Source organism: Acinetobacter sp. YH12097, assembly GCF_013419225.1.
Lineage (GTDB): Bacteria > Pseudomonadota > Gammaproteobacteria > Pseudomonadales > Moraxellaceae > Acinetobacter > Acinetobacter amyesii.
This window is the reverse complement of the sequence record NZ_VPAN01000020.1, coordinates 1-53,358: the sequence shown is the minus strand read 5'-3', so window position 1 is coordinate 53,358 and position 53,358 is coordinate 1. Positions and strand designations below refer to the sequence as shown.

Genomic DNA, 53,358 nt, shown 5'->3' with positions numbered 1-53,358 from the left:
GCTATAGACCACATTTAAGTTTAAATATGAACACCCCGAATCAGACGTATGAGCAAACTAAAACCGAGCTAATTGCTTAACTCGGTTTGAAGTGGAATACTGTCAATCTATTTCAGGACAAGACATTGCTCAGTGCTTAGTTATCACTGGCAAAGGCGATATCGCTGAGTCCGGCTCCACTCGCACGCGACATCACTTGCGCAACTGTGTCATAACGTGATTCTTTATCAGCTTTTAAGACCAATGCAGGCTTACGTTCTTGCTGACCAGCTGTATTTAGACGACTTTCTAAATCTTCGAGCGTGACAATATCACCATTCCAAGCGATATCACCCGCTGAGTTAATGCTGATAGTTACGCTTTCAGGCGGCAGATCAATCACTTCTGCAGTCGTTTGTGGCAAGGTTAATGGAATTGATGGGTTGGCAACAGTCGCAGTCACCAAGAAGATGATCATCAATACCAACATAATATCGATGAGCGGAATGAGGTTCATCTCATTCATGCCAGCATCGTTGTCTTCACCCAATTGAAAAGCCATTAAGCTTGACCTCCAGCTAAACTTTGCTGCGCAGTTTTCACGTCTTCTTTCTTCGCAGCAGAATCTTGCTGCAACATGGTGTCAATCAATAAACCATGTGCTTGATCTTGCAATTCATTCGACAGTGTACGGTTAAAACGAACACAGATGTTATAAGCCAATACCGCAGGAATCGCCACAGCCAAACCAAGACCGGTCATGATCAAAGCTTCACCGACTGGAGTTGCCACTTGCGCTAAACCCGCTTGACCGCTTTTACCCACTGCTACAAGGGCATGGAAAATACCCCACACTGTACCGAACAAACCTACGAACGGTGCAATTGAAGCAATCGTACCCAATACAGATACGCCTTTTTCAGCATTAGCTTTTTCTACCGAAATTTGACGTAGTAATGCTTGTTCAGCCACAGCCTTACGTTGTTCAAAAGCCAAAGGAGCAAATTTCGCTTTCAGTTTGCTTAGTGCATCTGCAAGGTGGTTATATGCCACTTGCTTGAGCTGACGTGTGCCCATAATACGAAGAACGAAGATCGTCCAAGTCGCAATCGACATTGCAAGTAACACGAAATACAGTGTTTTGCTGACTGCATCTGCATGTTGCCAATAAACTGAAAAGTTCATATTCGAACTCCTAATGGGTTAGCCGGAATCTTAATTAAGTTTAAAGTTAAATGGTTGATCAACTCGCGTCGGAGTTGCCACACCATTATCAATATATTTGGATAAACGCGCACGTTTCACTGCTGCAGTCACTTTACGGTTCACAGCAGCGCCACAAGTCGAGTTTTTAATCGATGCTGATTCGATTTTACCTTCAGCACTTGCAGCAATCGCAACTTCAACTGTACACGACGCTTTTAATTCACCATCTTCAAATTGAACATTCGGTTTCTTAATCCAACTGACACCATTACCGATGCTGACTGTTTTAGGTGTCGGTGGCGCAGGTGGTGCTGGAGGCGCAGGTGGTGGTGCAACAGGTGCCGGTGGTGTTGGTTCAACACGAACGACTTTCGTTTCAGAAACCACAGTTGAAACAACAGGTGTTGGTGGTACGTTTTTGACCGCTTCAACAGTTGGTTTCGGCGCATCTTTCTTTTTCACCTGTTCCACTTTTTCCACTTTCTTCGGTGGAGGTGGTAAAGGCTTATCTACAATTTTAACTTCTTTTGGCTTTGGTGGCTCTTTCTTCGGTTCTGGTTTTGGCTTCGGAGGTTCTGGTTTTTTCTCCTCAACAATCTTCACAAAGCGAACTTTAATCGGATCTTTTTCGATCGGTTTCAGTTCTGGTGCTTTCATATTGCTGACCGCCCACAATACGCCCACATGCCCTATCACAACAGCGAGAAGCGCAGTAATGATTTTCTTTTTCATCGGGTTAGGTGATTGCATCATTGGAGCGGGAGATTGACTCATTAAACTCAGTTACCTTGAAGAAGCGATTGCATTTATTTTGTCAAAAATACAATCATGCTCATCGGTTAGCACAATTAAAGTACGGCAATAATAAATGAGAAGTGTTTTCATTTGCAACTATTAATTCGTCAGTTTTAATGACTTTTTTTAATCATAATATAAAAAAGGCATACCTAAAGTATGCCCTTTTATTCAAAAAATCATCTCGTTTTATTGAAATACAACAGTTTTATTACCATCGACAATAATACGATCTTCAAGATGCCATTTGACTGCACGTGCGAGTACATTACGCTCTACGTCCTGACCTAACTCACGCAATTGTTCAACGGTAAAGTCGTGGCTTACACGCTCTACGTCTTGCTCAATAATCGGCCCTTGGTCAAGATCCGCAGTCACATAGTGTGCTGTCGCACCAATCAACTTCACACCTTTTTCATGCGCTTGTTTATATGGGTTCGCACCAACAAAAGCTGGGAGGAATGAATGGTGAATGTTGATCACTTTCATTTCCCATTTTTGAACAAATTCTTCGTCTAAAATTTGCATATAACGAGCAAGAACCAATAAATCATTGCCTTGCATCAATTGATCAATTTGCTCATAAGCTTCACGTTTATTTTCTTTGTTCACAGGAACAACTTCAAACGGAATACCGAAATTTTCTACAGATTCACGTAAAGCATCGTGGTTAGACACGACTTTGGTGATTTCACATGGCAAACCACCACGTGCATGACGCCACAACAGTTCAAGCAATGCATGGTCAACTTTAGACACCAAGATACCGACTTTCTTCACATCACTGACTAAAGCTAAACGCCAGTGCATGTTGTAACGCTCAGCAACATTGCTCGCAAATGTTTGAGTTAGACTTTCTTTACGGCTTTGTAAATTGTCCAATTCGAACTCAACACGCATGAAGTATCGCCCCCCTTGAGCTTCAGTCGCGTATTGATCAAGTGCGGTAATATTTGCTCCCTGATGATACAAAAAGCTCGATACAGCTTGCACAATCCCCGGTTTATCTTCACAGGTAATGAGTAAGCGTGCTGTGTTAGCGGTCGACATATTCATGTTGGTTTATATCACTAATCAGTTAAATTGAAAAAAGAGCCGAGTATTCTAACGCTTTTTAAAGCCAGACTAAATAGTCTTATTCAGTAACCTGATGCTTTGCGTTTGAAAGACTTGCAAATAAGTCCGACGGCCCTAAAGTTTCGAGCAATCGCTCATAGGTTTCACGGCTTTCACCACGTAGATATGCACCTTCTAAGAACACCATTTGTCGTAGTGCTTGCCACACCCACTTTTCTTCCAAAGTGTTTGAGTCAGTAATATGGCCAGACATATAAAGGAAGTTGGTCCAGTTGGTCAGCACGATCCACAAGTTAATGGTTAAGGCCTCAATTTCAGAATCGGTCATCTGCATTAAGCCTGCGTCAACAAAGGCACGATAAATTTTCTGCCCTTGTTGCATGACTTGACCGGCAAAACGTGGATACATTTTGCGGAAATCTTCATTATTTTCGACCAAGTGATAAACATCACGATGTAAAAAGCGATAAGCCCATAATTGGCTACTTAACACTTGGAAATAGCGAATTTTATCATTGGCATCAAGCTGACGATCATCAGGAAGCGCTAACATTTCTAGCGTTTCATGCTGATATTGCTCCATTAATTCCTTAATAATTTCACTTTTATTTCGGAAATGGTAATACAAGTTACCTGGGCTCATTCCCAGTTCAGCAGCAATATGATTGGTTGTCACTGAACGCTCGCTACGCTCATTAAACAACTGCAAACTCAGCTGCAAAATACGTTCTTTCGTTTTTAAGGTTTTGGTGTGAGACATCCTAAAACAACCATTTATTTCAAAGCATTAGAACACTAACACATAAAGTAACTTGACTATTTAGAGTATTTGCTCTAAAAATTAATTAATCGCTAATTTGGATATGGTCGTGCGACATGAATAGTCAGACAAAAACAACTTCAATGACACCACATTCTTTTGATCACCAGCATCTCAACAATATGTTGGAACAGCAGAAACAAGCGTATTTACGTTACCCATTGCCTACAGCGAAGGAACGTATTGACCGTTTGGCTCGGCTTAAGCGTATCTTAGTTAAGTATCAAGATCAATTTGCTGATGCAATTAATCAAGACTATGGTAACCGTTCTATCGGTGAAACCAAGATTGGTGAGTTGCTCACATGTCTTGAACACATCAAATATTATAGCAAGCATTTGACAGACTGGATGAAACCATCCAAACGCCATGTCGGAATTATTCATCAACCTGCAAAAGCATGGGTGCAATATCAACCGCTTGGTGTCGTCGGCATTATTACGCCATGGAACTACCCACTGCTTCTTTCTATAGGCCCACTGATTTGTGCTTTGGCTGCGGGCAACCATGCCATGATCAAAATCTCGAGTGCCTCTGCGGCATTCGGTGATGTGCTAGAAAAAGCTCTCGCAGAAGCATTTCCTCAAGAATTGGTCGCAGTCGTCAACGGTGGTGGCCCAATTTCAGATGCGTTTAGTCACCTTGCCTTCGACAAAATGATTTTTACTGGCTCGACCAATGTCGGTAAAACCGTCATGGCGGCAGCGTCTGAAAATTTAGTTCCGGTGATTTTAGAATTAGGCGGAAAGTCACCTGTATTGGTTCATCCGTCTATTGACCTAGCAGATGTCGCACAGCGTCTTGCTGTTGGTAAACTTTGGAATGCAGGTCAAACTTGTGTTGCACCTGACTATGTGTTCTTACCTCGTGGTAAAACGGCTGAATTTTTAGATCACTATAAAGTGTGCGTTGAAGCCATGTACCCAAGTATTGCCCATAATCAGGACTACACCTCGATTATTAATGACAAGCAGTACAACCGCCTACAAGGTTATTTAGAAGATGCACGTGATCAAGGCGCACAAATCATCAGTTTTAACCCACAAAATGAAGATGTGGATGCTGTACGTAAAATTGCACCTACTGTTTTAACGGGCGTTACTCCAGACATGCAAATTATGCAGCATGAAATCTTCGGTCCGATCCTTCCGATCATGGAATATGATCAAATTGACGAGGTTATTGCTTTTATTAATAGCCGTCCTCGTCCACTTGCTTTATACTATTTCGACTTTGATCAGGCACGTGCCGACTATGTCGCAACACGTACCCATTCAGGACATTTCGGACAAAACACGGTATTAACCCATGTTGCTCAAGATGACCTGCCGTTTGGCGGTGTGGGGGCTTCGGGTATGGGTAAATATCATGGTCCAGAAGGTTTCTTCAGTTTGTCGCATGAACGCTCGGTGATGTCGAATCCAAAACTCTATAGTTTGAAATTCATTCTTCCACCGTTCAATAAGCCGATCCACAAACTGATTTCGAAGACACTTCTTCGATAAACGATCAAGGCATGAACGATCACACTAGGTGATCGTTCGTTTTATGCAAAATCGCTTGTCTTTTAAGCGCATTTTTGATATAAAACGCCCCTTGAATGAATTCAATGTTTTTTTTGACTGGCCATACAGATTTGCTGTTGGCTAAATCAATGGAGTTACACCATGTCTAAGGTTTGCCAAGTTACCGGCAAGCGTCCAGTCGTTGGTAACAACGTCTCACACGCCAACAACAAAACTAAACGCCGGTTCGAGCCGAACCTGCATCACCACCGTTTTTGGTTAGAAAGCGAAAAACGTTTCGTACGTCTTCGTCTAACTACTAAAGGTATGCGTATTATCGACAAATTGGGCATCGAAAAGGTTGTTGCTGACCTACGTGCTCAAGGTCAAAAGATCTAAGGAGCTACGAACATGCGTGATAAAATTCGCCTAGTTTCTTCTGCTGGTACAGGTTATTTCTACACTACCACTAAGAACAAACGTACTATGCCGGAAAAAATGGAAATCAAAAAATTTGATCCAAAAATCCGTCAACACGTAATTTTCAAAGAAGCTAAAATCAAATAATTTTAGTTTTTTGAAAAAAACGACCTACTTAGGTCGTTTTTTTTGCATTTTTTTTATTCGAATTGCTAAACTTTCAAAATGCTTTTTGGCACTTTTTGTGCTTGTCTTTTTTACCCTTAACTTAGGCTTAAGGAGTTTTTAGTGCCTCATGATGTAGAACTCATAATATTACTTGCTGTTGGCTTTGGTTTTGCCTTAATTTTTGGCTATATTGCTGCACGCCTGCGACTTCCTCCCCTCATCGGCTATCTGATTGCCGGTATTATTATTAGCCCAAACACACCAGGGGTAGTTGGCGATATCCATCTCGCTAACCAATTGGCCGAACTCGGTGTCATGTTCCTGATGTTTGGCGTGGGTATGCACTTTTCACTCAATGATTTGATGCAAGTCCGTCGTATTGCCCTCCCCGGTGCCATTTTACAAATTGCAGTGGCGACCTTACTCGGTATGGGAATTTCCATGCTTTGGGGCTGGAGCATGGGTTCAGCTTTAGTGTTTGGCTTAAGTTTGTCGTGTGCAAGTACTGTCGTTCTACTCAAAGCCTTAGGTGATCGAGGCTTACTTAACTCCGTGAATGGTAAAATTGCTGTAGGTTGGCTCTTGGTTGAAGATCTGGTCATGGTCTTGGTTCTGGTCTTACTCCCTGCCACAGCAGTATTGCTTGGTGGACAGCCACTCACAGAAAGTAGTGCAGATGAAAATATCTGGCTCACCCTTGGTATTACCTTACTCAAAGTGGCAGGTTTTATTGCCTTTATGCTAATCATTGGTAAACGCTTAGTGCCAATGATTATGCAAGTGGTTGCACGCTTAGGCTCACGTGAATTATTCACGCTTACCGTGGTTGCAGCAGCTGTGTCTATTGCCTTTGGTGCCTACAAGGTATTTGGTGTATCCATGGCACTGGGCGCATTTTTTGCCGGTATGGTGGTCAAAGAGTCTGACTTTAGTCACCGTGCTGAAGAAGAAACTCTTCCGCTTCGTGAAATTTTTTCGATTTTGTTTTTCGTCTCCGTTGGCATGCTGTTTGATCCACGGATCTTGATTGAACAACCGCTTCACGTCTTAGCAGTAGTCGGCATTATCATGATTGGTAAGACCATCGCTGCAATGGCGTTGGTGTTGTTCTTCCGTTACCCCATCAATACCGCATTAACCGTTGGGGCAAGCTTGGCGCAAATTGGTGAGTTCTCATTTATTTTGGCGACCTTGGGTGTATCTCTAAACCTCCTTTCTATGGAAGGACAAAACCTGATACTGGCAGGTGCATTAATCTCGATTACGCTGAATTCATTTGTATTTTCTGCAATCGAGCCTATGCAGCGACTCATCCGTGAGCGCTCGAATTTGGCCCGTTTACTGGAACGTAGTAGTGACCCATTAGCCATGTTGCCTGATGAGGTCTCACAGGATTATCTACGTGATCAGGTGGTACTGATTGGTCATGGTGAAGTCGGTCGTCGCATTACCCGTGAATTAATGAATGAAAACATTAAAGTGGTTATTGCTGAAGAAAATCGTGAAATCGTGGAAAACTTACGGGAAAAAGGCATCGCTGCGGTATCCGGTGTGGCAACAGAACCCGGCGTTTTAATTCAAGCCCATATTCAACACGCACGCCTTTTGGTCATTTCACCTATGGATATTTTAGATATTCATAAAATTGTCGACATTGCCAAAATGCTGAATCCGTCTATCCAAGTATTGGTTTGTGCGGAAAGCAAAGAAGAAGCTGAAGTCATTCGTCGCGACAATGTCGGTGAGGTTTATTATGCCAAAGAGGAAATGGCGAAAAATATGAGCAATCATATTTTAAATCAAATCCAAATTGCCCATCATCAAACACCGACACACTAAGTGCCTAAATAAAACGCTTAGGGGCGATACAAAAAAGGCGATGCATTTAAGCATCGCCTTTTTTTAAACTGATAAAATTCAGCATTTTCAAAATTACAAATAATTGAATTTAAAAAACATATTGATAAAATAAGCATCAAACGAAGCATCATTTTTAAAAACTTCAAACGAGAAACGAGAAACGAGAAACGAGAAACGAGAAAAACATGTACATCCTCTATTTAGGCCTTGCCATTATTTTGATTGGCGGTCTGGGCTTTCTCATCGCTGCATTTAAAACCAGTATTTTATGGGGGCTGGGCTGTCTATTGTTTTATCCCATTTCCATCGTCTTTCTGATTCTGTATTGGCAAGATGCCAAAAATCCTTTTTTCTTACAGCTCATCGGGGTCTTTATTGTATTTTTAGGTTCGATACTGATCTCACCTACTGAACTGGGCACAGTCTAAGTGCCATTTTGGGTATAAAAAAACGCACCGAAAGGTACGTTTTCATCATGATCTAAAAATCAGTGCCTATATGATTAGCTCATATATTTAGGCTTTTCATCGACCACTTCGGCATGCCATTCATCCACTTGTTTTTCTAACAAACCAAACAATGCAGCCTGAATCATTTGCTGAGCGATCACACTCATTTGATCGCCCAAAATATTGCGTAATTCTTCATTGAATTGGATAGTCACCAAAGGCTCTTTTTCTGAGCCTGCATTACGCAATGCCAACTCACCACCTTCCAATTGAACCAGCTCTAAAATTGCTTCCTGGTTCCCAAAGAGTTCTTTCAACTGTTCTATAGACATATATCCCTCCATGCGCAACATGGTGATAAAGGCATCTGCACTTTGTATTACTTAGATAATCTTATATCGGGTTAAATAAATTTATTTCAAGTAGCAATAGTCCGATTAGAATTCCACCATCTCGTTACGAAATCCATCAATCAATTGGGTTAGATCACGATGCCATTCACGCAAAATAGCGGTATCTGGCAACCATGCTTGCGGTGTTTGAGTGACTTTAATAATTAAATTTGAAGACGTTTCATCTTCTGGCTCTGGTGCAGACGGTTCAGGTGCATACTGACACATACGATGTGCGCGTTTCAGCTCTGCAATAAAACCCTGCTTTGCCAATTGCTGCATAACAGTCACTTCAGGTGATACCTGACCTTTTTCAGCCATCAGCGTTTCAATCGACTTTAACGTGGGCGCAGGATCATTTAAACGATAGTAACGCACCAACTCTTGTAAAAACGCAAGTACTGCACCATGCAAATGAAAAACCGCTGCTTCGCGATAAGCCTGAGCTTGTTGAACATGATCGGTCTGCTCGGCTTGCTGACATGCAAGACGGGTAAAATATAACTTTTGATTGGTACGATCAGCATGAAAGCGAGCAACACGAGACATGAACAATTCCCTAAATTTTGGCGTTTTTCTACATGAATAAGCTTAAACGGATTTTTAGGAAATTCACAATAAATATTATGGATGATCGATTTCAATTAAATAAATGTCATGCTTTGCGGGAACAGGCATATCCTAATTAATCATCCTGATATTTTCCAGACGCCAAGCCCAGTACCCTGCTGCCCAATATGTCGCCTGCGCTTGCTCTACCTCTGTTTCAGTCCATGCATGAACGTCATATACATCGACCATCGCCACTGCACGTCCAATATCTTCATCTCCGCTTTCATACAAGTAGCGTTGATTTTCCACAATCACTAAATCTTTTAAAGGCAAATGCTCAGGCTGCCATGAGCGGACTTCAAGCGTTTTACGTCCGCACGCAATGTTCGAACCAGATGGCGCAACAATCGACAAGGCCGAGTAGCGTTTTTTCATAGATCACCGATAAAAAAAGGAGCGTAACGCTCCTTTTTGAATTTATGCTTTAGGCTTATCTTCAGCCGCTTTTACGCGAATACCCGCACCTTTGACCTTCAAAGTATTCAGGCCCTTAATCGCTTTTACAGCTTCACGACCATTTGGCATTTCGACAAAACCAAACCCTTTCGATTTACCTGTGCTTGCATCCATAACAACAACAGCAGACTCTACTGCGCCAAATGGTTTAAACAGTTCAACCAATTCTGCTTCAGTAACTGAACGCTCTAAGTTACGTACTAAAATTTTCATTCAATCTTCCAAATAGACAGCATCATCAAAAAGCATTTGTCTATTTTGCTTTTTAACTTGCGTGTAAATCACGTCAAAAATCTATTTTAATCGAGATCGATACCAAAATCTAAATTAATCGATTTTCTTTCGATTAAGGCACTTTTTACGGTTTGCTGACGGGTTTTATAATGTGTTTCCAAACTACATAAATTTCGAGTTAAATCATTCATAAAGTAACTTTCTACTTTACGGCCTTGCTCATCGACAGTTTCACGTGCCCAGTGGTTCAAGTTTTGCTTGGTCAAAATCAATTCATTTTGCGCACGTGTCAGCGCCACATATAACACGCGACGCTCTTCTTCCACCTCATCGAAATTACCCTGAGCACGTGCATGCGGGTATTGCCCTGGTGTGACATTCGCCACATAACAGACTTTTTGCTCCGTTCCTTTTGCCGAATGAATGGTAATTAAAGTCACGACATCACTGTCAGATTGGCGTTCAATTTCAGAAATGGAAACTGGATCAAGGACATATTCTTCTAAGAATTCACTCAACTGCGTATGTTTGGATGCCAATTGTTTCACCAGATCAAAATCCCCGACACGGCGGTTCCAATCTTTTTTATAGTTTTCTTCTAGCTGCTCAGAAATCGCTTGAACAGCCAAGCTTACACATTCTTTGACCTGATCTTTCAACACCGACATTTGCTTCATCATCAGAATCGCTTGGTCAGGTACTTTGCCAAACTTTTCCAACTTGGTTGCAATGGCTTGCATTTCTGGCTCAAGTAAAATCTGCTGTGACAGTTTGCTGGCTCCAACATCACCCACACCATTCCAGAGCGTCAGAAAACGCATCCATGCAATATCATCTAAGGGATTAGCCACTACACGCAGTACACTCAGTAAATCTTTTACGTGTGCGGTTTCTAGTAATTTCATGCCGCCAATAAAGCGATACGGCACGTTTGCGGCAATACAAGCTGCTTCAATATGACGGGCGGCAAAGCTTGAACGCACAAGCACCATATGATCCGACCATTTGCTGCCTTCGAGGTAATGACGCTCTTTGATGTCGATGGCAATCCATTTGGCTTCATCAAACTCATTCGGGAAAATATGCATTTTCGGCTTAATCCCTTCACCACGATAGGCATCTAAGCGTTTGTCATATTTAATTTCGCTTTCATCCAACAACCAATTCGACAGGTCTAAAATTTCTTGGGTTGAACGATAATTTTTTTCAAGTTTAAAAATCTGTGCGTCGGGTACCCGCTCTTTGAAATGATGAATATTTTCAAAGTCTGCACCACGGAAGCCGTAAATGGACTGTGCATCATCGCCGACACAGAACAAACTGACACGTTCCTTTAGTGGCTCAAGTAACGCCCATTGCAGCGGATTGGTATCCTGCATTTCATCAACCAACATGTGGCGACAAATTGAAGCGACATAATCGACCAGTCCATCTGATTCCGCCAAGGCTTTCGCCACAATCGCCAAGATATCGTCATAATCTAAAAAACTACGCGCACGTTTACGAGCTTCGTATTCTTTCATGATATCCGCGATTTGATCTTTCAACGCAAAATACTCAGGCATTTGCTTTTCCATGGCAATGCTGAGTTTTTGGCGCGTATTCCGTGCAAAGGAATACAGATCACAGAGTTCTTTCGGCTTAGGCAAGTGATTGGGGTTTTTCTTATCATCACGACCACGAATCAGGCGGAACATCATGAGTTGATCATCACGATCAATAATCGAAAACTGTTCTAGGCCAAAGGCTTTTGGAATGCGGCGCAATAGGTACATACAAAAAGTATGAAAGGTTGATGCGCGTAGCCCTTTGGCTTGCTCACCCAGAGCCAGCTCCACACGAGCGACAATTTCACTGGCCGCACGGCGAGTAAAAGTCAAAATTTGAATTTGATTGGCAGGCACGCCTTGATCAATTAAATAAGCTGCACGCGCCACGATGGTTTTGGTTTTACCACAACCTGCTCCTGCCAAAACCAAGCTATGCTGTGCTTCTGTTGTTGCGGCTTGTTTTTGTTGAGGATTTAATTCATCAATCAGGTTGGCTAAACTCATGGTGTCTCATCGTGCTATGTGAATTGGTAGTTTAACAGAGCTACCCTAAATTCACAGCGTAGACGACTACAAAGTGACTCAACTTGACGCGGAAACACACCGTTTTAACCATGACTATTCATTTAAAATTTTCATTGTTTATACAGTAAAAAATCAGTAGATTTACAAATCAATATCATTAGAAAAACAAAGACCTATTTAAATCCATAGGCTTATAAATTTAGAAAATAACCGTCTCTAGGAATCATGACATGTTCAATAGATTTTCACAGCTTTCTCTGTTGGTACTGAGTAGTAGTTTTTTTCCATGTCCAAGTATTCAAGCTGCAGATAAACTTAGCCCCATGACACCTAGTGAGTGCCAAAAAGATTTTAACTTTAGCTCTGAATTTATACTCAAAAATGATGCGGGTATTCGAGCAAAAAACTGGGACAACTATCCAGAAAATATTCAAAAGGTCATAAATGAGCAAAACGCTAAAATTACACAAGTAAATTCGGTCGATGCCTGTAAAGAAATCACCAATCACTTTCTGAAATCTATCCGTAAAGGCCATCTGAACTTAGGCCGAAAAACCATATCAGAAGCCATCACAGAGAGTTCAACAATACAATCAAGCAATCTCGTGACCACGCAAAAATTATCTGAGCAGACAACCTTAATTACCATCCCAACTTTTGCTTTGTCTGTTCAAGATCAACTTGAAAAGATCATTCAAGACAATCAAAACCAAGTGTTAGACGCACGTTATTTAATTCTTGATCTACGCAAAAACTCAGGCGGATTTGATACATCAGCACAACCCCTTTATCCACTTTTGGGAGCAGCTGAGTATTGGTTTGAAATGCCCCAAATTTATGCATCTACAGATAATATTCAATCATGGAAAGAAACAGCCAAAACCTTACCTGATGGGGAAATCAAGGTAGAATTTAATCGTATGATTGCTAAACTTGAAAGCAATAAAAATAGCTGGGTTGGGATGACGAAGCAGAAAGAGGAAAAATATGTGATCGCCCATTCAGACGTCAAAGCTACGCCCCAAAAAGTTGTTATTCTGTCAGATGAAGAATGCGGTAGTTCGTGTGAAATGTTTATTTTAACCGCACGTCAAAATCCGAATGTTTTAGTCATGGGGCGTAACACTTATGGGGCTTTAGATGCTTCAAATATTCGAACCATCAAAACGCCATCTCAACAATTCACACTGTATTATGCAACCACATTTATCCACCGCCGTACCGGGCAGCAAATTGACGACATTGGTATTGCACCTAATATTCGTCTCCCTAAACCGCAAAATCTAACCGAGTACCAAGCAGAAGTTACATTTGCACAGCACTATTTAGAAAATCGCTTATAGAAGTAACACTTTTCAGAACCGATCCATCTTAAGAGGAGTAGGTTCTGATCTTTTACATATAGAATTGATGAGATCTTTACAACTTTTTTCTAAGTATGTTTCTGCATTTTTTAATGTATCTTTCAACTTACAATCTGGTGGATTAATCCCAACAATCTGTGTGAAACCTAAATCATAGAGTTCTGCTATCCCCTCACCCACTAGACCAGTAAAGGCGATCACAGGTTTATTATACTTTTTTGCAACTTGCGCCACACCAAATGGCGTTTTACCGAACTTAGTTTGATGATCAATTTTCCCTTCACCTGTCAGCACATAATCTGCCTGTGCTATTTTTTCATTCAACTGACATTGTTCAATGACCAATTCCACACCTGATTGCATCGATGCACCTGCAAAAGCCATCAACCCAAAACCTAATCCACCTGCAGCGCCTGCACCTGCGACAGCACGTAAAGCACAATCCAATGTCGCTTCAACCACATCGGCATAATGACTGAGGTTCTGATCTAACTGACGCACCATCTCCTGCGTTGCACCTTTTTGCGGGCTAAAGATATGGGATGCACCATTTTCACCACATAGTGGATTAATGACGTCGCTGGCAATGATAATTTCTGTATGCGCTAAACGTGAGTCGAGCTGCGTCAAATCAAGACTGTTAATTTGATCCAGATAACCACCACAAACTGCTATTTCGAAGCCATTTTCATCTAAAAATTGCGCCCCCAAGGCCTGCGCCATACCTGCACCGCCATCATTGGTCACACTCCCGCCCAAGCCAATGATAATTTTACTTACTCCAAAGTCTAGAGCAGCCTTGATCATTTCGCCCGTACCATAAGTTGACGTCAGTAATGGATTTCGCTGAGCCATATCGACAAGATGAATTCCATTGGCTTTTGCCATTTCAATCACTGCGGTTTTTCCTCCGTCAATCAAACCGAAATACGTCGTCACACGTTGATTGGGCAAAGGACCTGTAAGCGCTATCGGCACTTTTTGACCGTGGCAAGCACTGAGTAACGCATCCACAGTTCCCTCACCGCCATCTGCCATTGGCACAGCGATGACATTTGCATCAGGTATGAGTTTTAAAATTGCACGCCGCATCGCGTCACAGGCTTGTTGAGCACTCATACTTTCTTTAAATGAATCGGGCGCAAGAACAAAAGTGGTCATCTAAATGCTCAAAATAAAACTTGTCCTCAACCATAACGGTTTTAAAATAGCAGGTATATCTAAAAACATCAGAAAGGCTCGAAATGTCACGAATCAATCTAGGTCAGTCTGCACCTGAGCTATATAAAAAAGTCGCAGAACTTGATGCACTGGCAATGAAAAAAATAAATGAAGCTGGCCTAAGTGAAGGATTAGCTCATTTACTCAAATTACGTGCATCCCAAATCAACGAATGTGCGTTCTGTATTCGCATGCATGCGCAAGATGCACTTAAAACAGGTGAAAGCATTGAACGTATTAGCCTACTCAATGCATGGCGTGAAACTGCGTACTACGATGAAAAAGAACGTGCGGCTTTAAGCTTGATCGAAGCGATCACGTTAATTGCTGAAGGCCAAGTTCCCGATGCAGTTTATGAAGATGCTTTGCCCTTTTTAACAGATGAGCAAATCAGTGCCGTGGAATGGCTGGCTATTGTGATCAACACATGGAACCGAATTGCAATTAGTAGCCGCTATAGCGTTAAACCTTAACGGGTTGTACACATTAAAAGTGAATAAAAAAAAGAGTGCCTCAGCACTCTTTTTTTATTTATCAGATCCGCAAGCAGCTTACTGCTCTGCCGAGCTTTTCGGCACTTCACGTCGAATATAAGAAGCCAAAGTAAGGTAGTTGACCCCTTGGAATAAAATATCAACCGCCAAGAATAATCCTAATACCCAAAATGGCGCATCAGGCGACATCAAAATGATCACACCCGTAATCAAGGTCAATAGACCTGAAAATAGTGTCCATCCCCAACCTTGAAATGCTCGAAATAGCACAGCATTAAAGATACGAATGACCCCTGCAATGATCAAAATAATCGCCAATAAATTGGTCAGGACAATGGCCGTTTTGACAGGCGTTGAAAATGCATAATAGCCTGCGACCAAATACAGCACACCAAATAGTGCCCAGAACCAGCGGTAACCGCCTTCAAAAATTTTAAATGCTGCAATGAAGTGGATTACACCACCTAACATCATCAGCACACCAAAAATATAAATGACAGTGATTGTCGCGAATGGCAAAGCTGCCAAAAGGACCAATCCGAAGACCACCAATAAAGCACCTAAACCGAGATACCACTTACGGTTTTCATGGAGCTGACTGCGAATTAAATCGTTGCCTACTGTTCTCATGTTTTTTCTCAAATTATTCGTTATTCAATGGATTATGCAACTTCATGATGAAGAAAAATAAAAGAAAAGTCCAAATCTTATCCACACTGCCACTTGAAGCTGTGGATAAAATATGCTTTATCCACATTATTTTTTCCATCCCACTTCAATCGCTGTGACGTCATTCACCACAGTATCAGCTAAATCTTCAGGCATTTTACTTTGCGTCTGTGAAGTTGGAATGTGCCCAGCCATTAGTTCAGCTTTACTTTGTGGAAACAAAGGCTGCCGCTCAGGTTCTGCATAACCGACAGGGAAGATAGGCTGACCTGTGGCCAAATCATATTTATCAGTTGCACCAAAAGCGTGTAATAACTCATGGGCTAAAACGATTTTATTCTGCGCTGTCTGTTTATTCGATGCAAATATATTCACCGATCCAATTCGACCATTTTCCAAAGCTGTGGAATGTTTAAGTTCTTTGGTTTGAGTCGGATCATAATAATTTAAAAATAGCGTGACACTCGAAACACCATCTACATTTTCATGCTGCTGCCAAGCATAGTAGCGGAATTTCAAACTCCATAAGATAACGTCCAACATGCCAGCATCATTGGGTACTTTGGGAGGTAAAACTTTCAGCTCACGACCTAACTTAAAATACACATAAGTCGGTTGCCCTCGGTATTTCTGTGCTGTCGCTTGTAAATATTGTTGAACATCGTTTAAATCATTGACAGAGAGCTGCTGTATATAAGCTTGTGTGCTCTCTCGGCCATCTGCATTAATCGGATGCAACAACACAAAGATCGGTTTACTCCAGTCTTGATTTTTGTCTTTATAGGTATTGACTGCGACCACTAGTAAAATCAGCAATAAGCACAGTACCCGAATTTTTTTCCACATTGATGGTATACCCAATCTACTTAATCAAGCTATTAGTCTTTTAATTTTTATGAATTTTTTGGATTTTTCTATTTTAAAATCCAACCATTCGCTATTTATTGATTCTATTGCTTCTTCATAATTTCGAATATTTAAATCTGAATTTTCTAAATTTTGAATGATTATGCTTAATTCAACCCATTCACTTTCATTAGCATTTTGATTAATCGCTTTCTGCACTAATCGTATGAAAGTACTAAAGCTTCTTTTTCTGAGAAACATTTGGCTCCCAACTAATTTCGTTTCAAACACGCCTAAAGCCTTAACCAGACCTGAAAGTTTTTCATGTCCATAATTTCTAGTATCAAAATCCGACTTTACCGCATTGATATACCCTCCAACTAGACCTAAATATGCCCAACCACTGTCATCCGCATTATCTTTCACAGCTTTATAAATCAAATTTAAAGTGGGTTTATCAATGATTTCAGTGAGTGTATTCTCTTTAATCTGTACAGATGGCTTTGGTTCACTTACTTTTGTATTTTCAATGACTTCTTTAATTGGTGAAACAATAAGATCTTCTTCAGTATTTTTTAGCTCATTATCTTGCAGTAAGTTTTCAACATAAATAAATTTATCACATGCTTTTTTAAATGCCTCTGGCGTCGACTTTTTTCCAAAGCCGTAAACACTTAGCCCATTTTCACGAATTCTAGATGCTAAAGGGGTAAAATCACTGTCGCTTGAAACAATACAAAAGCCATCCAATGCACCTGCGTACAGCAAATCCATCGCATCAATGATCAAAATCATATCCGTTGCATCTTTGCCCTTTGTGTAAGCAAACTGCTGAACAGGTGTGATTGCATGAGGAAGTAAGACTTCACGCCAATTTTTTAAGGTTTCGCTGCTCCAATCTCCATAAACGCGTTTAACACTTGCTATTCCATATTTTGCAACCTCTTCCAACACAGATGGAATAGCATTGATCGATGAGTTATCCGCATCTATGAGTACAGCAAACTTTTTCGTTTGAATTTCCACTATTCCCCCCAATCATTTTTATCATTTAAATTTTGATTAATTCTGACATAAAAAATGCCGACCGAAGTCAGCATTTTATTGATTTTAAAGCTTAAGCTTCAACCCACTTACCATCTTGGTACACCAAAGACCATTTGGTTTGTTTGCCTTCAGCATTTTCAGAACCAATATATTGTGCTTGGTTCTTACGGCTGAATTTCACCAATGTTGGGTTTCCTTCAGGATCTACATCCGGTGCTTGCAAGATGAACTGATATTTCGCATCCAACTGATCTGCGACAGAACGTAGTTCAGCCACTTTAGGCGCACGGGTTTCACGTACTTTCGGAAACTTACTTGCAGCTAAGAATAAACCTGCTGCGCCATCACGAAGGACAAAGAAGTCATCATGTTTGGTTGAACGTAAGTGCTCCATTTTAATTGGATCTACACGTGGAGGTGCAGGCTGACCGCTCTTCAACACTTTACGTGTATTGTCACAGCTATTACATGCAAAGTAAGGACCGAAACGGCCAGTTTTCAATTGCATTTCGCCATCACATTTGTCACAAGGAATGGTTGGGCCATCATAACCTTTGATTTTGAACTCACCTTCTTCAAGCTCAAAACCAGCACAGTCTGGGTTATTACCACAGATATGCAACTTACGACCACCATCAATCACATAGCTATCCATGGCTGTTTCACAGATTGGACAGCGTTTTTTCGACATTAAATCTGCTGTTTCAGCCGAGTCATCGTCAGACAGTGCAGCCAATGATTCTACAGGTGTCAGGTTTAAAGTTCCCTTACAACGCTCTTTTGGCGGTAAGTTATAACCTGAACAACCCAAGAACACGCCTGTAGTCCCTGTACGAATCTGCATCGGACGGTCACATTCTTTACAGTGCACCGCATCCACTTCTACAGGTAAATTACGGCGCATGCCATTTTCACCCTGAGCTGTGGTTAAACGTGTTTTAAAATCACCGTAGAAGCTATTGAGTAACTCTTTCCAGTTACGATCACCATCGGCGACTTTATCTAGCTGACCTTCAAGATCTGCCGTAAATGCATAGTTCATCAAGTTATTGAAGTTTTCATCGAGACGGTCTGTCACGATTTCACCCATTTTCTCGGCGAACAAACGACGGTTATCGAGCTTCACATAACCACGGTCTTGAATGGTTGAGATAATCGCAGCATACGTCGATGGACGACCAATCCCTTTTTTCTCAAGCTCTTTGACCAATGATGCTTCAGTGAAGCGCGCAGGTGGTTTAGTAAAGTGTTGAGATGGGTCTAATTTTTCAAGTTTCAGTAATTCACCGACTTTTACAGCAGGAAGCAGTACATCATCATCCGATTTGTTTTGGCCACGCACTTTAGTGAAACCATCAAAGACCAATGTACGACCTTTGGCTTTGAGTTCGACGCCATTGGCATTGACTAAAATCGTTGATGATAAATATTCTGCAGGGGTCATTTGACATGCAACGAACTGACGCCAGATCAAGTCATAAAGACGCTGTGCATCACGCTCTACACCCACCAAACTATCGCCTTTTAGCGCGACATTTGATGGACGAATCGCTTCATGGGCTTCTTGCGCACCAGCTTTATTGCCGTAGCGATTTGGTTTAGCCGGTAAATATTTTTGACCAAACTCAGTTTCAATATGACCACGAACCATATTTACAGCGTCATCACTCAAGAATGTTGAGTCTGTACGCATGTAGGTAATAAAGCCGGCTTCATATAACCGCTGTGCCAACATCATGGTTTTCTTCACAGAAAAACCTAAACGTGTACTTGCTGCTTGTTGCAATGTAGACGTGATGTAAGGCGCGCTTGGATTAACCTTGGTTGGTTTGTCTTCACGTGCTGAAACTGTGTAGTCGGCATCTTTAATCAGGTTCAGTAAAGCATCCGTTTCAGCTTTATTGTGCAGTTTTAAAGTCTTGCCATTTTGCTTCACCGCTTCTAAGCGGATATCGTCTTTCTTCGACTTGGTATCTGCAAAAACTTGCCAAAATTCTTCTGGAACGAAGGCACGAATTTCACGTTCACGCTCAACCACAAGTTTAACAGCCACAGATTGCACACGACCTGCCGATAAACCACGGGCGATTTTTTCCCATAAGAGTGGCGAGATCATAAAGCCCACAATACGGTCGAGGAAACGACGGGCTTGCTGAGCATTGACTTTATCTGTATCCAGGCGAGAAGGATGTTTAAACGCTTCTTGGATGGCATTTTTGGTAATTTCGTTGAACACCACACGTTGATAACGTGAGTCGTCACCGCCAATTACTTCTTTTAAATGCCAAGCAATTGCTTCTCCTTCCCTATCCATATCCGTTGCGAGATAGACCTCGTCAACTTGCGATGCAAGCTTTTTCAGTTCCGCAACAACATGTTCTTTACCCGGTAGGACTTCGTACTGTGCCTTCCAGTCATTTTCAGGGTCTACACCCATACGATTAACCAAAGCTTTTTGTGCTTTTTTGGCTTTTTCAGCTTCAGTTAATTTCGCACGAGTTACTGGCTTTTTCTCTGCTGTTTTACTCGAGCCGCCTGTAGGTAAATCACGGACATGACCCACCGATGATTTTACGATGTAATCAGAGCCCAAATATTTATTGATTGTTTTCGCTTTTGCAGGCGATTCCACAATCACTAACGCACGCTTTTTCCCAGCATCGGCAGATTTTGCTGTGGTACTTTTAGATGTGGACCGAGGAGCGTTCGCCATAGTTAACCATCATTCCTGTTTAATAGGTTTTTTAAAATTTAAAGTTCAGCCAATGAATGTAAAAATGCTTTCATATCTTCAAGCTGTGTGGCTCTTAAGTCAGATTCTTCGTTCCAATAGAGTCCTACACAGTTTGCCTGCATATCAATAGCATAAATGCCCTTTAATGTAATGGCTAAATCCTTGAACTTGTCATCACCATGTACCAGTTCAAGTTTGTCATCGACCACTAAAGCACGCATTAAAGGCAAACGCGCATCTGGAATCAGCACACTGTAATACGCCACCATACTGGCACGTTTTTCAGAAGCCATTGGAATCTTGGTCCAAGCAGGTGCAGCCACTAAACGTGGGTGCAGCCCCATCTTACGCGCCTTCTCGCGCATAATGCCCAAGGCTTTTTCTCTAGGATTTACTCGAAGTCCAAAAATCGACCCAAGTACAAAGACCACAATAAAAACGGTAACCCAGATTCCAGTATTTTCCATAGCACAACCTTTATATTCCTTTATTAGAGTTGCATAAGCGCAATATAAAACGCAAGTTCACTCGATAAAATTAATTCAGGAACATCTCGTGGCTATACAGCACTTCGTGACCATTCCAATAGATATATCCTTTTTCGATCAACTCTTTAAGTAATAGTCGAACATCAGATTGTGGGAACATTTGCTCCAATAAATCACGTAAGGCGTAGATATCTTTTGGTTTATCTGACTTTAATTCATGCAATTTTCGGATCACTTCCATTTGCACAGGATCAATTTTATTGAAATTTTTAAATAAGCCTTGTTGTGCAGCCTGAATCATCGATGCCGTATCATCAGTATTTGAGGTTTGATCTTCGAGTGAAGCAGAAAATGCATTCAGGTCTGTTTTTATCGGCAATGCTGTTTCAGCAGTCGCATTTAAATCTAGCTGCACCCATTGTTTGAGTACTTTTTTTCGAATCGAAATTTGCTCATCAAAGCGTTTGACGATTTTTAGATTGATCAACATACCGACCAAATGCTGAGCTTTTTCGCTAGAGACTTGCAAAATATTCATCAGTGAGTTTTTCAGTTTATCCAAACTGTTGGGTTTGCCACTGAGTTTTTCCAGACCATCACAATAGTGTTTAATCAGTAATAAATCAGGTTTATTCCGAATGGTTTCTAGGTCAGGAATTTTATACTTCACTTTATGTGAAACTTCTTGTTCTGACTGAATTTGAATGAGATGTGCGCTGAGTCCAGAGCCATCCAATTGTTCCATCAGTAATGCAATATCCGGCATCGCTGAAATCACTTCAATATGCGCATCTGGATCCATCAAGGCCATCAGTTGCCCCACAATCACCGCATATTCAAATTCTTTTTGCGGCGTTTCTGGAATATCCAAAACCACCAATTGACCACTCGCGATCCACCCTGCAATTTCAGTTAAATCTTCAAGTGCATATTCAAATTTTCCATTGCAGCTAAACACATACAAAGTACTGTAATGTTCAATGATATTGCGCAATAGATTTGCTGTGGGCGGGTTATTTTCCAAATCTAGCAGGACAACTTTTTGACTCATGAGATGAAATAATGGGTTTCGATCAGCAGATGCGGTGCATTAGACCTGTCACGCTGCAAAAGGTCAAATAAATTTACACCAATCCACAGCTTTGGCGCTGATTCGTCATCTGCCTGTCATTCAAAATCGACATTAATAATGCGGTGGGCGGTTGGTCATCGGGTCAAATGCCGCAATACCTTCAGATAAATCTGCCGATTCAATACGACGATACAACATCTGCATTTGTTTCTTTAAATCAGCGATTTCGGCGTTTTGACGCGCAACTTGATCATTCAGTTGATCAACTAAATCATCTAAAAATGCAATTCGGACTTGCAAATCTTCAATGGGTGCGGAAAATGACGCCTGTTCATCAAGATTTTGTTGTGTAGTCAATTTACACTCCTCATATAAGATTTCAGGAAACATTATGGCCTATATTACTTTAAGGGACGTCCAGCTTGCGTTTGGCGGACCTTCCCTACTCGACGGCGCGAACTTCAGTTTAGAGCGTGGCGAACGAGTGTGTTTAATCGGTCGTAATGGTGAAGGTAAGTCTACTTTACTTAAACTGATTGAGGGAACTTTATTGCCAGACGGCGGTGAAGTTTCATTGCAAAATGGCATTACGATTTCAATGCTTGCGCAAGATGTACCCATGGATTCGGGCAAAGTTGCTGATATTGTTGCCGATGGTGCAGGTGAAGCTGCAACTGTATTACGTGCTTATCATGAAGCCAGCGAAGCCTGCGTACTCGGTGATATGGACGCCTGTGAGCGCATGGGCAACCTACAACATCAGATGGATCAAATGGATGGCTGGTCACTTGAAACCAAGGTGAATGCTATCCTCAGTAAAATGGGCCTAGACCCAGAAGCTGACCTTGCAGATTTGTCTGGTGGTCGTAAGCGTCGTGTTCTATTGGCACGTGCTCTCTTAACGCAGCCCGATGTATTGCTACTCGACGAACCGACTAACCATTTGGACGTTGAAAGTATTGAATGGCTCGAAAAATTCTTACTCGATCAAAACAACTTAACTCTGTTGTTTATTTCGCATGACCGGTCATTTGTCGACAATATTGCGACTCGTATCGTGGAACTTGACCGCGGCATTTTGCGTAGCTATGAAGGCAACTATTCACGTTACCTCGAACTCAAAGCTCAGCAAATGGAAGCTGAAGAAAAGCAAAATGCGCTATTCGATAAAAAACTCGCTGAAGAAGAAGTATGGATTCGTCAGGGCATTAAAGCGCGTCGTACCCGTAACGAAGGTCGTGTTCGTGCCTTAAAAGCATTGCGTGAAGAGTCTAAAGCGCGCCGTTCACAACAAGGCAAAGTGAGCATGGCAACGCAAGATGCGCAGCGCTCAGGTAAAGTGGTCTTTGAAATTGAAAACTTAGCTGTGCAATTTGGCAACAGCGCGCCAATCATCAAAGATTTCTCGGCACTGGTATTACGTGGTGACCGTATCGGCTTAGTCGGTGACAACGGTGTGGGTAAAACCACTCTTATCAAAGCTATTTTGGGTGAGCAAGAACATACTGGTACAGTAAAAACAGGTACACAGCTTGAAGTTGCTTACTTTGATCAGCTTCGAAATGCACTTGATCTTGAAAAATCAGTGAAAGATAACGTCTCTGAAGGCTCAGACCATGTCGATGTAAACGGTAACCGTCGTCACATCTACAGTTATTTACAAGACTTCTTATTCTCTCCAGAACGCGCACGTACACCAGTTAAAGCACTGTCTGGAGGTGAGCGTAACCGTATTCTGTTGGCTAAGCTTCTACTGAAACCATCGAACCTTATCGTAATGGACGAACCGACCAACGACTTGGATATGGTGACTCTTGAACTGTTAGAAGAAATGCTCAGTGCTTACAAAGGCACACTGTTACTGATTTCGCATGACCGTGCATTTATGGACAACGTGGTGACTTCAACTTGGGTCTTTGATGGTAAAGGTCAAATCGATGAATACATCGGCGGTTACCAAGACTATTTGGAACAGCGTCCTGACCAAACTGTCATGGATCAAAAAAGCGATGTGAAAAAAGCCATGGCTAAAGCCGAAGCAGCGGCTGCCGCTGCGGTGCCTAAAAAAGTCAAGCTCAGCTATAAAGACCAACGTGCCCTAGAACAACTGCCGACTGAAATTGAAGCATTGGAACAAGAGCAAGCTGAATTGTCTGAAAAATTAGCTGACGGTTCTTGGTTCATGACTGACGCCGATGCTGCGACCAAAGCATCACAACGTCTAGCTGAAATTGATGACGAAATGCTGGAAAAAATGGAACGTTTAGATGAGCTAGAAACGCTTGCTAAAGGCTAAATCTACAAATATTCCGCAAAGAAAAAGCCGTATTTCGATACGGCTTTTTTTTGTCATATGACTCGGCTGAATTATTAGATCGGATAACTCAGTTTCAAATTGGAGTATACAGCGTCTGTAAAGACGATTCCGCTAATGTGAAAAGCTTGCTATGGTGACGTTCAACATAAGATTGAGTCACGAGCATGCAAATTTCAGATCAAATTGTCTTGGTTACAGGGGGCGCACGTGGCCTCGGTTTGGCAATTAGCCAAACGTTAATTGCTGAAGGCGCACGCGTGGTCGTGAACTATCTATCCAGTCAAACTGCAGCAGAACAGTTGGCGACCGCATTTCCTCAGCAAGTGTTTGCCTATCAAGCAGATGTCACCGATAAAGCTCAAGTAGAACAGCTTTTTGCGGCGGCGGAAGTACATTTTGGTACCGCAATCACCTCTGTCGTGAATAATGCCCTCATCCATTTTCAATTTAATGGCGATGCCCGTCCTAAAATGGAAGAACTGACTGCACAGCACTTACAGCAACAGTTTGATGGCGCAGTCGTCGCTGCACTCAACACCACTCAAGCGGCGCTTCCCAAGATGAAAGCACAGGGTTTTGGTCGCATTGTCAATATTGGTACCAACCTGGTACAAAACCCTGTCGTGCCTTACCACGACTACACTGCAGCAAAGGCGGCACTTTTGGCCTTCACTCGCACAGCGGCGCATGAGCTGGGTGAGTTTGGGATTAATGTGAATATGCTTTCAGGTGGCTTATTACAAAGCACCGATGCCAGTAAAGCGACGCCCGATGCCGTGTTTGATTTAATTGCGGCATCAACACCTTTACGCACAGTGACCACGCCTGAAGAATTTGCTGCGGCCATCATGATGTTCTTGTCCCCTTACTCACGTGCGGTCACCGGGCAGAATTTGATTGTCGATGGCGGTTTAGTCAAAGGTTAAGTCTGATGCAGCATGAGGTTGAACTTTCTCTTTCAATTCAGCTTCATGCTAAACTGAACCCTATTTTTTAATCTTTGATTTAGCCCTATGAGTCAAAAGCCAACATATCAACCCGGAAAATTCCAATGGTCTTTCTTACTTCCGCAGTATTGGGGAATATGGATAGGGATTGTATTTCTTATGATTTTGGCGATTCTTCCGTGGGCAATTCAGTATCGACTTGGGCAATTCCTCGGCTCTGTCGCATTTAACAATCTTAAGTCACGTCGTAAAACCACGATTCGCAACTTGGAAGTTTGCTTTACTGAATGGACGGCAGAACAGGTTGAAGCCAATGCAAGACAGGTTTTTATCGACCAAATGATTGGTATTTTTGAAACCTTAAATGCATGGTACAGCCCGCAGTGGTTCAAAAATCGGGTGCAAATTGAAGGCTTAGAACATATTCAAAATGCACAAGCTGAAGGCAAAGGTATTTTGCTTCTCGGCACACATTCTACCCTGCTCGATGCTGGTGGCTATTTATGCGCACAGTTCTTTGAGCCGGATGTGGTTTATCGTCCGCAAAATAATCCGCTGTTGGATATGTTGATTGTGCGTTGCCGTGCCACCATCTATGCCAACCAAATCGACCATGATGATATGCGTGGCCTGATTCGTAATCTGAAAAATGGCCATGCCATTTGGTACAGTCCTGATCAGGACTTTGGTTTAAAACAAGGGGTCATGGCACCGTTTTTTGGTACTCCCGCAGCCACTGTTACTGCGCATCGTCGCTTATTAAAAATTGCTAAAGCCGTGTCGATCCCGTTGTATTTTTATCGAGATGGCGACATCAGCAACCCTCAATATCATGTGCTGATTGAACCAGCTATAGACAATTTTCCGAGTGACGATGAAGTTTCGGATGCTGTACGAACCAATAAAATTATTGAAAATCAGCTGCGAATCGCACCGACGCAATACATGTGGTTCCATCGCCGCTTTAAAACCCGCCCACAAGGCTATGACAAAATCTATTGAGTTCAACTCAGCACATAAAAAAGAGAAATGCTATGAAAGTGATGCAGCTTTTACCTGAATTGAACAGTGGTGGTGTCGAGCGAGGAACCTTAGAAATAGCTCGTGCTTTAGTGACCGCCGGTCATGAGTCATTAGTGGTTTCAAATGGTGGCCGTATGGTGGCTCAACTGGAAGCTGAAGGCTCAACTCATCTCACACTCGCAATCCATAAAAAAGCCTTATCAAGCTTATGGCAAATTCGTCCACTACGTAAACTGATTGAGCAACATCAACCAGATATCGTGCATGTGCGCTCACGTGTCCCCGCGTGGCTCACGCATTTTGCCCTCAAAGGGATTCCAGCTAACAAGCGACCTCACCTGATTTCAACTGTACATGGCTTTTATTCAATAAATCGCTACAGTCAAATCATGACACAGGCTGAAAAAGTCATTGCGGTCTCGGATAGTGTTGTCAAATACATCATGGACAACTACAAAAACTGTCCTACCGAGAACATTGTGCGTATTTATCGTGGCATTGACCCTGCTGCTTTTCCACATGACTATCAACCCCCAGCACAGTGGCTCAATCAAACGCTAAAAGACTTCCCTGAACTGGAAAATAAACGTCTGATTTGCTTACCAGGCCGTATCACCCGTTTGAAAGGTCATGAAACCCTGATCCATTTAATGGAACAGCTACAAGCACAGTATCCCGACGTACATGCGGTGGTAGTCGGGGGTGCTGATCCGAAAAAAGCAGCTTATTTACAAGAAATGCAAGACAGCATTGCGGCGAAAGGACTGAGTGATCGGATTAGTTTTGTCGGTCACCGTTCAGATATCCGTGAATGGTTAGCTTTTAGCGATTTGGTTTTATCTTTGTCGAGCCAAGCGGAAACCTTTGGACGGACCGTACTCGAAGCACTGTCTGTAGGTACACCTGTGATTGGTTGGAACCGTGGTGGTGTGGCTGAAATTTTATCCAATGCCTATCCGCAAGGTTTAGTCACTGTCGATAATGAAACACAATTACTCAATACCTTAAAGTTGCATTTAGACCAACCACAACACGTGCAGCCTATCAGTATGTTTAGTTTAAAAGAGATGTGTGACCAGACTTTGGAGTTGTATACACAAGTAGCCTCTCAGCATTCAGCTTAATTGACTCCTCGCCATAGATCTTTGCTGTGCAGGATAACGCTCGGGAAATATTTTTAATTCAGCAACTCGATCATCATCTAGAAAGGATATTGTGAAATGCACAATATCCTTTTTTATTATGATTGACTCAATGGTGATTCAACCCTTCCATACTCGGTATCGGGCCATTAACCAGAGGATTAGCGGCAGTAACAATACATTCAAAATATGTTGCAAACTTTGCCCTATACGCCAATAGCCTCTATCTAAAATATCATGCCGTGCATTAAACAACTCCAACCCCACTGCGACGACTACAACGGTCCAAATCGCATAATGTGATTTCAATTGGCGGTGGTGGCAAAAGGCCACAAAAACGAACAGGATTAAGCCAAGGTAAATTGAAAGTGCATCGGTAGATAAGTGTGTAATCTGCAATATTTTCTGGTGCCATTCGGACAGCATAGAACGCCTCATACCTATATTTTTATTGGAAATTCATCTCTTTTTTCTTGGCACACTGTATAAAGAAATTGATCAAAAGAAAAGCAAAAATATGTATATCACAAAAGCAAAACCCGAGTTCTGCATCCTGCAAAACTCGGGTCTATGAGGTTGTGCTTTCACAAGTATTCTTTTTATTTTTTATTGGCTTTCCTTTCCTGCATCCGTTCCGTGATGCTTCCATCGGCTTCGTCTTCCTTAGTGGGATGTTCCGTTCCCAGTTCCATGTGCCGATGAACAAAGAATAAGTCAATACACTTGACCTGACCATTCGTCAGAAGCCGAAAGCTGTGTAAGCTATTTCTTACACTTTTCTCTTAAATCAAACAAAATCAAGGTGCCTTCGTACCATCCTTATAATCACGGGCGATTTCATCAGTCACAATCTTCTCCTCTTCCTCAGCTTTTTCTATACCCTCCTGAATAGCCTCTTGCGCTTCTTGTTCATCTTCATCTGTTTGCTCTAATTCTTCTTGGATTTGCTCAAATACCCTGCCTGTTTGCAACACCACATAGACGGGAAAATGGTCTGAACCGATATTGGGCAAGCGTTCCATATGTACCAATGCAAAATCTGTACTATGAAAAATATGGTCGAGCGACCAACGCAGCAGTGGATAATTCGCATGAAAGGTATTTACGAAATGACGTCCAACACGCGGGTCTAAAAGCCCACTGATTCGTTGAAAGAGTCGTGTAGTACGTGACCATGCCACATCATTCAGGTCCCCCATAACGATGCAACTTTCATCTAACTCTTTAATCTGATCGCCCACAATCAGCAATTCTGCATCGCGTAAAGTTGAATCTTTGGCTTCTGTTGGACTTGGCGGTTTGGGATGTAAACAATACAGTTGAACCTGATTTCCTGATGCTAAGGTGACTCGGGTATGGATCGAAGGAATTTCATCACTGAGAATAAATTTGACTTCAGTTTCACTAAGTTCTAACTTGCTATACAAATGCATCCCATACAAATTATCCAAAGGTACGGGTACGCGGTAAGGATAATCAGCCTCAATCACTGCCAATTCATTTTGCCAAGTTTGATCTGTTTCTAGCGTGAGTACTAAGTCAGGTTGATGCTTTTGTATTTGTGCCAATAATAAGTGATATTGAGTATTCGGCGTGAGTACATTGGAGACAATGATTGAAATCTGTTTTTGTGTATCTAACTGGTCTGATCGGAGTCGTTTGACTTGTTTTTTCCACAGAAAGGTATAAGGCAAAACCATTTTCAATTGATATGCCAAGGCGGCAATCAACCCAATTAAAATGATTTCACGCGCCAAGTCCCATTCGGCATTCCATAAAATTAAGCCCATGAAGGCAAATATACCCAAAGCCAAGATTTGCAGCCGCGGAAAATCTGCACCACGAAACCACCATTCATCTCGTGGGATCAGTGACCAAAATGTCAACCAAATGACGAAGCCCGCCAGTATTTCAATCCAAATCATCACGCCTCCCTTATATTCTTTATTTTTTATTGATTCATAAATTTATATCAGTTTTGCATGTAACATAAACAAGATATATTGCACAATATTATTGGTGTTTTCATTATGTAGCGCTTGCAGTTATGCGCCCTTTTGGTACACTCGAACCCCCTTTTATTTTTTAACGCACCGAGGCAAAGTGACATGAAAGTAGGTCTGGTCGGTTGGCGCGGGATGGTTGGTTCCGTCCTTATGCAACGTATGGTTGAAGAAAACGATTTCGCTCATTTCGAACCGTTTTATTTCTCTACCAGTAATGCAGGTGGTGAAGCCCCTGCGTTTGGTGGTAAGACTGCCCCAGCACTTATGGATGCAACGGACATTGATAGTCTGAAGCAAATGGATGTCATTATCACCTGCCAAGGTGGCGATTATACGACTGAAGTTTTCCCTAAGCTTAAAGCTGAAAACTGGAATGGTTACTGGATCGATGCGGCATCGACTTTACGTATGGATGATGAAGCGATCATCGTACTTGACCCAGTAAACATGAACGTAATCAAAGACGGCTTAGTAAAAGGCACAAAAACATTCGTGGGCGGTAACTGTACCGTTTCATTGATGTTAATGGGTTTAGGCGGTCTATTCCAAAATAATTTAGTGGAATGGGCAACGTCTATGACGTATCAAGCGGCTTCTGGTGCAGGCGCGCAAAACATGCGTGAACTGATTTCAGGTATGGGCTACTTGTACAACAATACCAAAGATTTGCTAGATGACCCACGTTCACCAATTTTAGATATCGATTCTAAAATTGCACAGTTACAACGTGGCGAAGGTTTCCCATCTGCAAACTTCGGTGTGCCTTTAGCAGGTTCGCTCATTCCTTATATCGACAAACAGCTTGAAAGCGGTCAGTCGAAAGAAGAATGGAAAGGTCAAGTTGAAACCAACAAGATCTTAGGCAACCAGCAAATCGTTCCAATCGATGGACACTGTGTTCGTATTGGTGCAATGCGTTGTCACTCACAAGCATTGACTTTAAAACTTCGTAAAGATGTTCCACTGGATGAAATCGAAGATATCATCGCTAGTGCCAACGATTGGTCTAAAGTGGTGCCAAATACGCGTGAAGCTTCAATGACTGATCTGACTCCTGTTGCTGTAACTGGCACCTTGTCTGTTCCAGTTGGTCGTCTACGTAAGCTCAACATGGGTAAAGAATACCTAGGTGCATTCACTGTGGGTGACCAATTGCTTTGGGGTGCTGCTGAACCTTTACGTCGTATGCTAAGAATTCTCATTGATTATAAAAATGCTTAAGCATTTTTAAATCTCTGAACAAGAAGCCGATCACAATTGATCGGCTTTTTTATGTAACTGTCGTGTAAATATTTTACAATTCTTCGACAACTCGCTAATCTATAATTTTCGCCATGCGACATATATTCGAGCTAAAGATTAAGATGACCGTATATAACAAATTAAAGATCGCCATTTTAGCCGTTATTGCATCTCAAAACATTCAAGCGATCAGCATTGATCCTGTACAAGTCCAGTCAGCACCCGGGGAATTGCTGTACGCTGAGATTCATTTTCGCCACTCAAATACATCTGTGCCGCTCAATGCAAGTTTAGCCACGGCAGAAGATTTGTTGAGTATGGGTACAGGGCATCAACCACCGGGGCATTTAAACTTCTTCACGCGTCGTGATGGTGCGGGCAATGGGGTAATTACCATTACCTCTTCGCGTCCAGTGACCGATGCTGAGCTTAATTTTATTGTCAATATTAAAGAAGGGAATGCTTCACGCCTGCAACAAATTCGCACACCATTAAAACGCAATCCAGCGCCGTCGAATGCGAATCAAACACGTGCCAATGAGCGTGCTTTAGCACCTGTCGTTATTGTAAATGAAAAAGATATTGCCTTAAATTTACCTGTCAGCACACTGTATACCGCAAAAGCACCCGTAGCTGCAGAACAACCCTTATTACTCAGTACCAAAGCACCTCCACAGTTAGCACAATTAGCAACGTCAACGCCTGTTGCGATTGAACCTGTCACGCATGTACAAAATTATAGTGTTACGCCTGCGGAGCAACATAGTGGAAGTACTTCATCAGGTGCTGAAACATCAATTTCGCAAGTTACAAAAACCAATTCGACCGGCTCTGTCAGTTCAGAAATGCAAGCTGCAACAGTATCAACTGCAAGGTCTCAAGACCCATTGGCACAAAAATTTGCTGCGGAGCAGGCAGCACAAAAACGTGAAAATCCAACAACGACAGCTCAAACAGCATCTACACCAAAACCAACAAGTACTGCGGCTGCATCGACAGCAACACCAGCGGCAAAATATGTGGTTCGCTCGAATGAAAGCCTTTGGGGGATTGCCTCACGTATTGCGACAGAACAAAACCGCCCTGTTTCTGAAGTCATGCAACAGATTAAAAACAGCAACGAACATGCATTCATTCAAGGCGATGTAAACCGTCTGCGCCGTGGTGCGGCTTTAAATCTGCATGGTATGCAGCAAGCAAAACAGCCTGTCAAAGTCTCTGCGGCAGAACTTGCCAAAGTGCCTTCGAAGCAGTCAGGCAAAACCAAATACCGCTTGAATCAAGCTGAAATGAGTCTGGTTGCAGAGAAAGCGCAAGATTCGGCACAATCTTCTGCCAACAGTGCAGCAGAAAAGAATAAAACTTCGAAAGAGTTATCATTAAAAGTTATGACATCTCGTGAAAAAACCGTTAAATTACAGAGAAACGTAACTCAATTAGAATTGGCGCTAAATCAAAAGGATCACAGAATTCAATTATTAAATGCTCGTCTTGCTCAACTGCAACAACAGTTGAAAGCTCAACAAGCAGATAAAAGAAGCCAATAAACTAAAACGTTACCAATCAAGATTTTATAGGGATGAGTGCAACTGTATATCGCTCTATCTCCAAGGGGTTAAAACATGCTGATTTATGTGATTCCATTAGTGATCTTAGTGATCGTATTGGTTTTTTTAAACAAACGCCAAAAAGGTCAAGAATCAGATAAAGCCAAACCAACATCCACTAAAACCAAGAAATCGGGTGTTTCGGCCAAAGCGACTCCGAAGAAAACTCAAGTGGTTGAAAGCAGTGTCATTGAAAAAAAATCAATGACGCCGTTAACGACCGATGCTCGTGGTAAAATTGAAAAATTAATTGCGGAACGTAATTTCTTTTCTGCTGAAGCGCAAATTAATCAATCATTAAAACGTGACAACTCACAACATGAGTTGTATCTATATCTATTAGATATTCACATTTTACAAAAAGACGAATTTGCCATCTGCCAATTGCTGAGCCATATTCGTTCACTTGAACTTGATGAAATTTTAGAACAAGCTGAAGCAAAAAAAGTAGAGTTTGAAAATTCTCAAAATGTGAAAGATGATGCCATTAACTTTGTATCACCGATCACTGAAGAGGCTCACTCAAAAGCCCAAAATACCTCTGATTTTGATGCTTTAATGCAAAGTTCAACTGCTGCACCTGTTGAGCCCAAAGCAGCCGAAATTAAACCACTAGATTTTAATTTCACCACTGAAACGCCTGCAAAAGCAGACATTTCTACCCCAGTTGAAAGTGCGCCTGCTGAAAAAATACAGCCGCTTGAATTTGATACGCTTTCAATTTCACCAGAACCTGCACTTGAAGCAACACTGAAAACCGAAGAGATTGCTCAGCCATCTCCTGCCGTTGAAGAAATCAAACCAATTGATTTTGCAATGGACTTTGCCCCAAGCACTGAAGCTGCGGCTGAAACCAAAACAGAAACTGTAGAAGAAAAAATCGAGCCTTTAGATTTTTCATTTACAACAGAAACACCAGTTGTAGAAGAAAACAAAGTTGAAGCTCCAACCTTAAACTTTGACTTAGGTGCTTTTGAAACAGCAAAAACAGAAGAAGCCGTTGTCGCTCCTGCAACAGAGTTTAACTTAGAGTCTACACCTGAAGAAAAAACTGCCGCACCTGCTTCAAGTGGTGTGAGTTTTGACATTAGCGGTTTAGGCACACCGTCAACCCCATCTGCTACAGACCAAAACGATCCATTGGTTCAATCTTTCCCTGAACTGGTTGAAGTCAATGAAATTGAATTGAATCTTGAATTGGCAGCGCAATACATCAAACTGGGTGCTTATGACGCTGCACGTGAAATTTTAACTGAAAAAGAGGCTGAGTTTTCTTCAGCTCAGCGTCAACAAGCAGATCAGTTACTGAATCAAATCGCATCTTAAGCAAAAGCGATTTAAACTAAAGCAGTCTTTCAAGGCTGCTTTTTTTATGATGAAAAAAATTGCTCTTATTTATATGGGTGGTACCTTCGGTTGTATCGGTGAACCGTTAAGCCCCATGCCAGCGAATGCGTTTTTACCTAAATTACAGCATGTGCTGCCACTACACCTAAACATTGAATGTTTTGTTGCACCTGTCATTCGTGACAGTAGTGCTTGTACTGCACCCGACTGGCTGGCACTGATCCAACAAATTCAAAGTTTACAATTACAACAATTTCAGCATTTCGTAATTATTCATGGCACAGACACGCTTAGCTATGCCAGCGCAGTACTTGCACACTTTATGGCACAGTCTGCTCATATCGTGCTTACAGGCAGCCAATATCCGCTGTTTAATGTGGCTGGTGACAACACCCGTGAATTTACCGATGCCATCGACAATTTAAATTTTGCATTGGAATCGGTACATCAATCGAGTGTTGGGGTTTATTTGGCCTTTCATCATCAACTGATGCATGCTCAATCCGCACTAAAAGTACATACAACCGATCTGAAAGCCTTTGATGGGCTGCCAGCCACACAGCCACTTTCAATGCTGACATCGCCTTATATTGTTCAAGCCAATGATTTAGACAAAGCAGCTCATTTCAATTGCCTGAATTGGATGTGGCAACCGATAGCAACTGATCTACACAATCAAAATTTAGTGGCTCTGCTTTCACACACGCCAGATGTTTTAATTTTGCAAGGTTTTGGTACAGGCAACATTGCCGTTGATGCTGAATTACTCAATGTATTGAAGGCTATACAACAAAAAAATTGCAAAATTATTTTAAGTACACAGGTTGTTCATGGCGGTATAGATCAACGCTATGCTGTGAGTGACTGGGTCAAAGACAGTGGAATATTACTGAGCAATTGTTTGGGTCATGCAGATCTTTATGCCAAATGTTTGAAAATGTATTTACAATACGGCAGTGCCGCAGACTGGACTGCGCATTGGAACGATTAAGTCATTTGAGGTAACTATGCAACGTTTTGCGATTGGGATTGAGTTTTGTGGCATGCAATACAAGGGCTGGCAAACTCAGCAACCGGGCGTACCAAGCGTGCAAGAAACCATTGAAACCGTCCTCAGTAAAGTAGCCAATGAGCCGATCATGTTGCATGGCGCTGGCCGAACAGATGCCGGCGTCCATGCAACCAATATGGTGGCACATTTCGATACTCAGGCGATTCGCCCCATTCGCGGATGGTTAATGGGCAGCAATAGCCAATTACCCCGTGATATTTCCATCCAATGGATTAAGGAAATGGATCAGGACTTCCATGCCCGCTTTAAAGCGCAAGCACGTCGTTATCGCTATGTGGTCTATAACAATCCACAGCGACCAGCTTTACTGCACAAGCAAGTGACCCATGTTTATGCAAAATTAGATGTGCTAAAAATGCAACGTGCCGCGGCCAAATTTGAAGGCACTCATAATTTCGAAAGCTTCCGTGCCGCAGCCTGTCAGTCCAATCAGCCTGTTCGTCATGTCAGCCATTGCCGTCTGATCCAACACGGATGCTACTTGGTCCTAGATATTCAGGCCGATGGTTTTTTACATCACATGGTGCGTAACATCATGGGCTGTTTGTTGGAAATTGGGCAAGGTATGTATGACGTTGACCATATTGACGATATTTTTGCTGCTGAAGATCGTAAAGCAGCAGGTGTCACCGCACCACCCGATGGACTATATTTTATCCATGCAGACTATCCAGCTCAGTTTGAACTTCCTCAAGTTCCGTTAGGACCACATTGGCTAAATATGCCTGAATAAACAATCCCTCCCAACCTCACTTTCACAGAGAGGGTGTTTCATTTCCGCCATTGCCAGATTCTAAAGATGAAAATCCCCCTTTGAAAAAGGGGGATTCTGTTTAGGGAAGGATTTTATCGAAGATCAACCTTAACGCTGCTTCCGCTTACGGTATTCCACGGGCGTTTCATTGGTCCAGCGTTTAAATGCGCGATAGAACGTACTTGGCTCAGAAAAACCCGTTAAGTACACAATGCGCTCCACACTTTCATTGGTATTGGCTAATAATTTTTTAGCCAAACGACAGCGATAGTCTGACAAAATTTGCTGAAAACTGGTATTGGCTTCTGACAACTGAGTCCGTAGACGACGCGGAGTAATGTTGAGCTGCGCAGCGACCGTTTCGAGTGTGGTTTCACCGCTTTCAAGCGTTGAACCAATAGCACGGCGAACTTCACCGACCAAATCATAACGCGCCAACTCCTGAAGTTTTTCAATCGCCAACTGCTCATGCAATTGTAATAACTCAGGTTCTGCCTGCCACAATTGATACTCTAAAATAGCCGGATCAAAATACAATCGGGTTTCTTTCTGCCCTAAGCTCACAGGGCATTCATAAACACGGAAATACTCATCATCTGGCGCGCCCTGACTAAAGTTAAAGTCGATATAAATCGGCTGAAAACGCCCTTCAGTAATAAACTTAAAGAAACGCAAAACACCGGACATCGCGCATTCAGAAAAATGACGATTCACGATATTTTCTGCCCAAGGCTGATGACCATTGGTCAAATAGCAGCGGTCATCTTCAATCACTAATTGTGCATGAAAGGCATCGCTAATTAGGCGTTGATACGCCAAAGCCCGCTTTAAACCTTCACCAAAATTCTCAGATGAAATAAATAAGTGTTCAATCACTTGGCCTCGATATAAAGGCAAATGCTCTCCCAGATGCAAACCAATATCAGGATCCTTACTGACCTCTTCTGCAGCCACCCAGAATGCAAATTGTGCATTCAATGGGGTACGGTCATTGGTTTCAACCTGATTTAATGCCACACCCGCTTTTGTTAAAATTTCTTCTGTTGGCAATCCGGCACGACGAATCGCTTGATACCCTAAACGCAACACAACAGATGCATCAGTTAGCTGACCCACTCCAGAACCTTCCTTGTATGTACTTCATTTATACTTAAAAAGATTGATTTTAGATTAACTGCGATTGACCAAACTGACAACTGTTACTACACATTTTTTGTTGAAAATATTTAACTGAATTGTTCGCTTATTTTACTGACAGTCGATCAGTTCAAAGCCTTTTACGGCTTGTATTCTGAAAAAAAATTGACTATAATTTGCACCTTGCTAATTTATTCATTCAGGTAGGCTATGGCCAATAAAGAGGAACTCATCGAGTTCGAAGGCGTTGTCACCGAGACGCTTCCTAATACTATGTTCCGTGTACGTTTAGAAAACGGTCATGAAGTGATTGCTCACATCTCTGGCAAAATGCGTAAACACTATATCCGTATTTTGACTGGCGACAGTGTTAAAGTAGAAATGACACCTTATGATTTGACTAAGGGTCGTATCACTTACCGTGCGCGCTAAGTTTTAGCGAAGCGAAAAAGCCACTTTATCAGTGGCTTTTTTTTGTATTTATTTCAATGCGATGATAAAAATTGACTGCAAATTTGCTTTCCTTTACAGTCTAAAAACATAAAAAATTTGATTATAAAATTCAAAATATAAGGACATAAAATCATATGAAACATCTAGGATTAGTCGGTGCTATCTTTTGTGTTGCTTGCGCCACGACAGGCCAAAAGCAACTCAATCAATCCCTACAACACTATATTGGACAGTCGGCTGATCAAGTCCGTAAAGAGCTCAATTTAAGTCAATTGGGTTACAAAGTGATGGGAGCACCCGTACAAAGCAATGAAAAACTTAGCTATACCATTTTACGCTCGATGCCAATCCCGATTGGTACACCAAATATCGGCACCAGTATAGCCATGGGCGCCCCTATCCCAACGCCGTCTAAAGGTGGTGTCACTGTCGATATGGAATGTAAAATCGAGTTCAAATTACGCAATCAAATAGTTGAATCCATTGACTATGTTGGCAGAGCTTGTTGATCCTGCATGAGAATCCTAGAGGCTAATCTTGCTCAGCTGACCGTGTATCAAATGACTACAGTGTTATACAGACCGATCTGACTAAACTGAATTTATTTCGTGAGAAACTGACCCATGAAATTTATTTTAGAACATCTGGTTTACGAAGATCAGCGTTTTATTCGCCCGATACTGAGCATGGGATGCGTTCTAAGCATTGTATGGCTGGCTGTACCACGACATCAACGATATCCTCCGTTGAGCGTGAACGCTATTTAGCCTCATTTATTGGTCAATCGAGCCAAACGATTCAAGCAGAACTCGACCTCAGCAAACTCGGCTATCAAAGAACCTCTCCCGTGGAGGTCAGTTCAGACTACCTTCGTTATCGTGTCGCACGCCCGATTAGTATTCCTTTACCGATGGCGGAAAATCCTGCGATGGGCATGGGCAGCGGTGCTGCTGTGCCGATTCCTAGTGGAAATACACGCTATGAGGTGGAGTTAAACTGCCTTATTCAATTTCGCATAAAGCATAATATTGCAACTGATGTCCGATTAACTGGTCGCACCTGTTAGGGCATCAACTCTAGGGTTTATAATTTCTAGGCACAAAAAAACGCAGCATAAACGCTGCGTTTTTTTGATTCAACATTAGTTCAATGCAGAAACTACAGCTTGACCCATTTCAACTGTACCGACTTGAGTACTGCCTTCTGACATGATGTCACCTGTACGTAAGCCTTGATCTAGGACGTTACCTACTGCATCTTCAATTGCTTTTGCCGCCGCTTCTTCACGGAAGGTATAACGTAGCATCATAGCAACAGACAGAATTGTAGCTAATGGGTTCGCAATGTTTTGACCTGCGATATCTGGCGCTGAACCGTGGCAAGGTTCATACATGCCTTTACCATTTTCATCTAAAGAAGCCGATGGCAACATGCCGATAGAACCGGTTAACATCGCTGCTTCATCAGACAAGATATCGCCGAACAAGTTACCAGTCACGATCACATCAAATTGTTTTGGCGCACGAACCAATTGCATTGCAGCATTGTCAACATACATATGAGACAAGTTAATTTCAGGATACTGCTCTTCTTTTAACGCAGTTACAGTTTGTTTCCAAAGCTCAGTCACTTCTAGTACGTTGGCTTTATCCACTGAACACACTTTACCACCACGTAAGTTCGCCATTTCAAAAGCAACTTTGGCAATACGCTTGATTTCAGATTCTGCATATACGTCAGTATTGAAACCTTGTTTTTCGCCGTTTTCGAGTTCACGAATACCACGTGGTTGACCGAAATAGATCCCGCCAGTTAACTCACGTACGATCAAGATATCCAAACCTGCTACGATTTCAGGTTTTAAGCTCGACGCATCTGCAAGCTGCGGATAAAGAATGGCTGGACGTAAATTAGCAAATAAATTTAATTCTGAACGAATTTTTAATAGGCCACGTTCTGGACGAATTGAACGCTCAATAGTATCCCACTTAGGACCACCCACTGCACCCAATAAAATCGCATCAGCAGTCTTCGCTTGTGCTGCTGTTACTTCTGGATAAGGTGAACCGTGCGCATCGATCGCTGCACCACCTAAAAGACCTTGTTCCCAAGTCAAACCTAAGTTGAATTTCTCGTTTACACGTGTCAGCACTTGTTCAGCCGCTTTCACGATTTCAGGACCAATACCATCACCTGGTAAAATCAAAATATGTTTTGACATGAGTCTTTCCATTTATACGCTGGCTTGATTACCAGTCAGATTTAAAGTTTCTTTTCTACAAACTCACCAAGTCCTGTGAGGACATTGTAGGGTCGGCAGAAACGTCGAATCGTTTTTGCACCTTGCTTTAAGTCTACACAGAGCGGATCAGGCGCAGATTTATCCAGTAAACTGCCTGTGTTTTTTGAACGCTCTCGGTACATTTTAAAGGTGTACTCGTGTTTGGACCTAAAGTTGTGAATGACATGCAAGCGCTCTGCTTTTTCCTGAGAAATTGGATAATAGCGAATCACGACTTCATGCTGACCTGAAGGTACAGACAAATACAAAGGATTAGGCTCAGACAATGAACGACCATTCAACCGTACAATGCCTGCTTTAATCGCAGCACGTTGTACATGTTGATTATTTGGATCAACCACTTGTATTTGATCAAAACGCTCAAATTCACAATGCGCTGTACCTGCACAGTAAATCAGAGCATTATTTTTTGTACTTTCAGTTTCTTTCACATTTTTAATGCGTGCCGTGTCAAAGCTTTGACAGGCAGAGAGCGTTGCGAACAGCGCTCCCGTTACAACCAGCTGACCGAAGAACTTTTTCATTTTTCGAACCCAACCTGATAAATTCTGGCTAACGTATAAATTTTGTTTCGCCTGATATTAGCAAGACTTAAGCCGACTGACTACTAAGAAGTTCTACAATGACACTGACTTAAGCTTTAATTTCTGCAAATACCCAAGGGCGAGATGCTTTGGTTTTTTCTTCATAAGCGCGGATATCATCGGCGACTTGTAAGGTTAAACCGATATCATCCAAGCCATTCAATAAGCAGTGTTTACGGAATGGATCGACTTCAAATGTAAATGCTTCACCACTCGGTGTACGTACTTCTTGCGCAGCCAAATCAATGGTTAATTGATAGCCTTCAGATGCAGCACATTCTTTAAATAACTGATCTACGATCTCTTCAGACAAGATCACTGGCAACATGCCATTTTTAAAGCTGTTATTAAAGAAAATATCCGCATAGCTTGGTGCAATGACAGTACGGAAACCATATTCTTCTAATGCCCAAGGCGCATGCTCACGGCTCGAACCACAACCAAAGTTTGCACGAGAGATCAAAATCGACGCACCTTGATAACGCGGTTTGTTCAATTCGAAATCGGGGTTAATCGGACGTTTTGAAATGTCCTGACCTAAATAGCCTTCATCCAAATAGCGCAACTCATCAAATAAGTTGGCTCCGAAGCCTGTACGCTTAATAGATTTCAAAAACTGTTTTGGAATAATTAAATCTGTATCAACATTGGCACGGTCTAATGGTGCAACGATACCTTGTTCAACGGTATATTTTTTCATGTTTATTTCTCACTGAATCCGTGACCTCTCCCTAACCCTCTCCTAAAAGGAGAGGGAACTCCTTCTCCCTGAGGGAGAAGGTTGGGATGAGGGCTTAAACTAGAATGTACGCACATCCACAAAGTGACCTGCAATTGCCGCAGCTGCTGCCATTGCTGGACTTACCAAATGCGTGCGACCACCATTACCTTGACGACCTTCAAAGTTACGGTTAGAAGTCGAAGCACAATGCTCACCCGGTTGCAATTTGTCGGCATTCATTGCCAAACACATTGAGCAACCCGGCTCACGCCATTCAAAGCCTGCTTCAATTAAGATTTTATCTAAGCCTTCTGCTTCTGCTTGTGCTTTGACTAAACCTGAACCCGGTACCACCATGGCTTGCTTAATCGATGCCGCCACTTTTTTACCTTTGACCACTTCAGCCGCTGCACGAATATCTTCGATGCGTGAGTTGGTACATGAACCAATAAATACACGGTCTAATTGAATATCAGCCAATGCCTGACCCGCTTCTAAGCCCATGTAGTTGTATGCACGTGTCCAGTCATTACGCTGTACGTCATCTTTGGCTTGTTCTAAAGTTGGCACTGCTTGAGATACAGGAATCACCATCTCAGGAGAAGTTCCCCAAGACACTTGTGGCTCAATTTCTTCACCTTGCAATACCACAACAGTATCAAAATGCGCACCTTCATCAGACACTAAAGTATTCCAATACTCTACAGCAGCGTCCCACTGTTCGCCCTTCGGTGCATACGGACGGTCTTTCACATAGGCAATGGTTTTGTCATCGACAGCCACCATACCCACGCGCGCGCCACCTTCGATCGCCATGTTACATACCGTCATACGACCTTCGATCGACATATCACGGAATACTTGACCACCAAACTCAATCGCGTGACCTGTACCACCTGCCGTACCGATTTTACCGATAATCGCTAAAACCACGTCTTTAGGAGTTACGCCCTGACCCAATTGACCGTCAACACGCACCAACATGTTCTTCATTTTCTTTTGAACTAAGCATTGAGTCGCCAATACGTGTTCAACTTCCGATGTGCCGATACCATGAGCCAAGCAACCAAATGCACCATGCGTTGCAGTATGTGAGTCACCACACACTACGGTCATACCCGGCAACGTTAAACCTTGTTCAGGCCCAACCACATGCGCGATCCCTTGACGCACATCGTTGATGTCAAACTGGGCAACATTAAACGTTTTACAGTTGTCATCTAAGGTTTGCACTTGGATACGTGAGGTATCATCTTCAATACCCGCAATACCTTCAGCACGCTCCTTAGTAGAAGTAGGTACGTTATGGTCTGGCGTTGCAACGTTAGCGCTTAAACGCCATGGTTTACGACCTGCAAGTTGTAGACCTTCAAAAGCTTGTGGAGAAGTCACTTCATGCAATAAATGACGGTCGATATACAATAATGAAGAGCCATCATCTCGTTGTTTTACTAGATGGTCATCCCACAATTTGTCATACAAGGTTTTTTTTGTTTGGGTTTCCGCTTTTTGGGTTTCGCCTGCCATGTCGATTTGCTCCACTGGACTGGGTAAATTCTTTCGTTAAATCGATTATAACCACGTATTCACATAAATCTAATTTATCATTTTTATTAGTTTAAAAACTTATAGGAATGATATTTAACTGCTGATTTCCGTTGCATTTTAATCACCATTGATGCGTTCAAAACACACTCACTTCAATACTTTCAGCAGATGAAACTTTAGATTTTTCTCCGAGTTTTTGATCACTTTCTGCCATTTTTAAATGGTGATTTAGAAATTCAATGATCATAAATTGAATTTTCTCTTTTACATTGCAAATAAGAATCATTATTATCAACTCATTGCCAAGATTTATCAATTTAACAAGGAGCATTCTCATGGCACACATTAACAAGTTCGTCGAAAATAATCAGCGCATGTTCAAAAAAACCTTGAGCTATTACATCATGCATATCACGGTTGCGATGTTGGTTGGTTATTACGTGACTGGCAGTATTGCAATGGCCATTACCTTAAGTTTACTTGAACCAACTGTTCAAGCGGTTGCCTTTTTCTTCCACGAAAAAGCATGGGAAAAGAAAGATAAAGCAGCAGAGGAAAATATCCCCGCTTAATCCAACCCTGCTCCTTGTAAAAAAACCACCATCACGGTGGTTTTTTTAATGACCTTAAAACGTTCTTTTACTCTATCCACTTTAACTTTCTATTTTTTCATCCTATAGATTCAATTGCAGACGGATCATCAAAGCTTGTTTTTTTGCTGTAAGGCCAACTGATCATGCGCCTCAACCAATTGTTCTATCGCAAGAATCAGTTTGTTTTTTGCCGCATTACACTCGGCAGCTGCGCGGTTTTCGTCGTCTTCGTCATCTGCGATTTCATATATCGCACAGCGCTTTTCGACTGTCCCTTCAAAAATATCCAATAAATTTTTAATGTGTTTAATATCCATCGCCTTCTCCCTGTGAGGTACAACATTGCTAATCGATGCCGCCCTGACTGTACCTGTTGCTTTAATTATTCAATGAAAAGTTGTTCCCCAAGCCATCAAAACTTGAGTTCATTTTTTTGTTTTAGTTCAATACTGAGTTAACAAGAAACGTCATCGCTCCTCTTTAATTCAAACGGTTGAATTACTTTCCAGCCCTGTATTTTTTATATTATGCATAACTCTGGTTTCGGTTTAAAAAATAACTTTGTAACAGCGCATTTGAGCTGAAAATGTCACAGCCCAATCTTAAATCATGCAGTGACCAAGTACTCAAATAACACTATTGAACCCTGAAAATCCCCTCAGATTTAAAGCGTCATCTGGCTTGAACGCCTAGTTTTAAATCAAAAGATACAACTTTTCCTTTGATTTATTCTTAAAATATTATAACAATGAGACTACGCATAAAAATTCTTTATAGGAATGAAGATGAATCTCGCAGCCTTTGAAGCCTTTGTAAAAGTCATGGAAACTGGTTCGATCTCTTTGGCAGCAGATCAGCTCTTCATTACGCAACCTGCTGTGACCAAGCGTATTCACAGTTTAGAAGAATACTTCGGTGTCAAACTTTTTGAATCCGCGGGTCGTGGTGTTCAAGCGACGCATGCGGCAAACTCTCTCTTGCCAAAAGTAAAAAGCTGGCTGAATGAATTGGGTGATATTCACCATACGCTCAGCCATGAGCAAGGTCAGGTTCAAGGTAAACTGAAAATTGGTACCAGCCATCATATCGGCTTACACCATTTACCGGCGCATTTGCGTCAATATGTACAACAGTTTCCAGAAGTGACCTTAGATGTACACTTTGTTGATTCTGAACAAGCCCATGAGCAAGTTTTAGCTGGCGACTTAGAGTTGGCTTTTTTGACTTTACCGCCACAAGGTGACAGCCGTTTAAAATACATCACGACATGGAATGATCCATTGGTATTCGTGGTTGCGCCTTTCCATCCTTTGGCGCAAGTTGAACATTTAACCTTAGAAGATTTGATCCAATACCCAAGTCTTTTACCTGCGGCGCAAACCTATACCAGTCAAATTACTTTGGCTGAGTTTGAAAAGTATGGCCTGAAGCCAAAAGTCACCATGAGCAATAACTCACTTGAGTCGATTCGCATGTTGGTTTCAATTGGTCTCGGTTGGTCAGTCCTTCCTAAAACATTATTGAACCAAGATTTAAAACAATTGAATTTACCTTCAAACATGAATCGTCAATTGGGGATGGTATGGCATCCAGGCCGTACTCAATCACTTGCTGCACAAAAACTGGTTGAATTGATGAAACACATCTAATTCATTTTTTGCCTACAAAATTCAATTATTAATCAAGCCACCGCTATGGTGGCTTTTTTTAGTGATCTGTTTGAGCATTTAGAAAAAGCGAATGATTTTCTATATGTTGAATGGTCGCTTAAATTTATTTTGCATTAAAAATGGGATCGCCTATTTCAGCCGATCCCATTAAAAAAACCAAGGAAGACCCGTCAGTTTTACTTCGTCAACGAATCTTCATGTAATGATTCATTCAATTGATCGACAATAATCGCCCATTCACCATCTGACTTAATTTTTTCGGCCAAGAACTGACGCTGAGCATCTGTCCAATAGTCTGCTTCGGTAATTTTAGTTTGGGCACTGAGTTGATGCGTCACGATAAATAAAGCAATCGCGTCTTCACTCGAATCTAAACCCAGTTGTTCAAATAGATGAGTCATGCGTGGACGTACACTCATTGTCATTCTCCGTGTTAAAACTTATTGTTTATGGATACAAAATTATTCTGTTTTAAGGATATAACACGGAATGGACACGCACTCAATTACAGAATTCTACAGCGGTGAAAATTGAATAAAAGGCAAACTGAGCATAATCATCACGACCGATTGAATAAATACCAACAACAAAGGCAGCCCCCAGTTCACTCCGCCTTCTTCAGCAAACACCTGCTCACTATATTTCGGCTGCTGCATATAGGCTTTGGTCTTTTGCACCGCAAAATCGCTATAAAGCCGCTTTCCGATGCCAGCGAGTATGAGGTTAGGAATCAATGCTAGCCCCATCAAGACTTGATCAGGCACTCCGATGATGAGTGCCAACATACTAATCAAAAAACCAACCGCAAAGAATAAGAAGAAATAGCGATACATCTTCCGATAGAGTAACCAATAGGGCCCAAAAATTAACCCCGCCCAACTCAGGCCACTGTTGTGCCCACCTTGTTGTTCTATGAACTTTAAATAAGATTGAGCACGTGGCCCTATAAAGATTTGAATTAAATGTTTAAAAGAAGCTTCTGTCTGCATATAGAGCGATAGTTCAAATTAGTGAGCTGAAGTTTAATCAAAAGGACGTCAAATAAAAAAGCATCTAATGATGCTTTTTTATCATATCTATTTTTAGGCTTGAATTGACCAGTCTTGAATGTCCCAACCTTGTTCTTTTGCAAGGACTTCTAAACGGTCATCTGGGTTAATTGCAAAGGCATGATCGGCATATTCCAATAGGAAGCGGTCATTAATCGAATCTGAATAGGCCCAAGACTCTGTCACATCACGACCTTCTAACCATTGATTCAAGCGGACTAATTTGCCTTTTTGATAGCACGGAGTATTGATCACTTTACCCGTATATTTACCATCCACAACTTCGGCATTGGTTGCAATGATTTCAGTAATACCAAATTCACGAAAAATCGGTGCAGTAATAAAATCAGACGTTGCGGTGATCCCGACCAATTGATGCCCTGCATCTTGATGGCGCTGAATGGCAGCAAAGCCCTCTGGACGCATTTGCGCACGAATGACTTTTTTCATAAACAACTGATGTAACTCAGTTAAGTAGGCATTGTCATGTTGAGTTAAAAACTCAAATACAAATTCATTATAAGCAATCGGGTCAAGCTGGCCTTTTTTATAATCATCATAAAATTTATCATTCATGGCACGATGATGAATTGGATCAACCAAGCCTTCATTGACCAAAAACTCCCCCCAAGAATGGTCTGAGTCGGTATTTAATAAGGTGTGATCAAGGTCAAACAGTGCCAATTTCATGAAAATACTCGTAAAAGCTGAAATTTAAGAAAAAAATTGTAAATCTATCTCCGCTAGTCGATAGAAATTCGTTAAGATCATAACAATTTTAACATTTTTACACTTTGCTTTTTCGAGATGGACACAGAAATAAACGTCCCCGTGAGCAAAGTCATAAATTACACAATATTTAGGTAGCCAAATGATCGATTCAGAAGGTTTCCGACCCAACGTCGGGATCATTTTGGCAAACGACATTGGACAAGTTTTATGGGCAAAGCGCATTGGTCACAATGCCTGGCAATTTCCACAAGGAGGTATCCAACATGGAGAAACCCCCGAACAGGCACTTTACCGTGAGCTGAGAGAAGAAGTTGGCTTACTGCCCCAACACGTCCAGGTGATAGCACAAACCCAAGGGTGGTTGCGCTATCGTTTGCCACATCGGTATATACGTACGGATTCAGACCCCGTTTGTATTGGTCAAAAACAAAAGTGGTTTTTATTAAAACTGACGGCTTCGGCACAGCATATTCAGCTGGATTTGTCAGACCCACCAGAGTTTGATCAATGGCAATGGGTCAGCTATTGGTACCCTTTGGGTCAAGTGGTGAATTTTAAACGCGATGTATATCGTAAAGCCATGGTGGAGCTGTGCAATCAGCTTCCGCAAAAACCGTAAAAATTTGCAGAATGGATGCAGATTTTTAGGATGAGTGTTGTTATAAATAAAGCAGAATAAATTTTGGAGCAGACACGATGTCGAACATGCAACTGGATACCTTAAGACGCATAGTCCAAGAGATTAATGCGTCGGCCAGTTTGCATGAATCTTTAGACATTATGGTCAATCAAGTGGCCGAAGCCATGCATGTGGATGTCTGCTCAATCTACTTGCTTGATGAACGAAATCATCGTTATTTACTAATGGCTTCTAAGGGTTTAAACCCTGAAGCCGTTGGGCATGTCTCTTTGCATACCAGTGAGGGTTTGGTCGGCTTAGTTGGACAACGTGAAGAAATCGTCAACTTAGACAATGCACCCAAACACGAACGCTTTATGTATCTGCCAGAAACGGGGGAAGAAATTTACAATTCCTTCCTCGGTGTTCCGGTGATGTATCGCCGTAAAGTTATGGGCGTCTTGGTGGTTCAAAACAAAGAGCCTCAAGACTTTAGCGAAGCTGCCGAATCTTTCCTCGTGACCCTGTGCGCTCAACTTTCAGGGGTGATTGCCCATGCACATGCCGTCGGGAATATTGAAGTCTTTCGTAAACCAAACAACCTCCCTGCCTATAAAACTTTCCAAGGTATTTCAGGTTCAGGCGGTATTGCGCTAGGTCGTGCAGTCATCCTGTATCCACCTGCTGATTTGGCTTCAGTCCCCGATCGTGAAGCCGATGACATCAGTGAAGAACTCGAATTACTCGACAATGCCATAGACGCAGTTCGTCAAGAAATTTTGTCTCTCGATGAAAAGATGCAAGATGCCCTCATGGCCGAAGAGCGGGCATTATTTAGCGTGTTCTTGCGGATGCTCGATGCCAATGCCCTCCCCGCGGAAATCAAAAGTGAAATTCGTGACGGTAACTGGGCACAAGGTTCGGTACGCATTGTTATTGATAAACACATTGCGCTCTTTGCACAGATGGAAGATGACTATCTCCGCGAACGTGTTTCAGACTTAAAAGATCTAGGGCGTCGTATCTTGGCCTTTTTGCAAGAAGCAGATGCCAGTCACCGTGAAATCACCGATGAAAGCATTTTAATTGGTGAGGAAATTTCTACGGCTGCCTTGGTTGAACTCCCTGTCGATAAAATAGCGGCGATTGTAACCACTGAAGGTGCCATGAACTCACACATGGTGATTGTGGCACGTGCCCTCGGTATTCCAACCGTAGTCGGTGTGACTGAACTACCAATTAATACCCTCGATGATGTCGAAATGATTGTCGATGCACATCAAGGTCGTGTATTCATCAATCCACCTCGTCGTTTACGCACACGTTATAAAGAGATTCAAAAAGAAGAAGAGCAAATTGCTAAAGATCTGAAGCAATACGAAACCAAAGATGCCATCACCCCTGACGGTGTTGCAGTTCGATTGTTTGTAAATACTGGCTTGATGATCGATGTGGTTCGCGGTGTACAACGTGGTGCCAAAGGTGTCGGTCTATATCGTTCTGAAATTCCATTTATGCTGCGTGATCGCTTCCCCGGTGAAGAAGAACAGCGCGCTATTTATCGTCAACAGCTGAGTCATTTTGCCAATAAACCCGTGGTGATGCGTACCCTCGATATTGGTGCAGATAAAGACCTGCCTTATTTCTCGATTGAAGAAGAAAACTCAGCACTGGGTTGGCGTGGAATTCGCTTTACTCTCGATCATCCTGAGATTTTTTCAGCCCAAATTCGTGCCATGCTCAAAGCCAGTATTGGCCTGAACAACTTGCATATTTTGCTGCCGATGGTGACCAGTGTCAGCGAAGTCGAAGAAGCGTTGTATTTGCTTGATCGTGACTGGCAAGCGGTGCAAGAAGAAGAACAGGTGAAAATTACCAAACCCAAAATCGGCATCATGGTCGAAGTGCCGAGTGTGCTGTTACAGATCGATGAGTTTGCTGAATTGGTTGACTTCTTCTCGGTCGGATCTAACGATTTAACCCAATACTTACTTGCGGTTGACCGTAATAACCCACGGGTTGCCAATGTCTATTCACACTCACACCCAGCCGTACTTCGTGCGCTGACTCGCTTGGTGCAAGAATGTCATAAATACGACAAGCCGATTAGTATTTGTGGAGAAATGGCCGGTGATCCACTCACAGCTATTTTACTGATGGCGATGGGCTTTAATACCCTATCGATGAGTTCGAGTAATATCCTCAAAGTCCGTAAAGCCATCTGCCATGTGCCGATGCCAGATGCAAAAGAGCTCTTGGATCGTGCTTTGAGCATGAATAATCCACTGATGGTGAAAAGCATGATGGAGTACTACTTCAAGACTCATGGTCTTGGTGATATGGTGAAATCGGCAACCCGAATCGTGAGTGCTTAAGAACACTCATGTAAAATAATAAAATGAGGTGATGATGGATTTTTTATTTTTTCTGGCTTTTGTCGCAATTGCCTTTTATATGACAAAGATCCATCCGCAACTCAAACAAAAAATGTTAGAGCTGCAACACGATACACCGATTGAAAAAGTATCCTCAACTCGACCTAGACCGCCCCAAGCACAACAAGTCAATATACGCCCAACCAAGCCAACAAAATCCAAAGCTCCGGTCAGCCGCTCTCGTATTCCCCCCTTACTCGGTATAGAAATTACTGCGTCACAGCAGCGCCGCTTAGGTAAAAATGATCCATCGGTGCTGGCTGCACAGCGCGCCAAACAGCTAAATCAGACGCAGCACAGCGACGCAACATGGTTTGAGCAATTGACCAGTCAGGTGGAACACGTACTTCAGCAACCTAATAACGCCGTAAAACATCAAAGCACAGCGTCTAGACCACAACAAAAATCCACATTCAACAAAATGTTTGAAGACTTATTTTCAAAATAAGCGGTGTTTTAATGTTCAATATTTCAACTCAAAACCAATGCTTTAAATCCTGCATGGAACCACCTAAATGAACGTTGGTATCTTATTATTCAACGAAGTTGAAGTCTTAGATGCTGCGGGGATTTCTTCGGGGATCCATGCATCGCTTTATATTGTGGCCAAATTGCATGGCTTAGAGATTGCGAAGCAAACAGCAAAACGTATGGAATATGATGTGGAATTTGTTTAAGCAGATGTTGAAGCCGAATCATTTAGTAGACTAAAAACTGAGAAAATACACTGAAATAAAAAGGGAGATAATCATTCGAATATCCCCCCTTTTTTGTGCTTTGCATAGCCGCGTTTTGCATTTTTCTTTCGATCTACAAAAGTTTGGCTTTTGTTAAAATCGTTCATGTGTTTTGCCACAAAGTTGCGAACTTCAACTTCAGGCAGGACTTTTTTCTTTGCCATTTGCATTCACCTTTTTGCCTATACAGCACCCTCGTACTGTAGTGCATATATTGATCTATTTTTAGATTTTTTCAAGCACTTTCCTATGGCTTTTTGATACAGCGTAGTTAGCCCCAAGGCCATAAAAAAATTGCTTTGCCACATTATTTCCCTCTCCCTAACCCTCTCCCATTGAGAGAGGGAAATACGTTGTATTTAGCTAGCAAAAGCCCGTTCTAATACTCGCTCTACATCGACCTTTTTAGCATCCAGCATGCCCACCACTTGCCCATGTTTCGCACTATAGCGGCTTTGAATAAAACCATTTGCTACATAATCAGGCGCATAGCGTTTCAATAACACCGCTTGTGCAAGTACCGTTAAACGACTGACCAAACTGCGCCCCATAAATTGTAAATCTTCAGGTGATTGATGGAACAACCTGAACAAGTCCTGCAATTCTGTTTGCAAGCTTTCATCTGTACTTGCTGTACTCGCCAAATCTTTAAACAGCACTTCAATAGATTCAGGGTCACGCCCAATCGCACGCAGCACATCTAGGCACATGACATTGCCTGAACCTTCCCAAATGGTATTCACAGGTGCTTCTTTAAAGATGCGCGCCATGATGCCGTTATCGACATAGCCATTGCCGCCAAAGACTTCCATCATCTCCCCTGTTAGCTCTACGGCACGCTTACAAATCCAAAACTTGGCTGCTGGGGTCATGATGCGTTTCCATGCCACAGACAAAGTATCATCCGATTCATAGCACTGCGCCAAATGGAAACTGAGCTGCGTCGCTGCTTCACTTTCTAAAGCCAAATCTGCCAAGACTGCACGCATAAGCGGTTGATCAATCAAATGTTTACCAAAAGCCTGACGCTGACGGGTATAGGCAATGCATTGCACCAAAGCTTGACGCAGCATGGCGCTCGAACCGACCGAACAGGTCAGACGGGTGTAATTCGCCATTTCAATAATGGTTGGAATGCCACGCCCTGCCTCACCAATCATAATGCCCCACGCATTTTTGAATTCGACTTCCGAGCTTGAATTACTGCGGTTACCGACTTTTTCTTTTAGGCGTTGCACCTGAATATTATTCTTCGTGCCATCTTCCAACCAACGCGGTACAAAGAAACACGCCAAGCCATCTTGTTCGGTTTTTGCCACCACCAAATGCGCATCACACATCGGCGCAGAGAAAAACCATTTATGCCCTGTGAGCAAATAAGCCTTGCCTCGTCCTGTTTCTGCTATAGGCACGGCAATGGTTTCATTGGCGCGTACATCCGAACCGCCCTGCTTTTCGGTCATGCCCATACCGAGCCAAATCGACTTTTTCTTCGCGATGGGTACATCACGTTCATCATATTCCGTCGATAATAGTTTCTCGCCAATTTTCGCCCATAGTTCAGGTTCACGTTGAATTAAGGGAATACTGCCCAGCGTCATGGAGTTCGGACATAAATTGCCACACTCGACCTGACCTGCGAGATAAAAACGTGCTGCCCATTCCACCCATTTAGTCTTGGAGTTAGGCTGATTAAAAGGATGCGCATGGGTATCAAACTGACGGTTGAGTCCCATCCATTTATGCCATGAAGGATGAAATTCGATAAAGTCAGTACGGCGACCACGAGCATCGAAGGCATGTAAAATTGGGGTATGTTTGTTGGCTAAAGCCCCATGCTGAAAGTATTCACTCGAACCTGCGACTTTGCCCATTTCGCATAAGATCGGCTGATCGTGGCTGCCATAGCGCTTTAAGATTTCATGTAAAACCGTATCGCTTGAAAATAGATTGTAGTTTTCCAGTTCATCAAATTGGTTGCTGATTTGATGCGTCATCCATGTCTGTTCTAATGTATTCATCGTCTATATTTTCCGCTTGTTCTTGTTGGCTTTTCATTTCAGTATAGAGAAAATTTAAAGCATAGACGTTCGGTTTTCCGCGCTTAAAAATATGAAGCATTCAGCCATTCAAATACGGCGTAAGCCACGTCAATCACGTGCCAAACTGACGCAAGAAGCCTTACAGGACAGTTTTGTTCGGCTTTTGCATGAGCGTCCTGCCAGCCAAATTACCATTCGGGAAATTGCCGACCTTGCAGGCGTGGGCTTGGGAACGTTCTATGAATATTTTTCTAAAAAGGAAGATTTGATTGCGCTAACCATTCATTTACATGTGAAACACAATGCGGAAAGCTTAAAAAGTTATGCACATAGCTTGATCAAGTTATCCACAGATTTGAAGTTTCAGACTTATTTAGAGCGAATTATTCATTTTCAAATTGAGCAAATTCAAGCACAGCAGTTTTTATGGTCACAGGTGTTTTTGTTAGAACGGCAGATTTCAGATATTGAAAGTTACCGTAAGAGTTATGCCATGATGGTGCAAATGTGGCGCAGTATGCTTGAGCCATTTATACAGGATGATGAACAGCTCAAACAGATGGCTTTAAATATGCAGCGGGTGTGTTATGGCTTTGTGTCGCAAACTTTATTGATTGAGCCTGATTTTGGGGAGTGGGATGAATTAAAGCGAGATATAATTCATATGTTGCGCGATTAGACTTCGCGGACAAGTCTAATGATGTTTCAAATGCATCGGTGAATAAAATAAAGTCATGTTATTTACAAAAAATCGGCTCTTAAACCAGTTATTTTAGATATTTAGGAAATTCATTTTTACGGTAGAAGAAAATCATTCATCACTTGTTTCATCCGTCAATAAAAGTGCTTTAGAAGTTAAGCTTTTATTGCCAGCTTACTTGTCTCATTTATACGCCTTTGCAATGCTGGCCAGTTGTAAGCTCTTTAAAAATTCAGCCGTATATTTTGGACTATGGCCTAATGCACCACGATGATAGCCATTTGGGATCGCCTGATAGACTACTGGCAATTTTTTATTTGCACACTTTTTGGTAATAACTTTGAGTACCAAGGTGATCGACAAATGGTCTGCGGCGCCTTAAACAAACATCAGTGTTACGGTTAGGGTCATATATTCAATCGACTGCCGTTTTAAATAGCTTGGGGATGGCCTTAAGTCTGAATTTTTTCTCTGTACACGACAAATTTCACAGAACCCTTATCCTATCAGGATTCTGCTTTCTTAAAATTGCCAAAATTTCCTTAAACTCTTCTTTTTTCCCAAAACCAATTAAACGCTGAATCGCCATTTGAACA

56 protein-coding genes and 1 pseudogene are annotated in these 53,358 nt (G+C 42.1%); 26 read left to right on the top strand and 31 right to left on the bottom strand.

The features are described 5' to 3' along the window. Positions 1-136: 136 nt before the first annotated feature. The 5 genes from FTU37_RS10225 to FTU37_RS10205 all read right to left on the bottom strand — a co-directional run bounded on the left by FTU37_RS10225 (position 137) and on the right by FTU37_RS10205 (position 3,817). The gene (locus FTU37_RS10225) at positions 137-541 is read right to left on the bottom strand and encodes a biopolymer transporter ExbD (RefSeq protein ID WP_078189686.1); all 405 of its coding nucleotides are present in this window, start codon (positions 539-541) and stop codon (positions 137-139) included. Then, positions 541-1,164 carry a MotA/TolQ/ExbB proton channel family protein gene (locus tag FTU37_RS10220; protein ID WP_168377886.1) on the bottom strand — a complete coding sequence of 208 codons (624 nt, stop codon included), beginning with the start codon at positions 1,162-1,164 and terminating at the stop codon, positions 541-543. Before FTU37_RS10220 ends, FTU37_RS10225 begins: the two co-directional genes overlap by 1 nt. Positions 1,165-1,194: 30 nt before the next feature. After that, positions 1,195-1,959, bottom strand: coding sequence for a TonB family protein (locus tag FTU37_RS10215; RefSeq protein ID WP_168377887.1), 765 nt, complete (start codon positions 1,957-1,959; stop codon positions 1,195-1,197). Positions 1,960-2,169: 210 nt separating this feature from the next. Beyond that, complete coding sequence (gene purU, locus FTU37_RS10210; RefSeq protein ID WP_078192727.1) at positions 2,170-3,036, bottom strand: formyltetrahydrofolate deformylase; 867 nt, start codon at positions 3,034-3,036, stop codon at positions 2,170-2,172. Positions 3,037-3,115: 79 nt separating this feature from the next. Next, positions 3,116-3,817: a TetR/AcrR family transcriptional regulator gene (locus FTU37_RS10205; RefSeq protein ID WP_168377888.1), complete on the bottom strand. Its 702-nt coding sequence runs from the start codon at positions 3,815-3,817 to the stop codon at positions 3,116-3,118. A gap of 116 nt (positions 3,818-3,933) precedes the next feature. Between FTU37_RS10205 and FTU37_RS10200 the strand changes: the two genes are divergently transcribed. The 5 genes from FTU37_RS10200 to FTU37_RS10180 all read left to right on the top strand — a co-directional run bounded on the left by FTU37_RS10200 (position 3,934) and on the right by FTU37_RS10180 (position 8,258). After that, positions 3,934-5,382: a coniferyl aldehyde dehydrogenase gene (locus tag FTU37_RS10200; RefSeq protein ID WP_078189691.1), complete on the top strand. Its 1,449-nt coding sequence runs from the start codon at positions 3,934-3,936 to the stop codon at positions 5,380-5,382. A 162-nt stretch (positions 5,383-5,544) separates the two neighbouring features. Next, entirely contained in the window at positions 5,545-5,781 is a 237-nt protein-coding gene (rpmB, locus tag FTU37_RS10195) for a 50S ribosomal protein L28 (protein ID WP_000048256.1), read from the top strand. A gap of 12 nt (positions 5,782-5,793) precedes the next feature. After that, the gene (rpmG, locus tag FTU37_RS10190; protein WP_001205031.1) at positions 5,794-5,949 is read left to right on the top strand and encodes a 50S ribosomal protein L33; all 156 of its coding nucleotides are present in this window, start codon (positions 5,794-5,796) and stop codon (positions 5,947-5,949) included. A gap of 141 nt (positions 5,950-6,090) precedes the next feature. Further along, entirely contained in the window at positions 6,091-7,809 is a 1,719-nt protein-coding gene (locus FTU37_RS10185) for a cation:proton antiporter (protein ID WP_168377889.1), read from the top strand. A gap of 206 nt (positions 7,810-8,015) precedes the next feature. Next, positions 8,016-8,258, top strand: coding sequence for a hypothetical protein (locus FTU37_RS10180; protein ID WP_078192731.1), 243 nt, complete (start codon positions 8,016-8,018; stop codon positions 8,256-8,258). Positions 8,259-8,332: 74 nt separating this feature from the next. On the opposite strand, the gene FTU37_RS10175 is transcribed toward FTU37_RS10180, so the two are convergent. The 5 genes from FTU37_RS10175 to FTU37_RS10155 all read right to left on the bottom strand — a co-directional run bounded on the left by FTU37_RS10175 (position 8,333) and on the right by FTU37_RS10155 (position 12,027). Beyond that, positions 8,333-8,611: a hypothetical protein gene (locus tag FTU37_RS10175; RefSeq protein WP_078192732.1), complete on the bottom strand. Its 279-nt coding sequence runs from the start codon at positions 8,609-8,611 to the stop codon at positions 8,333-8,335. Positions 8,612-8,716: 105 nt separating this feature from the next. Next, complete coding sequence (locus tag FTU37_RS10170) at positions 8,717-9,220, bottom strand: DUF6586 family protein (RefSeq protein ID WP_078189695.1); 504 nt, start codon at positions 9,218-9,220, stop codon at positions 8,717-8,719. Positions 9,221-9,352: 132 nt separating this feature from the next. Next, entirely contained in the window at positions 9,353-9,658 is a 306-nt protein-coding gene (locus FTU37_RS10165; RefSeq protein ID WP_168377890.1) for an ASCH domain-containing protein, read from the bottom strand. Positions 9,659-9,700: 42 nt separating this feature from the next. Further along, positions 9,701-9,952 (bottom strand): RNA-binding protein, encoded by a 252-nt coding sequence (locus FTU37_RS10160; protein ID WP_078189697.1) that lies wholly within the window; start codon positions 9,950-9,952, stop codon positions 9,701-9,703. An 86-nt stretch (positions 9,953-10,038) separates the two neighbouring features. Next, positions 10,039-12,027, bottom strand: coding sequence for an ATP-dependent helicase (locus FTU37_RS10155; protein WP_168377891.1), 1,989 nt, complete (start codon positions 12,025-12,027; stop codon positions 10,039-10,041). Between the two features lie 251 nt (positions 12,028-12,278). Here FTU37_RS10155 and FTU37_RS10150 point away from each other — a divergent pair, with 251 nt between their 5' ends. Continuing rightward, on the top strand, positions 12,279-13,391 hold the full coding sequence (locus FTU37_RS10150; RefSeq protein WP_168377892.1) for a S41 family peptidase: 1,113 nt from the start codon (positions 12,279-12,281) through the stop codon (positions 13,389-13,391). 12 nt (positions 13,392-13,403) lie between these two features. On the opposite strand, the gene FTU37_RS10145 is transcribed toward FTU37_RS10150, so the two are convergent. Continuing rightward, entirely contained in the window at positions 13,404-14,573 is a 1,170-nt protein-coding gene (locus FTU37_RS10145; protein ID WP_168377893.1) for a glycerate kinase, read from the bottom strand. Between the two features lie 83 nt (positions 14,574-14,656). On the opposite strand from FTU37_RS10145, the gene FTU37_RS10140 reads away from it, so the two are divergent. Beyond that, positions 14,657-15,106: a carboxymuconolactone decarboxylase family protein gene (locus tag FTU37_RS10140; protein ID WP_168377894.1), complete on the top strand. Its 450-nt coding sequence runs from the start codon at positions 14,657-14,659 to the stop codon at positions 15,104-15,106. 78 nt (positions 15,107-15,184) lie between these two features. Here the strand turns inward: FTU37_RS10140 and FTU37_RS10135 are convergent, their stop codons facing one another. The 7 genes from FTU37_RS10135 to FTU37_RS10105 all read right to left on the bottom strand — a co-directional run bounded on the left by FTU37_RS10135 (position 15,185) and on the right by FTU37_RS10105 (position 22,340). Then, positions 15,185-15,757, bottom strand: a complete 573-nt coding sequence (locus FTU37_RS10135; protein ID WP_168377895.1) for an HdeD family acid-resistance protein — start codon at positions 15,755-15,757, stop codon at positions 15,185-15,187. Positions 15,758-15,883: 126 nt separating this feature from the next. Continuing rightward, the gene (locus tag FTU37_RS10130) at positions 15,884-16,642 is read right to left on the bottom strand and encodes a hypothetical protein (RefSeq protein WP_180124283.1); all 759 of its coding nucleotides are present in this window, start codon (positions 16,640-16,642) and stop codon (positions 15,884-15,886) included. Between the two features lie 24 nt (positions 16,643-16,666). After that, a complete protein-coding gene (locus FTU37_RS10125; RefSeq protein ID WP_168377897.1) occupies positions 16,667-17,668 on the bottom strand; it encodes an NYN domain-containing protein in 1,002 nt (333 codons plus the stop codon). A gap of 91 nt (positions 17,669-17,759) precedes the next feature. Further along, positions 17,760-20,402, bottom strand: a complete 2,643-nt coding sequence (gene topA / locus FTU37_RS10120) for a type I DNA topoisomerase (RefSeq protein ID WP_180005285.1) — start codon at positions 20,400-20,402, stop codon at positions 17,760-17,762. Positions 20,403-20,440: 38 nt separating this feature from the next. Next, positions 20,441-20,890, bottom strand: coding sequence for an ammonium transporter (locus FTU37_RS10115; protein ID WP_180005286.1), 450 nt, complete (start codon positions 20,888-20,890; stop codon positions 20,441-20,443). Positions 20,891-20,960: 70 nt separating this feature from the next. Continuing rightward, positions 20,961-21,962: a hypothetical protein gene (locus tag FTU37_RS10110; RefSeq protein WP_180124282.1), complete on the bottom strand. Its 1,002-nt coding sequence runs from the start codon at positions 21,960-21,962 to the stop codon at positions 20,961-20,963. A gap of 132 nt (positions 21,963-22,094) precedes the next feature. Further along, positions 22,095-22,340 (bottom strand): SlyX family protein, encoded by a 246-nt coding sequence (locus tag FTU37_RS10105; RefSeq protein WP_078189840.1) that lies wholly within the window; start codon positions 22,338-22,340, stop codon positions 22,095-22,097. 34 nt (positions 22,341-22,374) lie between these two features. Here FTU37_RS10105 and FTU37_RS10100 point away from each other — a divergent pair, with 34 nt between their 5' ends. The 4 genes from FTU37_RS10100 to FTU37_RS10085 all read left to right on the top strand — a co-directional run bounded on the left by FTU37_RS10100 (position 22,375) and on the right by FTU37_RS10085 (position 27,394). Then, positions 22,375-24,279, top strand: coding sequence for an ATP-binding cassette domain-containing protein (locus tag FTU37_RS10100; RefSeq protein ID WP_180124281.1), 1,905 nt, complete (start codon positions 22,375-22,377; stop codon positions 24,277-24,279). 185 nt (positions 24,280-24,464) lie between these two features. Further along, the gene (locus FTU37_RS10095) at positions 24,465-25,226 is read left to right on the top strand and encodes a 3-oxoacyl-ACP reductase (RefSeq protein ID WP_180007158.1); all 762 of its coding nucleotides are present in this window, start codon (positions 24,465-24,467) and stop codon (positions 25,224-25,226) included. A gap of 87 nt (positions 25,227-25,313) precedes the next feature. Further along, positions 25,314-26,249 carry a lauroyl acyltransferase gene (locus FTU37_RS10090; protein WP_180124280.1) on the top strand — a complete coding sequence of 312 codons (936 nt, stop codon included), beginning with the start codon at positions 25,314-25,316 and terminating at the stop codon, positions 26,247-26,249. Positions 26,250-26,281: 32 nt separating this feature from the next. Then, the gene (locus FTU37_RS10085) at positions 26,282-27,394 is read left to right on the top strand and encodes a glycosyltransferase family 4 protein (RefSeq protein WP_180124279.1); all 1,113 of its coding nucleotides are present in this window, start codon (positions 26,282-26,284) and stop codon (positions 27,392-27,394) included. A 138-nt stretch (positions 27,395-27,532) separates the two neighbouring features. Here FTU37_RS10085 and FTU37_RS10080 read toward each other — a convergent pair whose 3' ends face one another. Beyond that, positions 27,533-27,838, bottom strand: coding sequence for a hypothetical protein (locus FTU37_RS10080; protein WP_257225295.1), 306 nt, complete (start codon positions 27,836-27,838; stop codon positions 27,533-27,535). A 371-nt stretch (positions 27,839-28,209) separates the two neighbouring features. Beyond that, complete coding sequence (locus FTU37_RS10075; RefSeq protein WP_180124277.1) at positions 28,210-29,337, bottom strand: endonuclease/exonuclease/phosphatase family protein; 1,128 nt, start codon at positions 29,335-29,337, stop codon at positions 28,210-28,212. A 183-nt stretch (positions 29,338-29,520) separates the two neighbouring features. On the opposite strand from FTU37_RS10075, the gene asd reads away from it, so the two are divergent. From asd to truA, 5 genes are all read left to right on the top strand, one after another. Beyond that, complete coding sequence (asd, locus tag FTU37_RS10070; RefSeq protein ID WP_180005293.1) at positions 29,521-30,639, top strand: aspartate-semialdehyde dehydrogenase; 1,119 nt, start codon at positions 29,521-29,523, stop codon at positions 30,637-30,639. 143 nt (positions 30,640-30,782) lie between these two features. Next, positions 30,783-32,207 carry a hypothetical protein gene (locus FTU37_RS10065; protein ID WP_180124276.1) on the top strand — a complete coding sequence of 475 codons (1,425 nt, stop codon included), beginning with the start codon at positions 30,783-30,785 and terminating at the stop codon, positions 32,205-32,207. A 75-nt stretch (positions 32,208-32,282) separates the two neighbouring features. Next, on the top strand, positions 32,283-33,593 hold the full coding sequence (locus tag FTU37_RS10060; RefSeq protein ID WP_180124275.1) for a fimbrial protein FimV: 1,311 nt from the start codon (positions 32,283-32,285) through the stop codon (positions 33,591-33,593). Positions 33,594-33,642: 49 nt separating this feature from the next. Then, a complete protein-coding gene (locus tag FTU37_RS10055) occupies positions 33,643-34,605 on the top strand; it encodes an asparaginase domain-containing protein (RefSeq protein WP_180124284.1) in 963 nt (320 codons plus the stop codon). Between the two features lie 16 nt (positions 34,606-34,621). Then, positions 34,622-35,419 (top strand): tRNA pseudouridine(38-40) synthase TruA, encoded by a 798-nt coding sequence (gene truA, locus FTU37_RS10050; protein ID WP_078189716.1) that lies wholly within the window; start codon positions 34,622-34,624, stop codon positions 35,417-35,419. Positions 35,420-35,548: 129 nt separating this feature from the next. On the opposite strand, the gene FTU37_RS10045 is transcribed toward truA, so the two are convergent. Then, positions 35,549-36,556: an AraC family transcriptional regulator gene (locus FTU37_RS10045; protein WP_078189717.1), complete on the bottom strand. Its 1,008-nt coding sequence runs from the start codon at positions 36,554-36,556 to the stop codon at positions 35,549-35,551. Positions 36,557-36,787: 231 nt separating this feature from the next. Here FTU37_RS10045 and infA point away from each other — a divergent pair, with 231 nt between their 5' ends. The 3 genes from infA (at position 36,788) to FTU37_RS10030 (ending at position 38,096) form a co-directional block, all read left to right on the top strand. After that, entirely contained in the window at positions 36,788-37,009 is a 222-nt protein-coding gene (infA, locus tag FTU37_RS10040; protein WP_001284370.1) for a translation initiation factor IF-1, read from the top strand. Between the two features lie 155 nt (positions 37,010-37,164). Further along, positions 37,165-37,539, top strand: coding sequence for a hypothetical protein (locus FTU37_RS10035; RefSeq protein WP_180124274.1), 375 nt, complete (start codon positions 37,165-37,167; stop codon positions 37,537-37,539). Between the two features lie 182 nt (positions 37,540-37,721). Further along, positions 37,722-38,096 (top strand): hypothetical protein, encoded by a 375-nt coding sequence (locus FTU37_RS10030; RefSeq protein WP_180124273.1) that lies wholly within the window; start codon positions 37,722-37,724, stop codon positions 38,094-38,096. 75 nt (positions 38,097-38,171) lie between these two features. On the opposite strand, the gene leuB is transcribed toward FTU37_RS10030, so the two are convergent. The 4 genes from leuB to leuC all read right to left on the bottom strand — a co-directional run bounded on the left by leuB (position 38,172) and on the right by leuC (position 42,164). Next, positions 38,172-39,251, bottom strand: coding sequence for a 3-isopropylmalate dehydrogenase (gene leuB / locus FTU37_RS10025; protein ID WP_078192754.1), 1,080 nt, complete (start codon positions 39,249-39,251; stop codon positions 38,172-38,174). A gap of 41 nt (positions 39,252-39,292) precedes the next feature. After that, entirely contained in the window at positions 39,293-39,856 is a 564-nt protein-coding gene (locus FTU37_RS10020; RefSeq protein ID WP_168377913.1) for a hypothetical protein, read from the bottom strand. Positions 39,857-39,965: 109 nt separating this feature from the next. Continuing rightward, positions 39,966-40,616, bottom strand: coding sequence for a 3-isopropylmalate dehydratase small subunit (leuD, locus tag FTU37_RS10015; RefSeq protein ID WP_168377914.1), 651 nt, complete (start codon positions 40,614-40,616; stop codon positions 39,966-39,968). Between the two features lie 99 nt (positions 40,617-40,715). Then, positions 40,716-42,164, bottom strand: a complete 1,449-nt coding sequence (gene leuC, locus FTU37_RS10010) for a 3-isopropylmalate dehydratase large subunit (RefSeq protein ID WP_168377915.1) — start codon at positions 42,162-42,164, stop codon at positions 40,716-40,718. Between the two features lie 356 nt (positions 42,165-42,520). On the opposite strand from leuC, the gene FTU37_RS10005 reads away from it, so the two are divergent. After that, positions 42,521-42,757, top strand: coding sequence for a DUF2061 domain-containing protein (locus FTU37_RS10005; protein WP_078189723.1), 237 nt, complete (start codon positions 42,521-42,523; stop codon positions 42,755-42,757). Positions 42,758-42,885: 128 nt separating this feature from the next. On the opposite strand, the gene FTU37_RS10000 is transcribed toward FTU37_RS10005, so the two are convergent. Continuing rightward, on the bottom strand, positions 42,886-43,095 hold the full coding sequence (locus FTU37_RS10000; protein WP_168377916.1) for a hypothetical protein: 210 nt from the start codon (positions 43,093-43,095) through the stop codon (positions 42,886-42,888). A gap of 468 nt (positions 43,096-43,563) precedes the next feature. Here FTU37_RS10000 and FTU37_RS09995 point away from each other — a divergent pair, with 468 nt between their 5' ends. Further along, positions 43,564-44,427: a LysR family transcriptional regulator gene (locus FTU37_RS09995; protein ID WP_078189725.1), complete on the top strand. Its 864-nt coding sequence runs from the start codon at positions 43,564-43,566 to the stop codon at positions 44,425-44,427. A 197-nt stretch (positions 44,428-44,624) separates the two neighbouring features. On the opposite strand, the gene FTU37_RS09990 is transcribed toward FTU37_RS09995, so the two are convergent. The 3 genes from FTU37_RS09990 to FTU37_RS09980 form a co-directional block, all read right to left on the bottom strand. Continuing rightward, positions 44,625-44,867, bottom strand: coding sequence for a DUF2789 family protein (locus FTU37_RS09990; protein ID WP_078189726.1), 243 nt, complete (start codon positions 44,865-44,867; stop codon positions 44,625-44,627). A 96-nt stretch (positions 44,868-44,963) separates the two neighbouring features. Then, entirely contained in the window at positions 44,964-45,437 is a 474-nt protein-coding gene (locus FTU37_RS09985) for a DUF2628 domain-containing protein (RefSeq protein ID WP_180124272.1), read from the bottom strand. A gap of 93 nt (positions 45,438-45,530) precedes the next feature. Continuing rightward, a complete protein-coding gene (locus FTU37_RS09980) occupies positions 45,531-46,187 on the bottom strand; it encodes an HAD family phosphatase (RefSeq protein WP_078189728.1) in 657 nt (218 codons plus the stop codon). Between the two features lie 181 nt (positions 46,188-46,368). Here FTU37_RS09980 and FTU37_RS09975 point away from each other — a divergent pair, with 181 nt between their 5' ends. From FTU37_RS09975 to FTU37_RS09960, 4 genes are all read left to right on the top strand, one after another. Further along, positions 46,369-46,848 (top strand): RNA pyrophosphohydrolase, encoded by a 480-nt coding sequence (locus tag FTU37_RS09975; RefSeq protein ID WP_180010168.1) that lies wholly within the window; start codon positions 46,369-46,371, stop codon positions 46,846-46,848. 77 nt (positions 46,849-46,925) lie between these two features. Further along, complete coding sequence (gene ptsP / locus FTU37_RS09970; protein WP_180005299.1) at positions 46,926-49,223, top strand: phosphoenolpyruvate--protein phosphotransferase; 2,298 nt, start codon at positions 46,926-46,928, stop codon at positions 49,221-49,223. 79 nt (positions 49,224-49,302) lie between these two features. Further along, positions 49,303-49,731, top strand: a complete 429-nt coding sequence (locus FTU37_RS09965; RefSeq protein ID WP_180082394.1) for a hypothetical protein — start codon at positions 49,303-49,305, stop codon at positions 49,729-49,731. Between the two features lie 67 nt (positions 49,732-49,798). After that, positions 49,799-49,960 carry a hypothetical protein gene (locus tag FTU37_RS09960; RefSeq protein ID WP_180010167.1) on the top strand — a complete coding sequence of 54 codons (162 nt, stop codon included), beginning with the start codon at positions 49,799-49,801 and terminating at the stop codon, positions 49,958-49,960. Positions 49,961-49,982: 22 nt separating this feature from the next. On the opposite strand, the pseudogene FTU37_RS09955 reads toward FTU37_RS09960, so the two are convergent. Beyond that, positions 49,983-50,184: pseudogene (locus tag FTU37_RS09955) on the bottom strand (hypothetical protein). 195 nt (positions 50,185-50,379) lie between these two features. Continuing rightward, the gene (locus FTU37_RS09950) at positions 50,380-52,041 is read right to left on the bottom strand and encodes an acyl-CoA dehydrogenase family protein (protein ID WP_180010166.1); all 1,662 of its coding nucleotides are present in this window, start codon (positions 52,039-52,041) and stop codon (positions 50,380-50,382) included. Between the two features lie 91 nt (positions 52,042-52,132). Here FTU37_RS09950 and FTU37_RS09945 point away from each other — a divergent pair, with 91 nt between their 5' ends. Next, positions 52,133-52,741 carry a TetR/AcrR family transcriptional regulator gene (locus FTU37_RS09945; RefSeq protein WP_180124270.1) on the top strand — a complete coding sequence of 203 codons (609 nt, stop codon included), beginning with the start codon at positions 52,133-52,135 and terminating at the stop codon, positions 52,739-52,741. Positions 52,742-53,358 lie beyond the last annotated feature (617 nt).

Excerpts from the sequence above, each read along its gene's own strand:
- FTU37_RS10225 (WP_078189686.1), bottom strand. The coding sequence starts at position 541 with ATGGCTTTTCAATTGGGTGAAGACAACGATGCTGGCATGAATGAGATG.
- FTU37_RS10220 (WP_168377886.1), bottom strand. The coding sequence starts at position 1,164 with ATGAACTTTTCAGTTTATTGGCAACATGCAGATGCAGTCAGCAAAACA.
- FTU37_RS10215 (WP_168377887.1), bottom strand. The coding sequence starts at position 1,959 with ATGAGTCAATCTCCCGCTCCAATGATGCAATCACCTAACCCGATGAAA.
- purU (WP_078192727.1), bottom strand. The coding sequence starts at position 3,036 with ATGAATATGTCGACCGCTAACACAGCACGCTTACTCATTACCTGTGAA.
- FTU37_RS10205 (WP_168377888.1), bottom strand. The coding sequence starts at position 3,817 with ATGTCTCACACCAAAACCTTAAAAACGAAAGAACGTATTTTGCAGCTG.
- FTU37_RS10200 (WP_078189691.1), top strand. The coding sequence starts at position 3,934 with ATGAATAGTCAGACAAAAACAACTTCAATGACACCACATTCTTTTGAT.
- rpmB (WP_000048256.1), top strand. The coding sequence starts at position 5,545 with ATGTCTAAGGTTTGCCAAGTTACCGGCAAGCGTCCAGTCGTTGGTAAC.
- rpmG (WP_001205031.1), top strand. The coding sequence starts at position 5,794 with ATGCGTGATAAAATTCGCCTAGTTTCTTCTGCTGGTACAGGTTATTTC.
- FTU37_RS10180 (WP_078192731.1), top strand. The coding sequence starts at position 8,016 with ATGTACATCCTCTATTTAGGCCTTGCCATTATTTTGATTGGCGGTCTG.
- FTU37_RS10175 (WP_078192732.1), bottom strand. The coding sequence starts at position 8,611 with ATGTCTATAGAACAGTTGAAAGAACTCTTTGGGAACCAGGAAGCAATT.
- FTU37_RS10170 (WP_078189695.1), bottom strand. The coding sequence starts at position 9,220 with ATGTCTCGTGTTGCTCGCTTTCATGCTGATCGTACCAATCAAAAGTTA.
- FTU37_RS10165 (WP_168377890.1), bottom strand. The coding sequence starts at position 9,658 with ATGAAAAAACGCTACTCGGCCTTGTCGATTGTTGCGCCATCTGGTTCG.
- FTU37_RS10160 (WP_078189697.1), bottom strand. The coding sequence starts at position 9,952 with ATGAAAATTTTAGTACGTAACTTAGAGCGTTCAGTTACTGAAGCAGAA.
- FTU37_RS10155 (WP_168377891.1), bottom strand. The coding sequence starts at position 12,027 with ATGAGTTTAGCCAACCTGATTGATGAATTAAATCCTCAACAAAAACAA.
- FTU37_RS10150 (WP_168377892.1), top strand. The coding sequence starts at position 12,279 with ATGTTCAATAGATTTTCACAGCTTTCTCTGTTGGTACTGAGTAGTAGT.
- FTU37_RS10145 (WP_168377893.1), bottom strand. The coding sequence starts at position 14,573 with ATGACCACTTTTGTTCTTGCGCCCGATTCATTTAAAGAAAGTATGAGT.
- FTU37_RS10140 (WP_168377894.1), top strand. The coding sequence starts at position 14,657 with ATGTCACGAATCAATCTAGGTCAGTCTGCACCTGAGCTATATAAAAAA.
- FTU37_RS10135 (WP_168377895.1), bottom strand. The coding sequence starts at position 15,757 with ATGAGAACAGTAGGCAACGATTTAATTCGCAGTCAGCTCCATGAAAAC.
- FTU37_RS10130 (WP_180124283.1), bottom strand. The coding sequence starts at position 16,642 with ATGTGGAAAAAAATTCGGGTACTGTGCTTATTGCTGATTTTACTAGTG.
- topA (WP_180005285.1), bottom strand. The coding sequence starts at position 20,402 with ATGGCGAACGCTCCTCGGTCCACATCTAAAAGTACCACAGCAAAATCT.
- FTU37_RS10115 (WP_180005286.1), bottom strand. The coding sequence starts at position 20,890 with ATGGAAAATACTGGAATCTGGGTTACCGTTTTTATTGTGGTCTTTGTA.
- FTU37_RS10110 (WP_180124282.1), bottom strand. The coding sequence starts at position 21,962 with ATGAGTCAAAAAGTTGTCCTGCTAGATTTGGAAAATAACCCGCCCACA.
- FTU37_RS10100 (WP_180124281.1), top strand. The coding sequence starts at position 22,375 with ATGGCCTATATTACTTTAAGGGACGTCCAGCTTGCGTTTGGCGGACCT.
- FTU37_RS10095 (WP_180007158.1), top strand. The coding sequence starts at position 24,465 with ATGCAAATTTCAGATCAAATTGTCTTGGTTACAGGGGGCGCACGTGGC.
- FTU37_RS10090 (WP_180124280.1), top strand. The coding sequence starts at position 25,314 with ATGAGTCAAAAGCCAACATATCAACCCGGAAAATTCCAATGGTCTTTC.
- FTU37_RS10085 (WP_180124279.1), top strand. The coding sequence starts at position 26,282 with ATGAAAGTGATGCAGCTTTTACCTGAATTGAACAGTGGTGGTGTCGAG.
- FTU37_RS10080 (WP_257225295.1), bottom strand. The coding sequence starts at position 27,838 with ATGCTGTCCGAATGGCACCAGAAAATATTGCAGATTACACACTTATCT.
- FTU37_RS10075 (WP_180124277.1), bottom strand. The coding sequence starts at position 29,337 with ATGATTTGGATTGAAATACTGGCGGGCTTCGTCATTTGGTTGACATTT.
- asd (WP_180005293.1), top strand. The coding sequence starts at position 29,521 with ATGAAAGTAGGTCTGGTCGGTTGGCGCGGGATGGTTGGTTCCGTCCTT.
- FTU37_RS10065 (WP_180124276.1), top strand. The coding sequence starts at position 30,783 with ATGACCGTATATAACAAATTAAAGATCGCCATTTTAGCCGTTATTGCA.
- FTU37_RS10060 (WP_180124275.1), top strand. The coding sequence starts at position 32,283 with ATGCTGATTTATGTGATTCCATTAGTGATCTTAGTGATCGTATTGGTT.
- FTU37_RS10055 (WP_180124284.1), top strand. The coding sequence starts at position 33,643 with ATGAAAAAAATTGCTCTTATTTATATGGGTGGTACCTTCGGTTGTATC.
- truA (WP_078189716.1), top strand. The coding sequence starts at position 34,622 with ATGCAACGTTTTGCGATTGGGATTGAGTTTTGTGGCATGCAATACAAG.
- infA (WP_001284370.1), top strand. The coding sequence starts at position 36,788 with ATGGCCAATAAAGAGGAACTCATCGAGTTCGAAGGCGTTGTCACCGAG.
- FTU37_RS10035 (WP_180124274.1), top strand. The coding sequence starts at position 37,165 with ATGAAACATCTAGGATTAGTCGGTGCTATCTTTTGTGTTGCTTGCGCC.
- FTU37_RS10030 (WP_180124273.1), top strand. The coding sequence starts at position 37,722 with ATGCGTTCTAAGCATTGTATGGCTGGCTGTACCACGACATCAACGATA.
- leuB (WP_078192754.1), bottom strand. The coding sequence starts at position 39,251 with ATGTCAAAACATATTTTGATTTTACCAGGTGATGGTATTGGTCCTGAA.
- FTU37_RS10020 (WP_168377913.1), bottom strand. The coding sequence starts at position 39,856 with ATGAAAAAGTTCTTCGGTCAGCTGGTTGTAACGGGAGCGCTGTTCGCA.
- leuD (WP_168377914.1), bottom strand. The coding sequence starts at position 40,616 with ATGAAAAAATATACCGTTGAACAAGGTATCGTTGCACCATTAGACCGT.
- leuC (WP_168377915.1), bottom strand. The coding sequence starts at position 42,164 with ATGGCAGGCGAAACCCAAAAAGCGGAAACCCAAACAAAAAAAACCTTG.
- FTU37_RS10005 (WP_078189723.1), top strand. The coding sequence starts at position 42,521 with ATGGCACACATTAACAAGTTCGTCGAAAATAATCAGCGCATGTTCAAA.
- FTU37_RS10000 (WP_168377916.1), bottom strand. The coding sequence starts at position 43,095 with ATGGATATTAAACACATTAAAAATTTATTGGATATTTTTGAAGGGACA.
- FTU37_RS09995 (WP_078189725.1), top strand. The coding sequence starts at position 43,564 with ATGAATCTCGCAGCCTTTGAAGCCTTTGTAAAAGTCATGGAAACTGGT.
- FTU37_RS09990 (WP_078189726.1), bottom strand. The coding sequence starts at position 44,867 with ATGAGTGTACGTCCACGCATGACTCATCTATTTGAACAACTGGGTTTA.
- FTU37_RS09985 (WP_180124272.1), bottom strand. The coding sequence starts at position 45,437 with ATGCAGACAGAAGCTTCTTTTAAACATTTAATTCAAATCTTTATAGGG.
- FTU37_RS09980 (WP_078189728.1), bottom strand. The coding sequence starts at position 46,187 with ATGAAATTGGCACTGTTTGACCTTGATCACACCTTATTAAATACCGAC.
- FTU37_RS09975 (WP_180010168.1), top strand. The coding sequence starts at position 46,369 with ATGATCGATTCAGAAGGTTTCCGACCCAACGTCGGGATCATTTTGGCA.
- ptsP (WP_180005299.1), top strand. The coding sequence starts at position 46,926 with ATGTCGAACATGCAACTGGATACCTTAAGACGCATAGTCCAAGAGATT.
- FTU37_RS09965 (WP_180082394.1), top strand. The coding sequence starts at position 49,303 with ATGACAAAGATCCATCCGCAACTCAAACAAAAAATGTTAGAGCTGCAA.
- FTU37_RS09960 (WP_180010167.1), top strand. The coding sequence starts at position 49,799 with ATGAACGTTGGTATCTTATTATTCAACGAAGTTGAAGTCTTAGATGCT.
- FTU37_RS09950 (WP_180010166.1), bottom strand. The coding sequence starts at position 52,041 with ATGAATACATTAGAACAGACATGGATGACGCATCAAATCAGCAACCAA.
- FTU37_RS09945 (WP_180124270.1), top strand. The coding sequence starts at position 52,133 with ATGAAGCATTCAGCCATTCAAATACGGCGTAAGCCACGTCAATCACGT.